This is a genomic window from Photobacterium sp. SKA34 (assembly GCF_000153325.1).
GTDB lineage: Bacteria > Pseudomonadota > Gammaproteobacteria > Enterobacterales > Vibrionaceae > Photobacterium.
In genome coordinates, this window is the sequence record NZ_CH724143.1 from 677,220 (window position 1) to 734,890 (window position 57,671).

Below are 57,671 nucleotides of genomic sequence, written 5' to 3' on the forward strand. Positions count from 1 at the left end.
GTCCTGAGTTCACAGTATCAGTAGAGAAGCCCAAAGAAACAGGGCACGACCTGCCATCGACTTCTACTGATGGCACGTTAGACGGTACTGTAGCTAATAATAAAAATATTGATACGACGATTGATGTCGCGCCAAAAGATAAAGTGATTTTCACCATAACAGGTACGGTACGTGAGGATGCTGTGGGTGATATTATCTTCAATAACGATTCTGATTTAGTAGTGGAACCTTACGAGCCAAAACTAGAGATCACTAAACAAACACAAGAGAAAAGTTATAAGCCAGGTCAACAATTAACCTATTTATTGACGGTTGAAAATACAGGTAAAGCACACGCATTTAATGTACATGTTAAAGATCTTATTGCAGATATAAAGGTTTTAGATATCAATGGGATTGAAGCGACTGCATTTTCAAATATTAGCACGTCAGATGAATATACGGGTGATTATAAAGATTGGTTCTACCCCGGTAGTTATGATCCTTATACTAGCCTTGATACGACAGATACCATCATCCCATTAGGTGGTAAAGCAGTGTACACGGTAAAAGCAAGCGTAAATAAAGATGCGGTAGGTTCTATTACCAATGCGCTTGATGTTAATGGCAATACAACGGAAGTTGTTACTAACCCAGTAACGGGTAAGTTCGAAGCGAAAAAGACAATCCTTGCTTACTATGATGATGAAAAAAATAAGCTGCCGAATTTAAAAGGTTATATGCCTGGTGGTTACATCGAATATGAAGTTGTGGTGACGAATAAAAGTGAGGCCAATATTGATGATTTATCGATTAAAGATGACTTATCAGCCATTACATCTAAAACATTCGATGGTAAGGATAACGAGCCTGTCTTTGATGAAGTGCTAATTAAAAGCAGCATCGTTCATAAAGATACTTTCACTAACGTCGCAGGTTTTGATTCGTCAGATTTAGATTTGAATACGTCAGTTGATATCGGTGCGCTAAATACTGTGACATTTAATATTAAAGCGCACATTAAGCCTAACATTGTTGGGACATTCCAAAATGAGGCAAACATTGGCGATCGTATTAAACCTAAATCACCCATTTCTCACATGCTACCGTCTGATATTGAGCTGGTGAAAACAGCACTGGATTCTAATGGAAAAGCGATCTCCACTTATACTCCTGGGCAGTTAATTCAGTACAAAATTGAATTGATAAACACAGGCTACGGTACTAGCTACAACACAGAATTAAAAGATGAATTGAGTAAGCTTGTTACTAATGTTGCAGAGTTATCTGGTGATGGTAAGCAAGATCCTGAAGCTACACCGTATAAGACTTGGTCTGTAAATGCGCCAATAACGGAAGGGGGTATTACTACGCTTCCTGTAACAACAGGCGAGCAAGACATTAAATCTCAAGCTGTGCTTGCTCCTAAAGTCGGCAAAATTACGATTTTAGTGGATGCAACCATTAGCGATGATGCATTGGGGGATATTTCCAATACAGCAGTGTTCGGTAAGAAGAGTGATGACGCTGTATTAATACCTGAACCTAAACAGTTAAGCTCATCAAAAGCTGTAATCAAACTTGATGAAACGCCGTTTACATCAAGTAGTTTTTATACTCCGGGGCAAAAAGCGGCGTACGAAATAAAAGTAGTCAACAATTCAGAGAGTTGGGCCAATGATATCAAAGTGAAGGATGTTGTCGCTGATGTAAATGTCGATGTTGCAGGCGATAAGAACGAACCTGCTTATAGTCATTATGAAATTAACTACCGTGTTGAAGGTGGAGTTAGCGGGTTACCCGACACGTTTGTTCCTGTGCAATCACCACTAGTGAACAAAACATTGAATACAGAAATTGATATCGCGCCACAGCAAACGGTTATTTTTACCGTTGAAGGGAGTATTAAAGAGACGGCTGTAGGCGTGATTGATTCAAATCACGCGATGGTGGATGGAAAAGAAAATGCATCAGAAGTTATTCCACCACAAAACAGTGATTTTGATATTCAAAAAACGGTAGATCAAGACACTTTTGTTCCGGGACAAGAAGTGACTTACACCATAACGGTTAAGAATATTGGTGAGGCGTGGCTCAATGATTTCCCTATTAAAGATGAAATAACGACTATCATGGCTGATATTGCCCATAATGCTACATCAGCCACAAGCGGTACTGCATTTAGTTCTGTATCAGTGGATGCTAAAGCATCTGAGGGTTCATTTATCACAAGTAATTCAACAGATAATATTGATGCTATTGCAGACATAAAACCCAAAGGTTCGGTGACATTTACAGTAAAAGCCGTCGTTGCTGATAACGTCATTGGTCCAATTGATAATACAGCGTATGCCGGTAGTAAAAATATACCGTCACAAACTGTCACGATTGATCCAATTGAAGGTGAATTTACGATTGAGAAAGCGGTAAATAAATCTACGTTTGTACCTAGCGATATCATGGTCTATACCCTAACGCTTGTAAATAAGTCAGCGACATGGGTAACAGACGTAAAAGTCACAGATGCTATTGATGCCATTGAAGCGGATGTCGCTGGTGGTAAACAAGGTCCTGCGTTTGATAAATCATCCATAAAAGTAACATCTGGCAAAGTAATTGTAGGTGACGGTTTTGTTGAAAAAAATCCTGATGGCACTATCTCAGCGTTAGTTGATTTAGCACCAAGCAGTGAAGCAGTAATAACCGTTGATGCTCAGGTTGCAAGCGATGTTGTCGGTAATATTGCCAATACTGCTTATGCTAATGTTCAAGCGTCGAATGAGGTAGTAATAACGCCTGAATCATCTGAAATCACGATAGAGAAAACAGTTGATATTAGTACGTTTTTTCCTGGGCAAACGGTGAATTACACAGTGACAGTGAATAACACCCAAGCGAGTTGGGCGACAGGCGTTAATATCAAAGATGAAGTGTCAAAAATTGAAGCTGAAATTGCTGGTGGTACACAAGCGTCACCATTAACAGGCAATGCTTTTGATGCCAATTCGATTGTGACGAAAATTGCTGACTTAGGTGATAGCAAGGTTGTTAGGCAAGAAAGCAATGAAAGTATCATTTTAGATATCGCGCCTAATTCATCGGTGGTGGTAAATATTGCTGCGAATGTGAATAGGAACGTGATTGGTTCTATTACTAATGTAGCACATGCAATTGGTAAAGATGGTGGCGATCACCAAGCTGAAGTAACGATTGATCCTATTGATGGAGCCGTTGTTTTAACCAAAGAGGCAATGAACCCTACTTACCAAAATGGTGGTGAAGTTGGTTTCGAAATTAAGGTTAAAAATTCAGGGGCTGGGTTTGCCGCGAATGTGGCGCTTGAAGACTTAATCAGTGAGATTGAAGCGACAACAAACTTAGGTCAACTAACTCCAGCATTTACACATTGGAAAGTGAGTTATGTCGCGGGGAATGAAAATACCAAAGTGATGGATGTTGCTTTAAACAAGCTAAAGAAAAACTTGCCTGAAGATAAAAATGTAAATGTAGTAATGGATATTGCACCGCAAGATACAGTGACATTTACAGTAACTGGTATCGCTGCAGACAACATTGTTGATGATATTACAAACACAGCTAACATGACATTTGGAGAGAACAAGCAGGAAGCAACGGCAACCGTAAAGCCTGAGCAAACCAGTTTTGAAGCAACCAAAGTAAGTGTTGAATCACATTACATTATTAATAAGGATTTGAGTTTTGAGTTAAGCATCACCAATACATCGAACAACATGATTGATGACATGGTTGTTAATGATGATATGAGTGCGATAGAGGTGAAATACCGTGATGGCTCAACAGGTCCTGCTTTTGTAAAAGGCAATACTAAGTTTGTCGTAGAAACTGTTCCACAAGGTGCACTGGTTCAAGCGCAAACAGAAACGCAGTTCTTGGTCGATCTGCCTCCAAAGCAAACTATTACCTTTAGAGTAATTGGTACTGTGGTTGATAGTGCTAATGGATCTTTGCAAAATATTGCAACGGTGAATGATCAGGATGTACCAAGTAATCTTGTACCGCCATTACAACCTGACATCACAGGTACTATTGTCACGACAACGGACTATGATGCGAATAATACGGGGGATGACGAATTCATCTATGTGCCGGGTGGAACTGTGGTTTATACCATTACTTTAGAAAATAACACGGATGCATTTGCTAACAATGTTGGCTTTATGAGTGAGTTTTCAAAAGTGAACACTGCAGATTATAGCGGTCGTCAAATCCCAGCTTACACAGATTGGAAAATTGTAACGAAAGCGACAGGAACTGACCGTGGTACAACGGTAGGTAGTTACACTGATGGCAAAGATGTACAAACAGGATTGCACATCGCTCCACACAGTAAAGTGGTTTATATTTTTACGACGACGGTAGATAAAAATTTGGTGAATGTTATCGACTATGCTGCCTTTTATTTAGATAACAAGGCAATAGTAAAAGCGACACCTCGTAATATTAATATAGGAAAGCTAGCATCAACAGTAAAACCTATGCTGCCAGAGTACGATTTGAAACTGACAAAAACAGCATCAAAAGAAACAGCGCAAGTGGGTGATGTGGTTGAATACGAAGTGATGGTAGAAAACGACAATAAAGCGAATTTCTACGATGTATCTGTTGTTGACCACTACCCAGCAGGTTTCCAATATGTAGCGGGCTCAACCCAAATCGTACATAGTGGCCCTGATGGTGAGTTTGATACGAAAGATGATGAGCCTCTAAGCCAAGAGCCTGTGATGTCAGGGCAATTAACCTTTAGAAAGGTTAACCTGAAATCAAACGAGAAAGTACGTGTCCGTTATTTAATGCGTGTTAGCACAGGTGTGACATTTGGTAAATATGTCAATACCGCCGTTGCGCAGATCCGTGGTAAAGATAAATCGAATGTCGATAAAGCGGTGGTTGAAATTGAAGCGGATAAGTTATTCGATACCGCATCTATCATAGGTAAAGTATTTGAAGACTTAAACGGCGATGGTTTCCAAGCTGATGCAACTGCTAAAGGCATTACTGTAAAAACGGAGTTACCGAAAGGGGATTATGTTGCTAATTCAACAACCTTAATGGGTGACGGTAAAACGACAGTAGTGAATGATGTGAAAAAAGCAGCCCCTATTAGTAGTGGTATTACAGTTAAAACGTTGATGGGCCAATCGCAAAACCGAACCTTGAAGCAAAGTAATAAAGCTGTGATCCGTTTTAAAACGACAACAGCTACACCGTTTGCCTTTAGCGTAACAACAAGCAATGGTACTCATGTTCATTTTGGAACTGATAGTAAGATCACACGCACATTAACTGGTGATAGCAAACAAGGGCTTTCAGCAGAGAACCTCAATGTGACGCGTAATCTATACCAAGCGAAAAGTGGGTATGTTTGGGAAATCGTGATTGAAAACTTGGGTATCTATGAAGATGGTATTCCTGGGGTTCGCTTAATTACCACTGAAGGGATTAAGATCGAAACCGATCAATTTGGTCGTTACCACATTCCAGATCAGTGGGTGAAAGATAAAAAAGGTAAGAACTTCCTTGTGAAAGTAGATACTGATTCTTTACCAACAGGAATGAAAGTGATCAGTGAAAACCCGAAAGTGCAGCGTATAACACCAAATGCACTGGCTAAGTTTAACTTCAGTGTTCAGACCAAACATTAATTAGTTAAGCGATAAATCAAAGGCTGATGCATTCTCATCAGCTTTTTTTATATCTATTTTTACAGACTCTTTTTGATATCAAAGAGTCGCCCCCATACCCATTAATTTAATGAGTACTGGTTCATCATTTATATAGTCATGAATAACAGTGCACGTATTAATCTATCTTTTCCTGCTGTTTTATATCTCTAGATATATTTCACTATACGCTTTGACGAGTATTAACACCTATCTATGAGATATAAAATTTTTAAAAAATAAATCGATACAGCGAAATAATCTTCATTTTTATGATTAAAGAACGGAAGGGTTTTAATCGTAATTTTTTAGAGAAAAGAATAAGAAATAGTAAAAATTTACTGTAGTTCAGGTTGCTAATACTATTCTGAAAATTGGATTCAAAACTTTTTGTTATGATAAATCCATACGATCTTGTTTGTAAGGTTATGATTTTAATTGTTTATGTTTTTTTATATGAAGAGGGGTAAATTCTACTTCGCTTAATTTTTCATGATAATTTATCTTGCCCTGTATTTTATATTAATTGACGTAAACAGTGTTTTTTTCTCTGAAATTCAAAATCAAAACATTTCAATATTTATGAGTTAACCCATTTAACAGCAATTGTTAGCCTCTTCATATCAGCCTTTACGTAATTTTGCTTGTACAGAACACCAATATATAGCGAGCAAAATAAAGGGATAACAAATTCAGAATAAAGTGCTCGTATCAGTGTTACTACGTTTTTAAATCAGCGTAGTGACCGACAAGAGGTTCTAGTGAAAACGTTTAAATTAAGTCAAATAACAGTATTAATCATTTCAGCGCTCCCATTAATGGTACAAGCGCAATCTGTAATCGATCAAAATACGACTCAAACGTCAGAGCCTGAGTTGACATTATTAAGCTCAGAGTCAACCAATATTAAAACTGATATCCATACTCAGAAAGACAATTCTCGTATCTATCTCGATGAGGGAGCTATCTGGGCTACTCGTGATATTACCAAGTTTTCACCTGTGCTTAATGTGGATCTCAGTGATGAGGTGGAAGTTGAGCATAATAAGGTGACAGATAGCCTTCGATTTAATATCCAAACTAATTACTCTCATTATATTAAGCGTTGGCAGCTTGCAGTATACCGTGGCAAAGATCGTCATTTATCTCAGCCATTGAAAGTGCTGGCTGGTGATGAACTGAGTAATGATTTTGATATTGAATGGGACGGAAAAACTGAAACTAGCTATCAGTTCAAAGCTGGGGAGCAACTGATCTTTAGACTCAAGATTTGGGATAAAGATGGCAACATGGATGTATCGACACTCGGTATTACCGATTTAGTTCATGCTGATAAACAAGTGGAAATCGATAAACTTGATAATGATGATAACAATGAAAAGCGCAGTTACAGTCGTGCAACATTGATGCGTCATAACATTCCCACGTCTTCAGGCATGGCAAAAATGATGGTTACGGGGTTAAAGGGCGTTGATACTGTTACCATTGGTGATGATGAGTATGATGTTGAAGATGGCAAATTGTATGTTGAAAAGTATTTGCCAACAGATGCCTACATGTTTCCAGTTAAAGTGAAATATGACGATGGCAAAGAGCGAGATTACCAGCTATTTGTTCGTATTCCCGATACTTACTATGCTCAAGCTGGTTTAGTGGATCTGTATTTTGGCCGTAACCATGTTTCTGGTAATAAAGACGTACTTGCTGTTGATGAACAATACCAAGGTGACATTTATAACCGTGGTCGATTAGCGTATTTCGGTCAAGGTAAGTTTGGCGACAAGCTTCAGGTTGTTGCCCATGTTGATACGAAAGAATCAGCGTTAAAAGATATGTTAAAACATCCGTTTGCTGCAGATGACACAACGGTATTTGATATCTTAGACGATGACGACGAAATGTATTACGGCAACTATGGTGATGAAGCCAATATTGAAAAAGTCGTTAATACCAAAGGTAAAGTCTATCTGGATGTGCAATATGACAAATCTAGTGCCATGTGGGGTAATTTCAATACAGGATTAACGGGTACTGAAAACACAGACTACAGCCGAAGCTTATATGGTTTTAAAGGGGATTATCGTACTCGTCAAACCACGTCATTTGGCAATGATCGGCTTGCTGTCACCACTTTTGCTTCACAAGCTGACACCTTATCTTCTCATGATGAATTCTTAGGTACTGGTGGTAGCCTATACAATACACGACACGGCGAAATTGTACCGGGAAGTGACAAAGTCACTCTCGTTGTGCGTAACAGTAAAACAGGCGTGGTGGAAAGCCGAAAAACCTTGCAACCGGGGCGTGACTACACCATTAACCCGTTCCAAGGTCGTATTGTGCTGAATAAACCATTAAGTCAGCAATCACAATCTGGTGGTGATGGGGTATTAGATTCATCAACCAATAACGATCTAGAAAACTACTTATCGGTTGATTATGAATATGTACCAAACGGTAGCGAAGCACTAGAGCAAATGACTGCTGGTGGTCGTGTGAAAGGCTGGCTTACTGATAATATTGCGCTTGGCAGTACTTACGTACAAGAGCAAAAAAACAATCAGGACTACCAATTATCAGGCGCTGATTTAACTTTAAAAGCGACGGAAGGAAGCTATTTAACTGCGGAGTTCTCTCACTCTGAAGGGCAGCAAACGGACAGTAACTACTTATCAAAAGACGGTGGTTTAAGCTTCGATAAAATTGAAAATACTGATCCAAGTGCTAAACGTCAAGGTGACATGATCCAAGTACATGCAGTAGCGAGTTTGTACGATCTTATGCCTGATACCTTTGGTGCTGTCGGTAACGATATTGAAGCTTGGTATCGTGATAAAGATTTAGGATATTCCTATGCCAGCCAAGGCGATAACTTGGCACAGTTAGCTTATGGCTCGAAGCTACGTTTGCAATTTGGCGATCGTACACAATTAACCACTCGATTTGATCATTTAAATGAGCAAGAAAGCAGTGGTAAAACGGTTACCGATACCGAACGTGTTGAGGTTGAAGGACAATACCGTATTACTGACAATGTGAAAATTGCAGCGGCTGGACGACATGTTAACGAACTTAATTATGATGACCAAAAGAGCTCTGGTAATCTCATTGGCGTTCGTGCTGATTACGAATTTAACGATGACAACAGTTTATATGTTAAAGGACAAAAAACGGTTAATGCCAGTCAGAGTTTTGATCAGGATGATAGCACTGCAGTGGGTGGTGAGTTTGCACTAAATGATGATTGGACGTTATCAGGAGAATATGCCACAGGTGATCGCGGCGATTCTCTGCAAGCGAAAGTGGACTATCAAGTTAACGACGACTATTCCACTTATGCGAGTTATATCCAAGAAGATTATGATAACGAAAACAATATCGTTTTTGGGCAGAAAGCCGATCTAACTGACACGTTATCGTTCTATCAAGAAAACCAATTTGTTGATGATAACAATGGCAAAGGGAAAGTGAATTCCTTTGGTTTTGATTATGATGTGAATGATGATGTTGATGCGGGTATTGCATTTGAAAAGAGTCAGTTAACGAGCACAGATAACGGTGAGGTTGAACGCAGTGGTATCAGTTTTTACACCTCTATTGATAAAGACGATTACAGCTTAAAGAATAAAGTTGAATACCGTGTCGATAAAGGTGATAGCAAAGTCACTCAGCTTGTGACTACTAACCGTTATGTTCATCATCTTACAGATGAGTACACCTTGTTTGGCAAATTCAATTACTCGAAATCTAAAGATGAAACCAAAAACGAAGTCGTTGAACGCTACACCGAAAGTAGTGTGGGCTTAGCTTATCGTCCTATTTTTAACGATCGCTTGAACTTTCTAACCCGATACACCTTTTTAGAAGACTACGATCAAACTGACCGTTTAAAAGAGCAAGATACCAATAATGAGAAGAGCCATATTGTTGAAGGTGAAACGATTTATTCGGTTAATGCTCATGTTGATGTTGGTTTGAAAGGGGCTTATAAGAAAAAATCTGAGCTTTATAAACGTAAAGACAGTAGTGATGTGCCAGTGAAGAACGAGATTTTGCTAACAGGTATCAGTGCAAGCTATAAAGTGATGAAAGACTGGGATGTAACAGGTGAGTATCACTGGAAAAAAGATCGTGTCACTAATGACTTAGAACAAGGTGCCTTAGTGTCTGTGAATAAACATATTAACGACAATATGAAAATTGGTGTGGGTTATAACTTTTCTAAATTTGATGATGATTTAGTACATAACGATGATTACAACGCGAAAGGCGTCTTTATTAACTTAGTGGGTAAATTCTAATGAAAAAATCACTCTTCGTTTTATGTTTATTAGCGTTATTTACTGGTTGTTCAACTGATACTTATGTTAGCCAAGAAAACATCAATAAGTTTGATGATCTTACCGTGAAGAAGTTTTTAATTGCAGAGCTTAAGCCGAAAACAATAGCGGAAGATAAGAAGATATACTTGTCTTTGATCTCGCATTTTGACTTTGATAAAGCGGTTTTAAAACCAGAAGATATTAAAGAGTTAGATGATTTTATTGCTAAAATTCATTCACTTTCAGGTGATATCTTAATTGCAGGTCATACCGACTATCAAGGTAGTGATAGCTACAATGAAGCTTTATCGCTGCGTCGTTCACATGCGATTGAAAGCTATTTAAAAGCGCGAATTGATGAAAGTCATTATCATTTTGAAGTGAAATATTTTGGTGAGAAGAATCCCATCGTAAAAGGACACAGCTTAAAATCTAATGCATTGAACCGTCGTGGGTTGGTGATGTTCACGGAAGTCTAATCGATAAATTAGAGATAAAGAAAAGGCGAGAAAGGTACCCATCTCGCCTTTTTTTAATCTCGTTTATAACGAAATTATAGATTGTCAGTTAGCTTAACAGCATCACCAATGTAATTTGCTGGTGTTAGCTCTTTTAGACGTGCTTTTTCATGCTCTGGAAGATCAAGGCCATCGATGAATACACGCATGCCTTCGCCATCAACACGTTTACCACGGGTTAGTTCTTTTAGCTTCTCGTATGGCTTTTCGATACCGTAACGACGCATTACTGTTTGTACTGGCTCAGCCAATACTTCCCAGTTCTTATCAAGCTCTGCAGCTAACGCATCAGCGTTAACTTCTAGCTTGCTAATGCCTTTCAGTGTTGATGTGTAAGCAATAATTGCATAACCACAACCTACACCTAGGTTACGAAGTACTGTTGAGTCAGTAAGGTCGCGCTGCCAGCGAGAAACAGGCAGTTTCTGTGCTAGGTGACCGAAGATAGCATTTGCTAGGCCAAGGTTACCTTCGGAGTTTTCAAAGTCGATTGGGTTAACTTTGTGCGGCATGGTTGATGAGCCGATTTCACCCGCAATCGTCTTCTGCTTGAAGTGACCTAGGGCAATGTAGCCCCAAACGTCACGGTCGAAGTCTAGAAGGATTGTGTTGAAACGTGCGAATGCATCGAATAGCTCTGCGATGTAATCGTGTGGTTCAATCTGTGTTGTGTAAGGGTTCCAAGTGATACCTAGAGAGGTCACGAACTCTTCACTGTATTGGTGCCAATCGATTTCAGGATAAGCTGAAAGGTGAGCGTTGTAGTTACCTACAGCACCGTTGATCTTACCAAGAATTTCAACGTTTTCGATTTGCTTGTATTGACGTTCCATACGGTACGCCACGTTCGCCATTTCTTTACCCATTGTAGATGGAGAAGCTGGCTGGCCGTGAGTACGAGTAAGCATTGGAATATCACGGAATTGATTTGCTAGATCTTTGATCGCATCAATCACGTTACGTACTTCTGGAAGCATTACTTTTTCACGTGCTTCAGTTAGCATAAGCGCGTGAGAAAGGTTGTTAATATCTTCTGAAGTACATGCAAAGTGGATGAATTCGTTAACCGCGTGAAGCTCTGGTAACTCAGCAACTTTTTCTTTTAGGAAGTACTCAACCGCTTTAACGTCATGGTTTGTTGTACGTTCAATCGTTTTAATGCGTAACGCATCTTCTTCACTAAACTCAGCGGCAACACGATCTAAGAATGCGTTAGCTTCAGGGCTGAATGCAGGAACTTCCACAATAGCGTCAGTAGCGGCTAATTTTTGTAACCAACGGATTTCAACGATTGTGCGGTACTTTAGCAGACCAAATTCACTGAAAATGCTGCGTAGTGCGCTTGTTTTACTTCCGTATCGGCCATCTACTGGGGAAACAGCAGTCAATGCTGACAGTTCCATATTGGGTCTCTCCTGATTTATAAGGGTTAAAACAATTTGTTCATCTAGCTAAGGGTTAGCCAAAGCTAGATGTTATGAATATTTACATCGTCGTTTTTAGTTTCGCGCAAGCAAGATTTTTGCTTGCTCGATCATTTGCTTACGACCAAACAACAGGTGGCGACGTTTACCACCGACTTGACGCCACAGTACCGCACCACGAACAGCCGCAAGTAATAACGCACGGACTTTATGCTGTACGTGAGATTGTTGTAGCTGCGCAGGTGTGCCTGATACTTGGATACGAGGGCCAAGCGGGCTAATAATATCTAGATAAACACTCGCGATGTTGCTTAGCATTTGCTCGTCAAGTAGCTCGAAATGGTCACGTTGGCGTTTAAGCATATCAATGCGATCCCCAAGCTGTGACATGCTGTCTCGACGACTTTCTAATTTACGTTCTAATGCCATCACACTGACTAAGTAGCGAGTAATTTCACTACCTGACGTGCTATTGTCGATATCACGCACCATGGACTCTAAGCCCGTGCGCAAGTTTTCTTCATTTCCATAGACGGCAACAGTATTGTTTGGCGTTGTTTCAACAATACTATTTAATGTTGCGGCTAGAATATCGTCGTCACAGTTACCATTTTTGGCAACTTCCTGAACCAGTTTTACCGCTTGGCAAATACCAGCAAAGGCGATTGTTCGGTCATAAACAGTGTAAGCCACGGTGAAACTCCTTTAAATTCGCTCTTCAATAATGCCGCCACCTAGGCAGATTTCACCGTTGTAGAATACCGCGGATTGACCTGGAGTAACTGCAATTTGAGGCTCATCAAAAATCACTTTAATGGTTTCATCATCCACAGGAATGATGGTGCAAGGAATGTCTTGTTGGCGGTAACGTGTTTTCACCGTACAAGCCATTGTTTCACGAATTGGTTTACGAGCAACCCAATGTAATTGCTTCGCAATCAACCCGTTTGATTTTAGGCGTGGGTGATCTTTGCCTTGGCCAACAATCAATAGGTTGCTTTTAACATCTTTATCAACCACATACCATGCATCTTCGTGACCATTACCACCTTTTTGGCCTCCAATAAGCAAGCCTTTGCGTTGACCAAGAGTGTGGTACATCAAGCCTTGGTGTTCACCAATTTCTTTACCTTCGTCAGCGGTAACAATTTTACCTGGCTGAGCGGGTAGATATTTGCCTAAGAACTCAGTGAATTTACGTTCACCGATAAAACAGATACCTGTTGAATCTTTTTTCTTCGCTGTAATTAAGTCTTGCTCCTCCGCAATGCGACGAACTTCAGGTTTCTCGAGTTCACCAACAGGGAATAAGCTACGTGCGATCTGCTCGTGACTTAAGGTGTACAAGAAGTAGCTTTGGTCTTTGTTATTATCTACACCACGTAGCATTTGTGGCTTATCACCTTCCGCCGTTGGGAAGCTACGACGGGTGTAGTGACCCATAGCTATGTAATCAGCTTCAAGTACTTCGTCTGCAAATTCAAGGAATGCCTTAAATTTGATTTCCTTGTTACATAGAATATCTGGGTTTGGTGTTCGACCGGCTTTGTATTCAGCTAAGAAGTACTCGAAAACGTTATCCCAGTATTCTGCTGCAAAGTTAATGGTGTGCAGAGGAATACCCAGCTTGTCACATACAGCTTGTGCATCAGCGAGATCTTCTGCAGCAGAGCAGTATTCGTCGTTATCGTCTTCTTCCCAGTTTTTCATAAATAAGCCTTCAACTTGATAACCTTGTTGAAGGAGTAGGTAAGCGGATACCGATGAATCTACGCCGCCGGACATGCCGACAATGACTTTCTTTTGGCTGTTATCTGACATATTTCTCTTCAGTCGCTAATTTAGTGTTAAGAGCGTAATTCTAACAGAAAGCATTGAGCTGAAACAGATCGAGAGCAGAATCACACTTCAATAAATAAGTGACGTAGCGTAATGCACTGTCTTATATCATTGTTAAAATTGAAAAATCACCACTAATACAATAGGTAACAGCCAAATAAGCAGTAAATATAATGTATAAGTAGACTGTTTTACTAGCTGCGCAATCGTTTGCTATTTTGGTGGATAATAATAGATATAGTTATGAATGTGTAGTTTTTTTGAAGAGAAAGAGTGTTTTACATTTCAGTTGGTAATCTGTGTGATTTGAGATAGAAACAATCACACAGATGAATCGCAGCGTTTACAATTGTTCACTGGCGGCTAATGTGACCTCTCGCCACTCACCCGGAGCAAGATCACTGACCGTCCATTGTGCCATTTGATAGCGGATTAGACGTAATGTTGGATGGCCGATATGCGCGGTCATACGACGAACTTGGCGATTACGTCCCTCTTTTAATGTAATAGCAAGCCATGTGGTCGGAATGTTTTTACGTTCGCGAATTGGTGGATTACGATCCCATACGATTGGTGATTCAATGACTTCAACACCCGCTGGCAGTGTCATACCGTCTTTTAATTCTACGCCATCACGTAAAGCTTGCAGATTAGTTTCTGTTGGTGCGCCTTCAACTTGTACCCAATACACTTTCGCTTGCTTTGATTTGGGTTGCGTTAACCTAGCTTGTAACACACCATCATTGGTTAAAACTAACAAACCTTCACTGTCTTTATCTAAGCGCCCAGCAGGATAAACATCTTTTACCGGAATAAAATCTGCCAGGGTGCTATCGCCCGGTTCACCAGAAAACTGGGTCAAAGTGTTAAAGGGTTTGTTAAATAAAATGATCTTTTGTGGGCCACGCGATCGTTTGGGTTTATTTAATTTTCTTGATGCCCTGCGCTCATTATTGGCACGTTTAGGTTGACGAATCATGGTATTTGGCTTCATAAATACTGCCGTAATGGAGATCTGTAGTATAGACAGGTCTATTATACGTGAAAATAACACAATTGGCGTGCCGTTAAAATTTCAAGTATGATTTGCTCGCATCTTACAAAAAGATAACAAATGGACGCTAGGAGATTAAAATGGATAGTAAAGTAGTTGTACCAGTTGAAGGTCAGAAAATTACCCTAGATTCTGATGGTAAATTGGTCGTTCCTAACAACCCAGTCATTCCTTACATTGAAGGTGATGGTATTGGTGTTGATGTAAGCCCTGCAATGATTAAAGTTGTCGATGCAGCTGTAAAGAAAGCCTACGCTGGCGATCGTAAAATTGAGTGGATGGAAATCTACACAGGTGAAAAGTCGACACAAATTTACGGTGAAGATGCTTGGTTACCTCAAGAAACATTAGATTTTATCCGTGACTACAAAGTAGCAATTAAAGGCCCACTGACAACGCCTGTTGGCGGTGGTATTCGCTCACTGAATGTAGCATTACGCCAAGAGCTAGATTTATATATCTGTGCTCGTCCTGTTCGTTATTTTGATGGTGTTCCAAGCCCACTTAAGCAACCAGAGCTAACTGACATGGTTATTTACCGTGAAAACTCTGAAGATATCTATGCGGGTGTTGAATTCCAAGCCGGTACTGCGGAAGCGGATAAAGTGATTAAATTCCTACAAGAAGAAATGGGTGCAACTAAAATCCGTTTCCCACAACAATGTGGTGTAGGTATCAAGCCTGTATCTGAAGAAGGCACAAAGCGTTTAGTCCGTGCTGCAATTCAATACACAATCGATAACGATCGTGATTCACTAACTTTGGTACACAAAGGTAACATCATGAAGTTCACCGAAGGTGCCTTCAAAGATTGGGGTTACGAAGTTGCGCTACAAGAGTTCGGTGCTGAACTACTTGATGGCGGCCCATGGATGACTTTAAAGAATCCAAATACGGGTAAAGAGATCGTCGTTAAAGATTGTATTGCTGATGCATTCTTGCAACAAATTCTGCTTCGCCCTGCTGAGTACGATGTTATTGCAACGATGAACCTAAACGGTGATTACGTTTCTGATGCACTTGCTGCACAGGTTGGTGGTATTGGTATTGCACCTGGCGCAAACATTGGTGATGGTATTGCACTATTTGAAGCAACGCACGGTACTGCGCCTAAATACGCAGGTCAGGATAAAGTAAACCCAGGTTCACTTATCCTTTCTGCAGAAATGATGCTGCGTCACCTAGGTTGGGTTGAAGCCGCAGATCTAATCATTAGCTCAATGGAAGCTGCGATTAGCAACAAAACAGTGACTTATGATTTCGAGCGTCTAATGGATGGCGCAACATTACGTAAGTGTTCTGAATTTGCTGATGATATGATTGAACAAATGTAATTCAATCATTACATAGAGATATGAGCCCAGCAATGCTGGGCTTTTTTGTATGCAAAAAATACACTTTGTTTGCTTGTTAGGCATTCAGTGTGGTGGTTCGTGCTTAACTTCTCAAAGGTGATCTTTGGGAATGATTCAATGGTTTTCAACGCTAATTATTTCGCATATGATGAAAACAGAGCAAGAGAATTGTAAATGATATGTTTAAATTTAATCGGTGGTGAGTGCATTTTTAGCTATTCACTTTTTATGCATAAGGTGATTCTGTCTTTCTCTTGTACCGAACAAGATTATTGGATAATCATGTGATAGCAGTACTTTAAATGCCCATTGAGTCATCAGAACATAGACAAGTAAACACATTATTATTATGGTCTGTTAGTAATGCGGTAGATGTTGAGATAGAAGGGAACAAAAATTAAAGGCGAGCTAAACTCACCTTTATTATACACAATGTGGTAGATACAAGATTACTTAGCTTCATCACCTTCAGCGAGGATGATTTCGCTAGCATGATAGCCTTTAGGGCCTGTTTGCACTTCATAGTTAACTTGTTGTCCCGCCTTAAGTGTTCTGTATCCTTCCATCTGGATTGTAGAGTAATGGGCGAAGATATCGTCTTCTCCATCCTCAGGGCAGATGAAACCAAATCCTTTGGCGTTATTGAACCATTTCACTGTACCTGTTGCCATGCTATTACATCCCTCTTGCATTCAACTTCCATTTTGCATTAGCTATATATCAATATATTTGACAGTTTGCATACTAATGCGTTTTGATGCAGATTATATCTACTACAGGTAACACTTTAGTAAAAAGAGCAAGTCAGTCAAGTGTTCTTTGTAACATTTTAATAAAATCTTTTTTGTTGGCTTCGCTATAGCCAGCTTGTGAACTAATGAACTAAGATGAAACTATGAGTAAGTTATACGAATGGATTAGCCCTGACTCCGATATTTTAGAAGAGGAAGAGATTCAGGTTAAGCCACCATCGATGTACAAAGTAATTTTGAATAATGATGATTACACTCCGATGGATTTTGTGATAGAAGTGTTACAAACGTTCTTCTCCATGGATCTGGAGAAAGCTGCTCAGTTAATGCTCGCTGTACATTATGAAGGTAAAGCTATTTGCGGAACCTTCACAGCAGAAGTAGCAGAAACAAAAGTAGCGCAAGTTATGATGTACGCACGCGAACATGAACATCCGCTGTTGTGTACTATGGAAAAAGCATAATCTTTTTCCGGCACGCCACTTTTAGTGGTTTTTAGGGGAGGTGCCTTATGCTAAACAAAGAACTTGAAGCGAGCCTAAACGGTGCATTTGCTCGTGCGCGAGAAAAGCGCCATGAGTTTATGACTGTAGAACATCTATTGATGGCTCTATTAGAAAATGTAGCAGCTCAAGAGGCTTTATTAGCGTGCCGCGCTGATTTAGACCAATTGCGTCGTGAACTTGATTCCTTTATTGAACAAACTACGCCATTAATTCCGGTTGATGATGAAAGCCGTGAAACACAACCTACGCTAAGCTTCCAGCGTGTCTTACAACGTGCAGTTTTCCATGTTCAATCATCCGGGCGTAGCGAAGTTACGGGTGCTAACGTTCTTGTTGCTATTTTTAGTGAGCAAGAATCTCACGCTGCTTACCTTCTCAAGAAAAGTGATATTAGCCGTCTAGATGTTGTTAACTTTATCTCTCACGGAACTGTAAAAGACAGTGATAATGATGATGTTAATTCATCAGATATGGGAAATAACGAAGAGCAGCGTGCAGAAGCAAATTCTGAAGATAAGCTTGAGAACTTTGCAACTAACCTTAATCACCTTGCAAAAGCCGGCGGTATTGATCCATTAATTGGGCGAGATAAAGAGCTAGAACGTACCGTTCAAGTGTTATGCCGTCGTCGTAAAAATAACCCACTATTGGTTGGTGAAGCTGGGGTCGGTAAAACAGCGATTGCAGAAGGGTTAGCATGGCGTATTGTTGAAGGGCAAGTGCCAGAGATTATTAAAGATTGCGTGATCTATTCTCTTGATATTGGCTCGCTACTCGCGGGAACTAAATATCGTGGTGACTTTGAAAAACGTTTTAAAGGTATTTTAAAGCAGTTAGAAAAAGAAGATCATGCCGTATTGTTTATCGATGAGATCCACACCATTATCGGTGCAGGTGCGGCATCAGGTGGTCAAGTTGATGCTGCAAACTTAATTAAGCCGTTACTAAGTAGTGGTAAGTTACGTTGCATGGGGTCAACCACGTACCAAGAGTACAGCAATATTTTTGAGAAAGAGCGTGCACTTTCACGCCGTTTCCAAAAAATTGATGTGATTGAACCTTCGCTTGATGATACAACCAAAATCTTAATGGGCTTGAAGCCCAAATATGAAGCGCATCATGAAGTACGTTTTACCAATAAAGCAATTCGTGCTGCAGTAGAGCTTTCAGCCAAATACATCAATGAGCGCCATTTACCAGATAAGGCGATTGATGTGATTGATGAAGCGGGAGCCCGTTGTCGTCTAGCTCCAGCTAACCGTCGTAAGAAAACGGTGAATGTAGGTGATATTGAAGCCATGATTGCTAAGATGGCACGTATTCCTGAAAAGTCGATTTCATCGAGTGATCGTGATGTACTTCAGCATCTTGATGACAAACTGAAGATGCTAGTCTTTGGTCAAGATAATGCAATTGATGTACTTACAGAGGCAATTAAGCTCAGTCGTGCAGGTTTAGGTGCGGAGAATAAACCTGTTGGTTCTTTCTTGTTTGCAGGTCCTACAGGTGTTGGTAAAACAGAAGTGACCGTACAACTTGCACGTACGCTAGGCATTGAACTGTTACGTTTTGATATGTCAGAGTACATGGAACGTCACACCGTTAGCCGTTTAATCGGTGCTCCTCCTGGCTATGTAGGTTATGACCAAGGTGGTTTATTAACGGACGCCGTGATTAAAAATCCACATTCAGTAGTGCTACTGGACGAGATTGAAAAAGCGCACCCTGATGTATTTAATCTACTACTACAGGTAATGGATAACGGTACGTTAACAGATAACAATGGTCGTAAAGCGGATTTCCGTAACGTGATTTTTGTTATGACGACCAATGCGGGTGTTACCGAAACAGTTCGTAAATCTATTGGTCTTATTCAACAAGACCATAGCCATGACGCGATGACTGAAATCAAACGAGTATTTACACCTGAATTCAGAAACCGTTTAGATAATATCATTTGGTTTAATCACCTAGAGAAAGATGTTATTGGTCAAGTGGTAGATAAGTTTATTGTTGAACTGCAAGCCCAACTTGATGCGCGTGGTGTATCGATGGAAGTCTCTGAGCGTGCACGTAACTGGATGTCAGATAAAGGTTACGATAAATCAATGGGTGCTCGTCCGATGGCTCGTGTAATTCAAGATAACTTGAAAAAGCCGCTGGCGAATGAATTACTGTTTGGTTGTTTAGTGAATGGTGGTTCTGTGCGTGTTGACTTTATCAATGATGAGCTTGATTTCCAATTCAGTAGTGAGATGGAACCTGCACATTAGTGATTAAATGCGATAAAGCTAGAACGCCGTAGGCTTAAAGTCTACGGCGTTTTTTTATCTACGCAAAAAATTATTTGATAGATAAAATAAAACCCAGCATTTAGCTGGGTTTCACTGCATCGTTAATTTTGAAAGAAAATTAACGTGCGCGGAAGACGATGCGACCTTTAGTTAGATCGTAAGGAGTCAGTTCCACAGTTACTTTGTCACCAGTAAGAATACGGATGTAGTTTTTACGCATCTTACCAGAGATGTGAGCAGTAACTACGTGACCGTTTTCCAGCTCAACACGGAACATTGTATTAGGTAGTGTATCTAGTACAGTACCTGCCATTTCAATTACGTCTTCTTTTGCCATTAAATCCTCTTAGGCTACCAGCCATTCATCTTGATCGGGCTGGATAATGCCTCGAAACTGTTTAAGTGTAAAGTTTAGGAGGTAATTTTACCCTTGCCAGTTGTCTTTGTCAGCTTTTGTTCGCGATTAATGCGCATTTTCTACGTAAATTGACTTTTGTTTGATGTGTTCCGTTTGTATTGCTTTAGATTTAAGCAAACTTATTGCCATATACCATCAATAAGTTTTTGATGAGGAGCAAAACGTGTTTTGTAATTCATAGCCTTACAAGCATCGATTTGAAACCCTGGATATAGCCACTGACGCTTTGATTGACGACAGAACTCTATTTGAAAAAGTACGCATAAGGTTCCGAGTGAAAGAGAATGCTCTGGTTCAAAAAAGCTATACACTGCGCTCAATGCGTCAGGAAATACATCTGTAACTGCAATGGCGATAAGTGTGTCATCTTCATAAACATGCAAAAAGGCGGTTGCCATCCAAGGGGCAGTTACAAATTCAAAAAATTGCTCTTTATTGGCTGGAAACATGGATCCTGTGGAATGACGAATACGAATGTATTTTTCATATAATACAAACCAGCTTTTATCTAGATCTGTTTTAAATTCGAAGCGCAGTTTTCGCATTTGAGCTTGCTGACGCTTTTGACTTCTTGATGGCGTGAATCCTTGGCAATCAATACGTAAAGGTGTGCAGGCTGAGCAAGCAGCACACATAGGTTTATAAATGGCACGGCTACTGCGACGGTAACCTGAGGCTATTAATAAGTCGTAGCCTTCGGGTGATAGCCACTGTGGCTCTATAACTACCCCTAATCGCTCCATTTCATTCGGTAAGTAGCTGCAATTAGATTCTGGTGTTAGACCGATTTGTAGTGATAACTGATTCATTGGTTAGGCCTGTGCAATCGGTAAAACGTGAGAAAGATAGGTTTCAATTGGCAGTATAATATCTCGCTGCTGGTAAAGACGGTCTAAAAATAACGAACGCTCAAAGGTTTCTGCGCCTAAGGATTCAAGGTGTGGGTTCATCATTTGACAATCAATTAATGTACCACCAAGCTCCGAGAAATAACGACAAAACTGCCATAATGCAATTTTAGATGCATTATCTGCCAATGAAAACATCGACTCACCACAAAAAACAGTTCCTATTTCAATACCATAAAAACCGCCTACTAGTTTTCCACTAGACCAAACTTCCACGGAATGACAAATACCTAGGGTATGTAGTCTTTGATAGGCTGAAATCATTTCTTCAGTGATCCAAGTTTGTTCAGGCCCTCGACAACTAGCACAGTGACGAATCACATCATGGCATCCCTTATTAATCGTAACGGTATAGCCTGATTTGCGGAAAAACTTCTTCAAGCTCTTACTTGGCATAAAGGTATGTGGATGAAAAACGCCACGAGGGGTAGGACTCCACCAAAGAAGAGGTTCACCTTCAGAAAACCAAGGGAAAATACCTTCACGATAGGCAGTTTGTAAGCGTTTGGGGCTGAGATCTCCTCCCATTGCCAGTAACCCATTAGGTTCTGATAAGGCGTTTGATGGGTGTGGGAATTGGTAAGTGCTGCTATCGAGCTCTGGTAAATAAATAGTCATACTTTACTGATAGTAGTGGTAAATCTTAAATCATTATATCTGTAGTGGCATAGTGAATTTGGTCACTTAGTTAGAGGTGATATCATCACTTCATACGTTAACAGGTGACACTATGACAAATCGTACAAGACGACTATTCAGCGCAGAATTCAAGCTCGAGGCTTCACAGTTAGTGATTGATCAAAATTACTCAGTGGCAGAAGCCGCCCAAGCCATGAATGTGGGTAAATCCACGATGGATAAATGGGTTCGTCAGCTTAAACAAGAACGACAAGGCAAAACGCCAAAAGCTTCGCCTATGACCCCTGAGCAAATAGAAATTCGGGAATTAAAAAAGAAGTTAGCTCGTCTTGAAGAGCATAATGAAATATTAAAAAAAGCCACGGCTCTGTTGATGTCGGACTCACTGAACAATTCTTGATGATCAAGAAACTCAAGCAGAGCTATAGCGTAAAAACATTATGCGAAGTCTTCAATGTTCATCGAAGTAGTTATAACTATTGGCTAAAGCGTCCAACAGCGATTAGGGCGGAAACAGTCAAACTTCGCAGCTTAGTTAGTGAGGCCCACGCAGCAAGCAACGCCTCTGCGGGAGCGAGGACTATTGCAGATATAGTCACAAATCAGGGTTTAAAACTGAGCCGATACCGAGCAACAAAACTCATGAGAGAGCTTGGTTTAGTCAGTTGCCAACAGCCAAAGCATCGATACAGAAAGGCTTCTCAAGAACATGTTGAGGTTCCAAATCACTTGGGCCGACAGTTTGCTGTTACCGCCCCAAATGAAGTTTGGGTTGGTGATGTTACGTATATTTGGACAGGAAATCGCTGGATGTATTTAGCGGTTGTTATTGATCTTTTTGCCCGCAAAGTGATTGGTTGGTCGATGTCTTTATCACCTGATTCCAGTCTGACAGGCAAAGCTCTTTCAATGGCTTATGAGTCGCGTGGTAAGCCGAAAGGCGTCATGTTCCACAGCGATCAAGGTAGCCACTATACAAGTCGAAAGTACCGTCAATTACTGTGGCGTTTTAAGATAAAACAGAGTTTATCTCGCCGAGGAAATTGCTGGGATAATGCACCAATGGAGCGTTTCTTTAGAAGCTTAAAGACCGAATGGGTGCCAACAGTGGGTTATCGTAGTTTTGCTGAAGCTCAACAAGAGATCATCCGCTACATTATCGGGTATTACTGTCAACTCAGGCCGCATCAATATAATGGCGGCCTAACTCCCAACGAATCAGAACGATTATATTGGGAAAACTCTAAAACCGTGGCCAATTTTAGTTGACCACTACAATCGTAGTTGATAGTGAGATGAGACAGATAATAAAAAGGCGATACACTCAGGTATCGCCTTTATTTAATTTTAGCTCTTACAGTACTTAAATACGATTACACAATTCTGCGTAACGACCATTTTGTGCCAGTAATGCTTGGTGTTTACCGCGTTCGATGATTTCACCTTCATCCATTAAGCAGATTTGATCCATTTGATCGAGTCCAACTAATCGGTGGGTGATAAAGAGTACGGTTTTATCTTTTGCATGTTCGAGTAACAAAGCTAATATTTGTTGCTCAGTTCGGCGATCAAGACCTTCTGTTGGCTCATCCATTAGTAGGATAGGTGCATCATGAAGCAGTGCGCGAGCGATACATAAGCGGCGTCTTTCACCACCAGAGATTTGACGTCCACCTTCACCTAACCAAGTGTCTAACCCTTTATCTTCAAGTAGAGGGGAAAGGCCGACTTGAATTAATGCCTCTGTAAATTCAGCATCAGTGCCGTTGGGTTTTGCTAACACAAGGTTTTCACGTAATGAACCATTAAAGATATCAACACGTTGGCTAACTACTGTGATTGCTTTACGTAGAGCACTTTCACTCCATGTTGGAAGTGGTTTGCCATCAATTGAAATTTGACCTTGCTGAGGATCCCAACTACGCGTGAGCAGTTGAAGTAGGGTTGATTTACCACAACCTGTTCGGCCTAGTAATGCCAGTTTTTCACCTTGTTTTAAGTCTATTGATACATTCTTCACAACAGTCTGAGTGCTACCGTAGTAGGTGTAGCTGACATTTTCAATCTTCAGTTCACCTTGTGCATCACCATGGTAACCGCTTGGATCAAATACCGTATCGGGTGTTGCTTGAATAATTTCATTTAAGCGTTTTGCTGACGTTAAGGTTTGGCCTAGGTACTGGAAAGCACCAGCAACGGGCATCATCATTTCAAAGCTTGCCATCGTTGTAAATGCGACCATAGCAACAAATGGATCTGGCGCATGACCACCAATACCATCAGCAGCAATCCAAAGAATGACTACTAAGGTCCAGCCTGTGGCTGCCATCAACATGCCGTTAGCTAAACCTGTTAAACTCGCCATTTTACGTTGAGCTGCCAGTAGTTGGTCTTGCTCTGCTTCTGCTTGTTGGCGGTAACGAGATTCTGCATTAAACAGCAGGAGCTCTGCATGGCCTTGCAACCAATCTAGAAGTTTTACACGATAGTTCGCTTTTGCAATTGTCAGTTGCTCACCGTTACGTTTACCTAAGCGGTAAAAGACAACAGGTAATATAAACATTAATGATAGTAAGATCCCACCAAGCGTTAAGCCTATCGTTGGATCAAACCATGATAAAAATGCGGTAATCGCAGCAATACCCAGTACGCCAATCACTAAAGGACTAACCAATCTTAGATAGATGTGATCCATCGCATCAACATCAGCAACTAAACGGTTCAGTAAGTCAGCATCACGTAGGTTAGCTTGACGACCAGGGATCAGCGGTGTGAGTTTTCTAAAGAAAAATAAACGTAAATCGGCAAGGAGCTTAAACGTTGCATTGTGGCTAACAACGCGCTCCCCCCAACGACCAGCCGTACGTGCCATAGAAAAACCACGAACACCTGCACCGGGTAACATGTAGTTGAATGTTTCTCTGGCTATGGTTAAACCCGCAACAGCAGAAGCAGCAATAAACCATCCCGATAGGGTTAATAGACTAATAGCGGCAAGAATTGTAGCTAAACCTAAGAGCATACCAAGTGTTAAGCCAAACCAATGCTTACGGTAAAGTTTTAGGTAAGGGATTAAATCACGCATCGAGATCCCTCTTATCTGTATGGCTTAGCATATCTGCCAATAAGCCATGTTGACTAATTTCTACGAACGAACCATTTTGAACAAGTTTGCCATTCTCCATCACAAGAACACGATCCATAGCATGTAATTGATCTAAACGATGGCTAACCATCAATGTGGTGTGTTGAGCAACAGCACGACCTAAACTTTCAAGGACTAAGCGTTCACTGTTAGCATCAAGACTTGCTGTGGGTTCATCTAAAATCCAAAACGCACCTTGTTGTAACATGGCGCGAGCAACAGCAATACGCTGTGCTTGACCTACAGATAAACCACCGGAACGATCCCCCACATGATGTTGATAACCTTTTTCTAAGCGATTAATGAATTCGTCAGCGTAAGCTTCTTTTGCAACTTGAGTCACTTTGGCTTGTTCCGCTAACTGATCACCTAATGTGATGTTTTCATAAATCGTACCGTGAACAAGTAATGGGTTTTGACCAACCCAGCTAATCGCTTGACGCCATTCACTGTGGTTAAGCTCTTTTAATTCAATCCCATTAACTTTGATACTACCGCGGTAGGGAAGGAAGCCCAATAAGGCGTTTAATAAACTGGTTTTACCTGCGCCACTTGGGCCAACCAATGCCACATGCTCATTGGCATTGATATCAAATGTCAGAGGACCTGCAAGCTTTTGACCTTCAGGACTTAGTACTTCTAACTCGGTCACTGATATTTGTATTTTATCTGGCGTTGTTAATGCTTTTGAGCCATCTGTCAATTCGTCTGCTTCAATATTAAGAAACTCAACGATAGATTCTGCAGCACCAATAGCTTGTGCCTTGGCATGATAGAAAGTACCAAGATCACGTAGCGGTTGGTAAAATTCAGGTGCAAGAACCAGAATGAACAAACCAGTAAATAAAGTAATAGGGATACCGTAGTTACCGAAATTTAATTCACCGATAAAAGCAAAACCGAAGTAAACCGCAACAATAGCAACAGAAATAGCAGAGAAGAACTCTAATACTGCTGAAGATAAGAAAGCAAGACGAAGGACTTCCATTGTACGTTTACGAAGCACGTGTGAAGCAGCATTCAGGTTTTCAGCTTCAGCCTCTGCACGATCAAATAAACGCAGGGTAGATAGTCCTTGAAGACGATCGTAAAAGTGGCCCGATAAGCGCTGTAATGCCTTAAAGTTTCGGCGGTTAGCATCTGCAGCACCTAAGCCAACCAGTGCCATGAATAAAGGTACGAGTGGTGCGGTGAATAAGAAAATTAACCCTGCAGCCCAGTTTAGGGGGAAAACGACAAATAAAATGACGACAGGAATAAGAACGGATAGTGACATCTGAGGTAGATAGCGCGCAAAGAAATCTTGCATCTCTTCTACTTGCTCAAGGACAAGACTTGCCCATGTACCAGCAGGTTTTCCTTTAATATAAGCGGGGCCTAAGCTTTGTAAGCGATTAAGAATTAATTGACGTATATGTAAGCGTATTTGTTCGCCACAACGGTAGCCAAAAATTTCTCTTCCCCAACTACATAGAGAACGCAAACCGATAATAACAAATAAACCAATAAATTGATTAATAAGAGAGTATTTATCAGCATGTTCAATAATCAGTTGATGCAGAATACTTGCAAGTAATGCTGCTTGTCCAACAAGCAGTAAACCAGACAAAAAGCCTAATCCAATACTTAGCATAAGCCAGCGTTTTGCTAACTTACTTTGGGATTTAAGCCATTTGGTTAAATCGCGATATAATTGTTTATCCATATAAGGGTTTCATTACGGTATTAACGGTGGGTAGCTCATAGTTAAATGGTGAGCATACATTTAACTATGAGATAAACAAACCGCCACTCATTAAGTCGCGGTTTGGGCGTTTACTGATTATTGGGCGTCAAGGTAGCGTTCAGCATCAAGCGCAGCCATACAACCAGTACCTGCAGAGGTAATTGCTTGGCGGTAGTTATGATCCATAACGTCACCTGCGGCAAAAATACCTTCAATGCTTGTTTGTGTTGCATTACCATTTAAGCCTGACTGCACTTTAATATAGCCATTTTCCATGTCTAATTGACCTTCAAAAATAGCGGTATTTGGCTGGTGGCCAATTGCAATGAACACACCCATAACCTCTAACTCTTCAGTTGCGTTAGAGTGAGTATCTTTTAGGCGAAGACCAGTAACACCCATATCATCACCAAGTACTTCATCTAAAGTGCGATCTGTGTGAAGTATGATATTGCCATTAGCGACTTTATCCATAAGACGATCAATCAGGATTTTTTCTGAGCGGAAAGAATCACGGCGGTGGATAAGGTGAACTTCAGAGGCGATATTTGATAGATAAAGCGCCTCTTCAACAGCAGTATTACCGCCGCCGACAACCGCTACTTTTTGATTGCGGTAAAAGAAACCGTCACAAGTCGCACATGCAGAAACACCACGGCCTTTAAATGCTTCTTCTGATTCTAAGCCAATGTATTTTGCTGAAGCGCCTGTTGAGATAATTAGCGCATTACACGTGTAAGTATTACTTTCGCCTTTTAATAAAAAAGGACGTTGGCTGAAATCAGTTTCAACAATGTAGTCGGTAATAATTTCAGTATTGAATTTTTCTGCGTGTGCTTTCATGCGATCCATTAGCGCAGGACCGGTTAGATCTTCAGCATCTCCAGGCCAGTTTTCAACTTCTGTCGTTGTGGTTAATTGACCACCTTGCTGCATACCAGTGATCATCACAGGGTTTAAGTTTGCACGTGCCGCATATACCGCAGCGGTGTAGCCCGCAGGACCAGAACCAAGGATGAGCAGTTCACAATGTTTTACGTTACTCATTTCTTCTCCAGGCTGAATGAGATTATTGTTATTGAGAATTGATTGTAGGTAAATTGCAGACGTAAAGGAAGAGTCGAATTAAGAATAGGTTATTGCTAATTTGTCGTTATATATGAAAAAAAAGCATTAAGTAAATACAAAGAGGTTAATAAATAAAACGTTACATAGGTCACAAAAAAATACGAAAGAGAATGAATGAGTAAAAAAGATAAAACTGAAAAATCAGATTATATTTTTATCGCGTCATTTTTTTATTATTAATTGTTTTATATTTAATCGCATGAGCTATCTTTAATGTACAAGCTAATGCGTAATATCTTGTTAACATGTTGATTTTTAGTTTTAATTTATCGTTATATATCAGAGTTCAAAGGAAAGAACGTTAACAAAGAAACCTTGATTAGAAAATGGTCGACTATAGATTAGGTTCTTTTATATGGTTAATTATTCATATGATAATGCTCTTTGTTGCAAATAAAATGGAGTCAAAGATACATGTTTTAGGTGTTTTCTACGCGTTTTCGTAGTGATTAATACGAGTTTTACTGCTGTTTTACTTTGACAATCATTTCTTATCTGGTAAAAATTTCTATAACTACATAGCGATGCGCACCTTAAATTATAGGGTGAGCAGATGATAAATATTCAATTTTTAGCGTGCGGCAAAACTGTAGCTGGTAATATTGGGCGAGGAACATGAGTTGGTAGCGGGTCATAAAGCTCAAATTGCCATGAAAATAATGTTAGGCAGTCAATTTGTCTAAGTTACACGTCAATTTATAGGTGATTATTAATTATAAATTTTGACTTGTGGCTTATTTGATTCTAAAAATAGATAAAATGTAGTATATTTTTTTGCAAGGAAGTAAGAAGGTGGAATAAAAAATGGTAGATACCAAAAAGAAACCATCCAAGGAATTGGATCGCATTGACCGTAATATTTTGAATGAACTTCAAAAAGACGGCAGAATTTCAAATGTTGAGCTTTCAAAGCGTGTTGGTTTATCTCCAACACCTTGTCTCGAGCGTGTGCGTCGTTTAGAGCGTCAAGGTTATATCAGTGGTTACACCGCATTGCTTAACCCACAGTTTCTTGATGCTTCATTATTAGTGTTTGTAGAAATTACACTAAATCGTGGTGCGCCAGATGTATTTGAACAGTTCAATAAATCAGTTCAAGAGCTTGAAGATATTCAAGAATGTCATCTTGTATCTGGTGATTTTGACTACTTATTAAAAACACGGGTATCTGATATGTCAGCATACCGTAAGCTTCTTGGTGAAACGTTATTGCGTCTACCGGGTGTAAATGACACGCGTACGTACGTTGTAATGGAAGAAGTTAAACAGTCAAATAATCTAGTGATTAAAACACGATAAGTGTATTGCTGAGTATAAGCAGAATAAATAAACGAGCGGCTATTAAGCCGCTCGTTTTGTTTGTACGATATATTAATTTATTCATAGTGATGGTTAATTGGACAAAAAGTGAATCAAATTGACATAGTGATGAATTTTTTTATCTATCGGGCGTCTAAAATAGTTATCTGATATGAACTATTTGTACCTTATTATCTGGGGCGAGAGAAAAATTTTCACTAAAAGCTTTTTCGGTACACAGACAATGCGCGCATTTAGTATAGAATAGTGGCATTGAGACAATGACATTGTATTTCTTATATTTGGCTAAGCTTTATAGTGTATTTGGCTGTAGAGATTAGTATTATTCGATGAATGTCTTAGATTTCTGGCAAATTTTTGAGTTTTATAGAGACATCGGAGTTATCCTTGAGGAAGATTAAAGGTAAAAAACTGTCCCAGATGCGTTTGTCAGGTACACAACGCATTATTGAAGGTTTTTTAATCATCAGTATTTTAGCTGCTATTTATATTATGGTGGCATTGGTAACATTTAACCCTGCAGATCCATCATGGTCACAAACTGCTTGGGAAGGGGTTGTTCAGAATAAAGCTGGCGCGTTTGGCGCTTTAGTGGCTGATACGTTCTTCTTCAGTTTTGGCTCATTAGCCTATGTTTTTCCAGCCTTAATAGTCTTACTTGGCTATTATTTATTTCGTCGCCGTTCAAAAAGTTTATCTCACGACTATATGGTTTACGGCACTCGTCTTTTAGGCCTTATCTTATTGTTATTAACTAGCTGTGGTCTTGCTGATTTAAACTTTGATGATATTTGGTACTTTTCATCGGGCGGGGTCGTGGGGGATGTTGTTTCAAACATTTCAATGCCATTACTTAATGTGCTAGGTACAACATTAGTATTGATGTTTATTTGGGCAATTGGCTTTACATTGTTCTCGGGTATTTCATGGACATCAATTGTTGATACATTAGGTGAAAAGACACTTGCTTCGTTAACATGGTTTCTAAATAAATTTCGTTCAGATAAACATGAGGTTATGCGACCTTTTGCAACCGAAATTCCTGATGAATCAGAAATGCCTTACATGGCACACTTAGATGACGTTGATGATGAAGACGACCCATTATTATCATCTTATGTTAATAATAATCCATCAGATAATAATGCAAAAGAAGTCGAATCTTCACCTTATAAGATTGTTCGACCTAACTCTGATATGGCACGAGATCCATTGTTAGACATGAGTCAACCAGTCGTAAGTCAGCCAGTGGGACACCCGCAAACTGCTGTTCAACAACCTGTTGTAAGTCAGCCAGTAGGTCAACCGCAAACTGCTGTTCAACAACCTGTTGTAAGTCAGCCTGTGGGCCAACCGCAAACTGCTGTTCAACAACCTGTTGTAAGTCAGTCAGTGGCACAACCACAAGCTGTTGTTCAACAACCAGTTGTAAATCAGCCAGTGGCACAACCACAAGTTGCTGTTCAACAGCCAATTGTTAGTCAGCCAGTAACGCAACCGCAAGCTGCTGTTCAACAACCTGTTGTAAGCCAGCCTGTAGCACAACCACAAGAGATAGTTCAGCAGCCAGCGACTCAGCCTCGTGGCCTTTCGATTGAAGATTTAGAACGTGAACTGGATAGAAATGAAGATTTTACTGTTCCAGTGGATGAGTATACGCAAAGTGCAATTGAAGCAGCTGAATCAGCAGTAACCGCAGCTCCTGATTCTTCCTTGCAGCAAAATGTTTCTGATATAAGTAAAGACGTAGAATCTATCGCTATTCAACAGGCGACACCTGAAGCGTCACAAGCTGTCACTCCACAATCAACAACATCACAGCCAGTTCCTGGAAGTGATATTGAAATTGGCGTACAAGATGGTATGTCTGAACTAGAGCGTGGTGAAGCTGTTGAGTTAACACCAGAGCAAAAAGAAAAAGCGGATCAGGAAGCGTTTTTACAAAACATTCGTGATTTACAAAAAGAACAAGCCCATTTAGCAGGATTAGACAATCCGTTTTTGATGAAAACAGAAGTAGACCTTCCTGTGCCTTCTTCTCCAATGCCGACATTGGATTTATTGCAACCTGCTCGTCGTACTGTTGAGCCAGCCTCTGAAGAAGAGCTGCAAGCGACAGCTGCGTTAATTGAATCTAAGCTAGTTGATTACAAAATTAAAGCACAGGTGAAAGGGATTTATCCTGGGCCTGTTATTACCCGCTTTGAATTAGATTTAGCGCCAGGTGTGAAAGTTAGTCGCATCTCTGGTTTAGCAAAAGACTTGGCTCGCGCGTTGTCTGTTATGGCTGTACGTGTAGTTGAAGCTATTCCGGGTAAACCATATATTGGTTTAGAATTGCCTAATAAAGGTCGAGAAACGGTATACATGTCTGAAGTGGTCGCCAGTGAGCGTTTTCAGAATATGGATGGTCCATTACCGATTGTTTTAGGTAGCGATATCGCTGGTGAAGCTGTTGTGGCTGATCTAAGTAAAATGCCTCACTTACTGGTTGCGGGTACAACGGGATCGGGTAAATCTGTTGGTGTAAACGTAATGATCTTGAGCTTATTATACAAGTGTAGGCCTGAAGATTGTCGCTTTATTATGATCGATCCAAAGATGTTGGAATTATCTATTTATGAAGGTATACCGCATCTACTAACGGAAGTTGTGACTGACATGAAAGATGCAGGTAATGCCCTGCGTTGGTGTGTTGGGGAAATGGAACGTCGTTATAAGCTAATGGCGAAATGTGGTGTACGTAATCTAGCTGGCTTTAACGATAAATTAGAGGAAGCGGCAGCAGCGGGGTTCCCTATTCATGACCCATTATGGCAGCCGGGTGATACCATGGATGAATATCCACCATTACTTGAAAAAATGCCAAGTATTGTGGTGATCATCGATGAATTTGCTGACTTGATGATGGTTGTAGGTAAGAAAGTTGAAGAGCTTATCGCGCGTCTTGCTCAAAAAGCACGTGCGGCAGGTATTCACTTAGTGCTTGCTACTCAGCGTCCGTCTGTGGATGTTATTACAGGCTTAATTAAAGCAAATATTCCAACCCGTATGGCATTTACTGTATCTACCAAAACCGATTCACGTACCATTCTTGATCAAGGTGGCGCTGAATCATTACTTGGTATGGGTGATATGTTGTATTTACCACCAGGTCAAAGCCATACAACACGTGTCCATGGTGCATTTGCATCGGATGATGATGTTCATAACGTAGTAAATGATTGGAAAGCACGCGGTAAACCACAATATATAGATAGTATCCTAAGCTCTGAACAAGGTTCAGAAAGTCTATTACCTGGTGAAACATCAACGGGTGGTGATGATGATATTGACCAACTGTTTGATGAAGTTGCAGCATTTGTTACTGAAACGCGTCGCGCATCAGTATCGGGTGTTCAGCGTCGTTTTAAAATTGGATATAACCGTGCAGCACGTATTGTTGAACAATTAGAAGCGCATGGAATAGTTAGTGCTCCAGGGCATAATTCAAACCGAGAAGTACTCGCGCCTGCGCCAGTACAGACCCACGATTAATGAATAAACTGATACCTTGCTGTCAGTAAATTTATAGCGTAATTTTAACCGCTGCGACATCGTATGTGCGGCGGTTTGTTTTAATAGAGGTTAGCGAATATGATGAAAAAGTTATGGCTAAGAATGTTAGTTGCCGTTCCATTGCTCGCAGTAACAAGTGCGTGGGCTACACCACAACAAGCATTAAGTAGCCGACTTGATAAAGTGAATGCTTTTAGCGCTAACTTTACCCAAAAAGTGATTAGTCCCGACGGTGAAACCTTAGTTGATGGGACTGGCGATTTATCTATTAAACGTCCTAATTTATTTCGCTGGGATACTAAACACCGGATGCAAGCTTGTTAGTCTCAGATGGCAAAACAGTATGGTATTACAGCCCATTCGTTGAACAGGTTACGGCAATGTGGCTAAAAGATGCAACGGAACAAACACCGTTTGTTCTATTAACACGTAATAATGAAAAAGATTGGTCGCGTTATAATGTTAAGCAATTAGCAGATACTTTTACGTTAACGCCGAAAGATAAAACCTCTTCGATGGATGAGTTTATCGTGACAGTATCTAAAGATGGTCAAGTACGTAATTTCTCTGTGGTTGAGAATGACGGGCAACGCAGTAATTACACTCTATCTAAATTTACACGTACTACGCCCGCGGCAGACTTATTTAAGTTTACGCCACCGAAAGGGGTGGAACTGGACGACCAACGTCAATGAATAAAACAATCGATATGATGCTATGAGTTAGCGTTTATGTATTGATAATCTCAATTGTATAGGTGGCTGTTAGCCACCTTTTTCTGTTTATGGGAGTGGTTATTTTGAATAACTTCAGTCTTGATTTTTCTACTGACTTCAGACCGCTAGCCGCAAGAATGCGACCTCGAACAGTAGAAGAATATATCGGTCAGCAACATATTTTGGGACAAGGAAAACCCTTACGTCGAGCCTTAGAAGCCGGACAACTACATTCAATGATTTTGTGGGGGCCCCCGGGAACCGGAAAAACGACATTAGCAGAAGTCGCTGCTCATTATGCCAACGCTGAAGTAGAGCGTGTGTCTGCTGTAACATCAGGTATTAAAGATATTCGAGCTGCGATTGATAAGGCTCGTGACAATAAAATGGCAGGTCGTCGCACTATTTTATTTGTTGATGAGGTGCATCGTTTTAATAAAAGTCAGCAAGATGCATTTTTGCCGCATATTGAAGATGGTACTGTGACGTTTATCGGTGCAACTACGGAAAACCCATCGTTTGAGCTTAATAATGCATTACTCTCTCGATCTCGAGTTTATAAGTTAAAGTCACTCGAGGATGATGAGATCTTACAAGTGATTGAACAAGCTTTAATGGATAAAGAGCGAGGTGTAACAGAAACGAATTTACACTTTGCGGATGATATTAAAGATAAATTAGCTGAGTTTGTTCGTGGTGATGCCCGAATGTCTTTAAATTATCTTGAGCAGTTAATTGATATGTCTGAAGAAGATGAAAAAGGCATTAAACAAATAACGGTTGAATTATTGGCGGAAGTCACAGGCGAAAAGGTTGCGCGCTTTGATAACAAAGGTGATCTTTGGTACGACATGATCTCGGCAGTACATAAATCAATTCGAGGTTCTAATCCTGATGGTGCTTTGTATTGGTTTGCACGTATGCTCCAAGCTGGCTGTGATCCGCTATATGTTGCTCGTCGTCTACTGGCTATCGCTTCAGAAGATATCGGTAATGCTGATCCTCGTGCGATGCAAGTCGCGGTTTCTGCATGGGATTGTTATACCCGAGTTGGCGCCTATGAAGGTGAACGAGCTATAGCACAAGCGATTGTGTACTTAGCTTGTGCTGCGAAAAGTAATGCGGTTTACGTCGCGTTTAATCTTGCTAAAGCTGATGCTCGTGAATTTCCCGATTTTGAAGTCCCTCATCATTTACGTAATGCGCCGACCAAGTTAATGAAAGAATTAGGTTATGGTGAAGGGTATCGTTACGCTCATGATGAAGCGGGGGCTTATGCGGCAGGTGAAGTGTATCTACCGCGTGAAATCCGTGATCGGGTTTATTACCAACCATCAAACCGTGGTTTAGAAATGAAAATATCCGAAAAGTTGGATTATCTTGCTTCATTAGATGCAAAAAGCCCGTTAAAGCGCTACCAATAATAAGGCTTTTTGGGTATCGTTAAACGACTGGCAGTTCGATGAAAGAACTGCCTTCCTAATAACAGACTATTTTGATAAAAATCGTCTATATAACGTGCATTTCAGAATATTAAGAGCACAGGATTAGCATGCTAGATTCTAAATTACTTCGAACAGAGCTGGATGAAACAGCTGAAAAACTCGCGCGTCGTGGTTTTAACCTTGATGTAGAAACTTTACGTAACCTTGAAGAGAAGCGTAAATCCCTTCAAGTGAAGACAGAAGAGCTTCAAGCTCAACGTAACTCGCGATCGAAGTCGATTGGTCAGGCAAAAGCGAAAGGTGATCACGAAGAAGCCGAGCGTATTATGGCTGAAGTGGGTAACTTAGGTTCTGAGCTTGATGACGCGAAAAAAGCGTTAGCTGAGTTACAAGCAGAACTTGATGTTATTACACAATCTGTACCAAACATCCCAGATGATTCTGTACCTGCTGGTAAAGATGAGTCTGAAAACGTAGAAATTTCTCGTTGGGGTGAGCCAAAAGCTTATGACTTCGATGTGAAAGATCACGTAGATCTTGGTGAAATGGCGGGTGGTCTTGATTTTGCGAGTGCTGTAAAAATTACCGGCGCACGCTTTATCGTTATGAAAGGTCGATTTGCGCGCTTACACCGTGCAATTGCACAGTTTATGCTTGATCTTCATACAGAAGAGCACGGCTACACAGAAATGTATGTACCGTACCTAGTAAATGCAGACAGCTTATTTGGCACAGGTCAGCTTCCGAAGTTCGGTGAAGACTTGTTCCATACACAGCCTTTGACTGAAAAAGTCAATGATGAAGAGCCTCGCGTTCTATCATTGATCCCAACAGCTGAAGTGCCTGTAACAAACATGATGCGTGATACCATCACTGATGAAGCGGATCTTCCTGTTAAGATGACTGCACATACACCATGTTTCCGTTCTGAAGCTGGCTCTTACGGTCGTGATACTCGTGGTCTTATTCGTATGCACCAGTTCGATAAAGTTGAGCTTGTACAAATTACGAAACCTGAAGATTCAATGGCTGCACTAGAAGAGTTAACAGGTCACGCTGAGAAAGTACTACAGCTTCTAGAGCTTCCATACCGTAAAGTGGTTCTTTGTACTGGCGATATGGGCTTTGGCGCATGTAAAACATACGATCTTGAAGTATGGGTTCCTGCTCAAGAAACGTACCGTGAAATTTCTTCTTGTTCAAACATGTGGGATTTCCAAGCTCGTCGTATGCAGGCACGTTTCCGTCGTAAAGGTGAGAAGAAGCCTGAGCTTCTACATACATTAAACGGTTCTGGTCTTGCAGTTGGTCGTACAATGGTTGCTATTTTAGAAAATAATCAGCAGTCTGACGGTCGTATCGAGATCCCTGAAGTACTACGTAAGTACATGAACGGTATGACACACATTGGTTAATCACTGATTTGTCGTTTGAAAACCCAGCCATCATGCTGGGTTTTTTTATGTCTGCTTGTTGTGATCAAAATTAATAGCACATGTCGTTATGTCTGGGACTGTTATTGCAAGATCGTCAGCAATATCATTAATAATAAGATCGAAGAACTGGAAAATAGTGTCTGATATCTGAATAGAATAAAGGTAAAGCTCCTCTTTAAGTTTATTTTCATCTTGGCTATGAAATTGTATTTCTTGAAATGTTTGCATGAGCTTTTCAATAGGCCAAATAGGTGGTGTTTGCTGGCTTATCATCGATATCTGTCCAAGTCTTCGTTGGATCATCTTTACATGCATTTCTAACTCTCGCGCATAGCTTTTATTTTCTAAAGGGTGGTGTTCAATCGTCCAGCGGAATCTATTTAAACTATCTAGTGCATTTAATGTAACAGGCCAAGCTGTTTGATAATGTTCGAAAGTGGTGTCTTTTTCAGCCGTAAGCAAGCTTGAACTAATGACATCATCAATAAGATACATAATGTGTCGAATAATTCTGCCATGTACGGCTTGACTGCGTTGTAAAGAGTAGTGAGGACAATCTGTAAATAAACGTTGTATTTCTTGTCTTAAGATCCGAAACATCGGTTTGTGATTGGTATTAGCTTTATGAATTAATATCGAGAGTGTTTGTTTTAAGGCATGCCTTTTATTCTTAACCGATTCATGGTTCTTATTATTTGTTTTATTACTCACAATATCTTGATGGTAATGGCGGCGATGATAGCGAATAAATTGTATCAGTTGCCTGAGCTGCATTATTTGATCAAATTGCAGTTGTAATTGGGTGTTATTTTTCTTTGTTTTCCAAGTGATATATCCAATAGTTAATAGTGAAATAATGAAAACTATGATTAACCACATAACTAGCCCTTTAATTGCTCTTATTCTTTTAGTGAGTAAGCAATCGTTATGCCGTTAATATTGATCTATCAAAACAGTGGGTTAGGTGGTTTTAGCTTGTGCTTTATGAGCTAGCTTGGTTCAAGTGCACCAAAATAGTGAAATAAAAAAGGCGCCATGAAGGCGCCTTATGCAATGAAAATAGCTGAGTTATGAGCTTTGCTTTAGAGGATGAAATTTAACTTCTTCATCTTTGGCTCCAGCTTTAGGATCATTGAAGCGTTCAATATCAAGCTCATTTTCACTCTTAGCGACAATACATGTCACTACAGAGTCACCCGTAATGTTGACAGCGGTACGGATCATATCAAGTAGGCGGTCAACACCCATGATGATTGCAATACCTTCAACTGGAAGACCTACTTGGTTTAGTACCATAGCCAGCATGATTAAGCCGACACCAGGAACACCAGCAGTACCAACAGAAGCAAGTGTTGCAGTTACAATGACAGCAATGTAGTCACCCATGCTTAGGTCAATGTTGAACGCTTGAGCAATAAATACTGTCGCGACACCTTGCATGATAGCCGTGCCATCCATATTAATGGTTGCACCTAGTGGTACTGTAAATGAAGCGATCTTGTTATTGACACCAAGACGTTTGGTTGCTGTTTCCATGGTAACAGGAATCGTTGCATTTGATGATGCAGTCGAGAAAGCAAACATCACCGCATCTTCCATTTTCTTTAGGAAAGTCATAGGGCTTAGACCGGTAAAGATCTTTAGCATCGCACTGTATGTTACTAAACCGTGGATCAGTAGAGCTGCAACAAGTACTAAGAAGTAGTTAATCAGATTAAAGATTGCATCTAGACCTAATCCTGTAAATAGCTTAGCCATTAGGAAGAACACACCGAATGGTGCAATGTTCATTAGTAACGCTACAAGCTTCATGATCACTTCATTAAGATCTTTGAATACTTCAGCAATACGTTCACCAGGTTTACCCGCAGCACTAATTGCGATACCGAATAATACGGCAAAGACAATAATTTGTAGAGTATTACCATTTGCCATAGAACTTATTGGGTTAGTTGGGAACATACCCACAATAACGCTACCTAGCGTTGGTGCTTCTTTTGCGGCAAATGTTGTTGCTGCGCTTAAATCTGCACCAGCACCTGGTTGGAAAACATTGGCAAGGAAAAGTGCTAGGGTAATGGCCATTGCAGTCGTTGCAAGATAGAACAAGACTGTTTTACCACCAAGGCGACCTAATGTTGCGATATCTTTTAATGAGCTAGTACCACAAACCAGTGATACAAAAACGAGAGGTACTACAAGCATCTTTAAGCTGGCAATGAAAATTTTGCCACCCACATCAAACAAACCGTTAACGATGTATTCGTGGATAAAAGTGATATCAGCTAAAAAGGTGCGAATTAAAAATCCTGTTAGAATACCCAGTACCATACCGAGGATCACTCGGGAGGTGAGGGACATTTTTTTCTTTGTCGTTGACATTGAATTTTCCTTATAATTATTCACTCTGTCCATCTGTATATCAGAGCCACAAAGAGACTATCAGGACTTCAATGTTTCAACCAAAGCAAAAATAAGATCAAATATTAACTATATGGCTCAAGTCACGTTTTTTATATTTTTTTAAAGTTTGAAAGAAGTAATATTAACTATGTTTTAACATTTAAATGGTTTTTATCTCGAATTAGTCACGATTTTATCTTATATATAACTCTACCTAATAGACGTTGTTAACTCTCATTCTGTAAGAGAATAGTACTATTTCAGAGTATTCAGCTATTTTACTAATGATTAATTTATAAAGTAAAAATATTTTACCAGTGATAGATTGAATATATATTCTTTATATTTGAATTTAAATCCAAAGATAATAAAAAAGGGCACATGCTGTGCCCTTTCTATATACGAGAAGTGTAAATTACATTACGCGCATACCTGGCTGTGCACCTTCATGTGGCTCTAAGATCCAAAGATCTTTACCACCAGGACCCGCAGCTAGGATCATGCCTTCAGACATGCCGAACTTCATTTTGCGAGGCTTTAGGTTAGCAACCATAACTGTCATTTTGCCAACTAACTCTTCTGGTGTGTAAGCTGACTTAATACCTGAGAATACTTGGCGCATTTCACCGCCAATATCTAATTGGAATTTAAGCAGTTTGTTCGCTTTTGGCACTTCTTCACAAGATACAATCTTAGCGATACGCATATCAACTTTAGCAAAATCGTCAAATTCGATTTCAGCTTCAATTGGCTCATCAGCTAAAGGGCTTGCTGGTTTTGCAGCGGCTTCAGCTGCCGCTTTATCTGCTGCTGCTTCTTCTTTCGATGATTCAACCATAGCTGCAACGTGTGCAGGATCGATACGATTAAATAGTGCTTTAAACTTCGTTACTTCGTGAGCAGTTAACGGTTGTTCAATGGTTTCCCAAGTAAGTGTTTCGTTTAGGAATGCTTCACTACGCTCAGTCAGCTTTGGCATGACGGGTATCAGGTAAGCCATTAGCACGCGGAATAGGTTGATACCCACAGTACAAATATCTTGTAACTCTTGGTCTTTACCTTCTTGCTTCGCTACAACCCAAGGTGCTTTTTCATCAACATATTGGTTTGCTTTATCAGCAAGTGCTGTGATTTCACGAATTGCGCGACCGTATTCACGGCTTTCGTATAGCTCACCGATACGATCGGCGGCTGCAACGAATTCTGCATATAGCTCAGGTTCGACGAAATTATCAGATAACTTGCCATCGAAACGTTTAGCGATGAAGCCTGCATTTCGAGATGCAAGGTTAACAATTTTGTTTACTACGTCACTGTTAACACGTTGTGTGAAGTCTTCTAGGTTCAAATCTAGATCGTCAATACGGCTGTTTAGTTTGGCAGCGTAGTAGTAACGTAGACATTCAGGGTCTAAGTGCTTCAAGTAAGTACTTGCTTTAATGAAAGTACCTTTAGACTTAGACATTTTCGCGCCATTTACTGTTACATAACCGTGTACGAATACATTGTTTGGCTTACGGAAACCCGCACCATCTAGCATTGCAGGCCAGAATAGGCTGTGGAAGTAAACAATGTCTTTACCGATGAAGTGGTATAGCTCTGTTGAGCTATCTTTATTCCAGAACTCATCGAAGTTTAGATCGTCACGCTTGTCACATAAGTTTTTAAATGACCCCATGTAGCCAATTGGTGCGTCTAGCCATACATAGAAGTATTTGCCTGTCTCACCTGGAATTTCAAAGCCGAAGTAAGGAGCATCTCGAGAGATATCCCATTGTTGAAGGCCTGACTCGAACCACTCTTGCATCTTGTTAGATGTTTCTTCTTGAAGTGCACCAGACTTAGTCCATTCTTTTAACATGCTTTCAAATTGAGGCAGGTCGAAGAAGAAGTGCTCAGAATCTTTCATGACTGGTGTTGCACCAGAAACGGCTGATTTTGGATTGATTAAATCTGTTGGGCTGTATGTTTCACCACAGTTATCACAGTTATCACCGTATTGGTCTTCAGCTTTACACTTAGGGCATGTACCTTTTACGAAACGATCAGGTAGGAACATTTCTTTCTCAGGATCAAAAAGCTGAGAAATAGTACGGCTAGTAATAAAGCGATTGTCTTTAAGCTGGGTATATACAAAAGATGCTAACTCACGGTTTTCTGGTGAGTGTGTACTGTGGTAGTTGCTAAAATCAATATCAAAGCCAGCAAAATCAGTTTGGTGCTCTTTGCTCACTTCGGCAATCATTTGCTCAGGTTCCATACCCATCTGCTGGGCCTTAAGCATGATTGGAGTTCCGTGTGCATCGTCAGCACAAATGAAATGAACTTCGTTGCCACGTAGGCGCTGATAGCGAACCCAAATATCCGCTTGTACATGCTCAAGCATGTGACCTAAGTGGATAGAACCGTTAGCATACGGTAGGGCACAGGTAACAAGAATTTTTCTTGGATTGGCAGCCATAATTACTTATTTCGCTCATGATGGGTAAAAAACGTAGCTGTAAATACTACCTGATGGTTGCCGTTATTCCTAGCATCAGATACGGTTTTATCTACTTAAAAGCTTGTGAAATCGGGCAGTTTTCATGCTTTGGTGGTAGCATTAGGCAAAACAGGTAAAATTAGCGCAGCAGCAAGTTCTTAAATGACTAATTAAAGGTAACTTGTTGCTCGTACGATAATAGATTATGTGGAGTGTTAACTTATGACTAACGATGTGACTCATCGTTTTCAGAATGTTGCTGATATATGCCAATGGCTAAATCACTTTGAGCATTCTCTTTTGAATTCAGGGTGGGCGGATATGCCCAATGTTGTTTCTATCTCTGCAGATGGTTTAATTACCATCACGATTCCTTTTGCTGCGGCTACATTGGTTAATGAGCTCGAAGAGTGGATTGGCGGCGAGCACCATAATGGTGTTATTCCTTCAAATATTACCTTTAATGTACGCGCAAAAGTGGCTACCTTGGCTGTTGAGAATAAGCAACCATTACGCGGTGTGAAAAACATAATTGTTGTGAGTTCGGCGAAAGGTGGGGTTGGTAAATCAACAACATCAGTTAATTTAGCTTTAGGTCTTCAGCAACAAGGGGCTAAAGTTGGATTACTTGATGCGGATATTTATGGTCCATCTGTCCCTATGATGTTAGGCACCATGGATCAAAAGCCACAATCTCCTGATGGTAAAATGATGCTGCCAATTGAATCATGTGGGCTTTATACCAATTCAGTGGGTTATCTTGTACCAGCTGAAAGTGCAACTATTTGGCGAGGTCCTATGGCGTCAAAAGCGTTAGCACAAATTATCAATGAGACATGGTGGCCTGATCTTGATTACCTTGTGATTGATATGCCACCAGGTACAGGTGATATCCAACTGACGTTATCACAACAAATACCAGTAACTGGGGCGTTAGTTGTAACGACACCACAAGATCTAGCCCTAGCTGATGCTATTAAAGGTATCAGTATGTTCAATAAAGTGGATGTGCCGGTACTGGGTATTGTTGAGAATATGAGTTACCACGTTTGCAGTAACTGTGGTCATCATGAGCATATTTTCGGTACCGGCGGTGCAGCGAAAATGGCGCAAGAATATTCAGTGCCATTATTAGCGCAGTTACCACTTGATATTAAGGTACGTCAAGATATTGATAACGGTAAACCAACTGTGGCAGTATCTCCTAACTCTGAGCAAGCGATGGCTTACATTGAATTAGCCGCGACTGTTGCGAGTCGTTTGTACTGGCAAGGCGAAACGGCGTTAGAGCAGATTACAATTCGTACTATGTAACAAAAATATGAGACGGCCTTTGTCCGTTTTCTATTCAAACGTGTCAGATGTCTCGTTTTTATTGGCATCTGACATAACAACTGCTTATAATTAGGCGGTTTAATTATTTATCTCGCCACGTGGTCTAACAGGTGCCTTCTGATATGTCTGAAAATTTACACCAATGCGTTATTATTGGTATTGCAGGTGCTTCTGCATCCGGTAAAAGTCTGATTGCCAGTACTGTATATAAAGAGCTAAAAGAAAAAGTAGGCGATCATCAGATCGGTGTTATTACGGAAGATTGTTACTATAACGATCAAAGTCACCTGACCATGGATGAGCGGGTCAAAACTAACTATGATCACCCGAATGCGCTTGATCATGATTTACTTTGTGATCATCTAGAGCAGTTAATCAAAGGTGAAGCAGTAGAAGTTCCACAGTACAGTTACAGTGAACATACACGTATGAAAGAGACGACTTTATTAACACCTAAAAAGGTGATTATTTTAGAGGGTATTCTTTTACTTACTGATCCGAGACTACGCGATATTATGCATGCAAGTGTATTTATGGATACGCCTCTTGATATCTGTCTACTTCGTCGTTTACAACGTGATGTTGCAGAGCGTGGTCGTACAATGGAATCTGTGCTTGTTCAGTATCAAAAGACGGTGCGTCCTATGTTCATGCAATTTATTGAACCGTCAAAACAATATGCTGATATCATTGTTCCACGTGGTGGTAAGAACCGTATAGCTATCGACGTACTTAAAGCACATATAGCGAAGTTGTTACGTTCTTAATTTTTTATAAGGCTGGCTTTTGCCAGCCTTATTTTTATCTTTCGGGAAACCCTGTTAAGATTTGCCTACACTAGTATTATTTTATTGATAATACGTGTGTTTTGTTATTCAGGAGAAAGCTCAAATGAGACTTTGTGACAAGGATATCAAGGCGTACCTTGATGAAGGAAAAATCAATATCGAGCCACGTCCAGCTGATGATTGTATTAGTGGTTTAACTGTTGATGTGACCCTTGGTAATAACTTCCGTATTTTTAATGATCATGGTGCACCCTTTATCGATCTTTCAGGAAAGAAAGAAGATGTAGCAACGCAACTTGAGAAAGTCATGAGTGATGAAATTGTTGTTGAGGAAGGAGAAGCCTTTTTCCTTCATCCAGGACAGCTCGCTTTAGCCGTGACACATGAATCAGTGACATTACCTGCCAATATCGTAGGTTGGTTGGATGGACGTTCATCATTAGCGCGTTTAGGCCTAATGGTACACGTTACTGCACACCGTATTGATCCAGGTTGGTCTGGCCGTATCGTACTTGAGTTTTATAATTCAGGTCGCTTACCACTGGCATTACGTCCACATATGCCAATTGGTGCGTTAAGTTTTGAAACCTTATCTGGTGAAGCTGAAAAACCGTATAACAAACGTGTAGACGCTAAATATAAATATCAGCAAGGTGCAGTAGCAAGCCGTATTAACGAAGATGATAAAGAAAGTTAATTTTGGTCTTCAATAATTCGTATTTTTAGAGGCAATCCATAGTGATTGCCTTTTTATTATGTGTCATATTTTATCGCCGATAGTATTATCATGATGTTTAAGGGCGAAACTATCATTATAAATCATTGTCATAACGCAGAGCTTAATAATATTAAGTTTATATTTTAATAGTTTATATTTCTTATGCAGATTCCTTATCGTGATAATGGGTGCTATGGAAAGAGGGTAGTATGAAAAAATTACTGTATGTTTTAATCGGTATTATTATCGTCGTTGTACTTGGGATCACAGCCCTTGTCACGTTAGTAAATCCTAATCAGTTTAAAGCTGTGATTGCAGAGCAAGTAAAAAAGCAAACAGGGCGTGAATTGGATATTCACGGTGATATTAACTGGCGTTTTTTCCCAACATTAGGTTTAAGTGTGGGGGAAACAACGTTAAATAACCCTCAAGGCTTTGCTCAGCCAAACCTGATTCAATTTAAGCAGGCTGAGCTGTCTGTTTCAGTATTGCCACTCTTATCTCATGAGCTTGATATTGGCAAAGTTCATTTAGATGGTGCGCATGTTTTTGTTCAAACACTTAAAGATGGTCGTAGTAATTTAGATGGCTTAGCTGAAAAGTCATCAACGAAGGAAGTGAATGACTCAACAGTACCAAAAGCAGATAAAGATGCTGTTAATAATGTTCAGGATGAGAAGTCAACTGCATCAAAGGTAACGGCACAGCCGTGGAAAATATCGCTTGCTGGGGTTGAACTTATCAATGCTAGTGTTGATATTATTAATGACAAAACCGCATCAAATATCGCGTTATCTAAGGTGAACTTCACCTTAGATAAACTGGTACCAAAGACATGGACGAAGGCGACATTTGATATTTCGGGCAGTGCAAATGCGCTACAATTTGCAGCTAAAGGCAGTACCGAGTTGAATTTGTCTTCTACATATCAATTAGATGAATTAAAAAATCTAGATTTATCTCTGACGGCCCAAGATGGAAAAACAGAGATAAAACACGCTCAAGTAGCGTTGGATCATTTTAAGTATGGTCAATGGGCAACAATTAATTTAAACATAGATGGACAATTACCTGATTTGGCTTTTGTTACCAAAGGGCAAACCCAGCTTAAACTGTCGTCGGATAGAAATATTCTAACATTGGAAAACCTCTCAATAGATAATGCATTGTCAGGCAAAGCGTTACCTCGCCCTAAGATGCAGGTAAACATTAAAACCAATGCTAGTTATGATTTAACAACAAAAACAGTGAAGTTATCAAAACTCGATGCAAATGCTGATGAGCTTGCATTAATGGGAGATATGTCATTTATCAATCGTGATGTTCCCGTGATCCGTTTTAACTTATCCAGCGACAATATTAATGTTGATAACTGGCTTAAAAAGCAGCACGGAGTGGTTTCATCTGAAAAGACAGCTGCATCAGAACAAGCTGCGAATAACACATCAACCGAAATCGCTGCGTCAACGCCACAACAATTATCTTCACAATCGGCATCAAATACTCAACCTGTAATACAAGAGCCGGATCTTTCAGTATTAAAAGGCATTGATGTTGACGGAACGATAATGGCGAAAAAGTTTACTATCTCAAATGCACATTTGTCTGATGTGAAACTGTCGGTTGTCATTCTAAATGGGATTGCAAAGCTAAATTCGTTTACGGCAAATTTATATAAAGGCACAGTGAGTGCATCAGCACAATTGAACGTTAACGCACCTTTAGCTAGCTATCAGCTCCATAATCAAATAAAGGGCGTTGATATCCAGCCATTACTTGAAGATGTTGCTAATAATAAGCAGTTAGCTGGACGTGCAAATATTACCGCCAATCTTGCAGGTAAAGGTTTATCTTCACAACATTTGAAAAATAATAGTACAGGTACGATTAATGTGAATCTGACCGATGGGGCTGTTTATGGTGTGAATATATCTGAGATGATCCGTTCAGCGAAAGCGCGTTTAAAAGGTGAGAAGTTAGCTGATAGTCAGAAGCAAAAGAAAACAGATTTCTCTTCTTTAACGGCATTGCTGCAATTAGGACAAGGCCAAGCTAAGATCGATAATCTTCATCTCGCTTCACCATTACTTAATATTAATGGGGATGGTACGACTGATTTAAATAATGAGTCATTAAACTTTTCTGTCGATACCGCTATTGTAGCAAGTGGTAAAGGGTTAGATGAATTGAAAGGGATTAATGTTCCTATTAGAATAAAAGGCACATGGCAGCAGCCTAAATATCAATTAGACTTAAAAAACCTCTTTAAGCAAAATAGCGGATTAGAGCAGAAAGCGAAGAAAGAGCTAAACCGAGGTCTTGAAAAGTTATTGGGTGATAAAGCTAAAGATGAAAAGATTAAAAATGTAGCGGATCAATTGCTTAAAGGTTTGTTTAACTAATAATACTTTTACGTTGGTCACGTTATTACTTAAAAGGTTTGCTTATTAAGGCAAGCCTTTTCTATTTTATATGATACTAAAAAGTAAATGGCGACTTTATAGTAAGAAGGTGAGCAGTGATTACTGTAACTTGATAAATGAATGACGCCATGATGATGAATTATGATAGATAAACCGACGTCGAAAGATGAAAAAACAACCTTGATGTCAAAAGTAAGGGTGATTGTTACTTTTGTGGTCGATAAAATAAAAGCATTACCTCCCATTGATCACTTGATTCGCGCTGCTGACCGCTTTAATGATCGGTTAGGGAGTCAGTTTGGTGCAGCAATCACTTATTTTTCTTTTTTATCACTTATCCCTATTTTAATGGTGTTGTTTGCAGCTGCGGGTTTTATATTGGCCTCTAATGCCTCATTGTTAAATAGTATTATTGATAAAATAGTTGCGGGTGTTACTGATCCAAATTTAGCAACGACATTAAAAAACACCGTTAATATTGCAATTAGCCAGCGTACAACCGTCGGTTTAAGTGGTTTAGCCATTGCTTTGTATTCTGGTATTAGCTGGATGGGTAATTTACGTGAAGCCATTCGAGCACAAACCCGAGATGTATGGGAACGTAAACCTGAAGATAAAGATCATTTTTTACTGCAATATGTTAAAGACTTAGTCGCACTGACTGGGTTAGTGGGGGCATTAATTTTTACCGTTGTGCTAACGTCAGTTGCAGGCTCTGCACAAGCAACGATTGTTAATGCGCTAGGCTTAGGAAATATTACTTGGTTACGCCCTGTTCTTACCGCAACAGCTTTAACAATATCGATCTGCGCCAACTATCTTATGTTTTTATGGATCTTTTGGATGTTACCAAAGCGCCGTTTTAATCGCTGGGCATTGATGAAAGGAACACTACTTGCCGCAATAGGCTTTGAAGCAATTAAGTTTGCCATGACATTTATGTTACCTAAACTGGCAAGTTCACCATCAGGTGCAGCGTTTGGTTCAATTATAGGCTTAATGGCATTTTTCTATTTCTTTGCACGTCTAACGTTATTTTGTGCCGCTTGGATCGCGACAGCGAATGAACACCGAATAGTAACAGTCAACGATGCTGAAAATTAATAAACAGTGCTAGATAAGAGAGAGGGGTGACAAAAAATGTCATCCCTTTTTTGTGCGGAAAGCTCTAGAGCCGTTAGGAATTGACTGATTTTATTACATTCTATGCCAATAAAAGGTTCAATGGTTTAATGACAGATCAAAGCGTAACTAACGACAGAAATAGCCATCGTTATAAAGGCATTAATATCAATAGAGAGTAAGATAATACTAACAAATGTAATGTATGCGATAGCGTAACCTAGAACTTAATTTTCATTATGTTAAAGGGGAACATTGCAATGTCCGCGGTTAAAAGAGAGTCGCCCTTGATTAAGTTCTGGAACGGTGTTTTTGCTGACAGCGAGGGCAATATTTTTTCATTATTATTACCTCTAAATAGACTTACAAGGCTTGATATGCAGGCTACATCCATGTCTATATTAGTGATGCTTATACTACAAAAGGCAGGAGTTTTGTTTAAACGATTAATTTAAATATTTTGTTTTGGTATGGTTAGCTGAGTAATATGTTAGTAGTTTATTTGTTGAAATGACAATAAAAAATTTCGTATTAATAAATAACGACATGCAAAGGAGTGAATGTGGATTCAATAACGCAAGCAGCATTAGGCGCATCTGTTGCAGCGGTTGTGGCTGGACGTCACTGTAAACCGAAAACGTTAATAGCAGGAGCCGCTTTAGGCACTTTGCCAGATCTGGATGTATTTATTAGCTATGGCGACGCTATTTCAGATACGGTGAAACATCGTGGTTTTAGCCATTCACTTTTTGTGTTGTTACCGTTTTCTTTATTACTGACCGTATTATGGTACCGCTTTCGACCTACAGTATTAACATTTAGCCGGTTATGGTTACTGATAGCGGCCTGCTTAATCACCCATCCATTACTAGATTCGTTTACCACTTATGGCACTCAGCTTTTCTGGCCTTTAGATGTCAGCGTAGCCATATCCAGCATCTTTATTATCGATCCGCTTTATACCTTATCTCTACTGGTTATGTTGATTGCGAGCCTAATGTGGCGGGAAAAAATGGCTAAGTTATGTGGTCTTGGATTATTAATATCAAGTTCCTATTTAGTATGGTCTGTAGTGGCTTATTCAATCATAAACCAGCGCCTCCATGATGAAGTTAAAAGTACGCCTTTAGCCAATAAACCGATATTTATTAGTCCAACACCGTTTAATACTGTGTTGTGGCGGATCATTATTTTAGATGGTAATAAATATAATGAGGGTTTTTCCTCATTATTAGATAGTAAAAAGAACGGCGCATATTCCATTCAATGGGCTCAGCGAGAGCGGGGATCCTGGCCGCTGGAGCAAACTTCAAAGCATGTTAATGATCTTATAAAATTTTCAAATAACTTTATGCAATACAAGACCATTGATAACCAAGTAGTAGTAACAGATTTACGGCTAGGCTTAACTGAGTATCTCCCCTTTCGATTTGTGGTTGCGAAACGAGCACCTCAAAAAGATTGGCAATTAATTCCCCCGATTAAAATAGAAAAACAAAAGGTAAAACCGGAACACCTTCCTGCTTTATGGCTACGTTTGCTGGGTAACCAAGATGTGAATGCCGATCTTTGTCATATTAATGAGTGTCCAGAGGTAACCGCAAGTCAAAGTTAAAGATTAAAAGTAAAAAGGCACTATTGAGTGCTTTTTTGATTTTTATATCAACAGATTAGTCATCAGATTGTTTTTTGGTTGGATCCTCTTGCGTTTCATAAGGCCAGTAATGATGACCGATACGAATAAGTACTGTTGCCGCGGCTAAAACAAATGCGGCTAAGGATAACCAAATAATAAAAGTGCCATCTAGTTCTTTCATACCCAATGTGATGTAGCGAGCAATCGCCATTATTGCAATATAGATAGGATAGCGAACTGGAATTTTACCATTAACAACAAACTGTTGAACCATGGCCAATATTTCCAAATAGATGAACATTAAAAGAATGTCCGTTAGTTGAATATTTCTCTCTACGATGACATGTATAAATTCATTAAACATGGCAACGACGGTTGAAAGTGTTATCCCAACCAAAAGAATGGCTTCTAAGGTATGAAATATTTTAAGAAAAGGTTTGCTAAACGCTTTTGGTAAATGGGAAGGCATAATTGCTCCAAAAATAGCATTAATGGCTGATAAGCATGCGGTTATTATATGAAGCTATAGACTCTGTGACAGTAATAAATGTAAAAAATTAACTGGATGTTGGTTATTTAGCCATTAAAAGTAAGGTTTATTACTTTTAATGGCTTTTTAGTATTTACCAATCAATCCCTTTTCGTGCTTTTATCCCGCTTTCGAAGGCATGCTTAACATTACGCACTTCTGATACAGTATCGGCAATGTCGAGTAATTGTCGGTGTGCCGCTCGTCCTGTAATGATCACCGACTGTGTCGTAGGACGCTGTTCTATAGCTTCAATAACGTCATCTAACGCAATGTAATCGTAGGTGATCATATAAGTAAGCTCATCGAGTAATACAACATTATAGCTATCATCAGCTAGCATTGCTTTACACTGTTGCCATGTTTCTTTCGCAGCAGCCGTATCGGCTTCTTTGTTTTGGGTTTCCCATGTAAATCCAGTCGCCATTACTGCAAAGTTGACACCGTGTTGCTCTAGTAAATTACGCTCACCACAATCCCATGTGCCTTTTATAAATTGCCCGACACCACAGTGCTGACCATGACCGACAGCTCGCGCAATCATGCCAAATCCAGAAGTAGATTTTCCTTTACCATTACCAGTGATTACCAGAACCAGTCCTTTCTCTTGTTGGGCTGCATCGATACGAGCATCGACTTGCTCTTTTAATTTTTGTTGGCGCGCTTTATGGCGATCATCCTTGTTAGTTGTATCTGTCATCTGAAATCCTTAAAAATGATAATGACTCGCAAAGGTCAATAATGTCAGGTATCCGGTTATCTCTGCAAGTTGTTGTGTCGCTCCTAAACAATCACCGGTATATCCACCTAGTTGCCGTTTGAACCAATAGCCACAACTTTGACGAATAAAGACGGTTGTTATAAGACAACTTAATGCGAGAGATAGAGGTAATATTGAAAGTATTAATATTCCAGTCGTTAGTAATATCCCAATATCTAGCAAAGATTGCTGATTGGCTAAAGGTTTAACTTTACTGTCCTGATCTGCGCGTACATAAGGGTAAGAGAAGATAAGACTTGCAGCAGCAATTCGACTTATACATTGAATCACAATGAAGGCATAAATAGGGAGGTAGAGGTTTATATCAGCCAATGAGACCAATGTTACCCATTTTAAACCTAATGCCATTATTAGTGCTGAAGCGCCATACGTACCAAGGCGAGAATCTTTCATTATATTGAGCTTTGACTCAATCGTCCAACCACCACCAAAGCCGTCAAACACATCAGCTAGTCCATCTTCATGGAAAGCTCCCGTGAGTAAGAGGCTTGAAATCATTGCTATACCAATCGCAATTGTAGGGGGGAAAAGCAGAATAAATATTAGGTATATTAAGCTACATATCCCTCCAACAATAAGACCAATAACACCAAAATAGCGATTGGCATGATTTAATCGCTCAGTGCTAAATGGAGTACTGATTGGTATAGGAATACGAGTGAAAAACGCGAGTGCGACTAAAAAGAGTTGCCATTGATATCGATAACTACTTTCCGTTAGTGATGCTTTGTTCTCAGTTTGGTGTTTGGTGCTCACACAGTAACCCCTGCATCATCAAAACTCGCCATATCATTGTAAAAGGCACACGCAGCTTTAATTAAAGGCAATGCCAATACTGCTCCAGTTCCTTCACCTAAACGTAGGCCTAAGTTAAGTAATGGCGAGGCATTAAGATGTTGAAGCATACGGTGGTGTCCGGCTTCTTCTGAATGATGACAGAAAACAAGATAATCGATAACATGTGGATTGAGCGCGACAGCCAGTAAGGCAGCTGCAGTTACAATGAAGCCATCAACCAATACAATCATGCGGTTTTCAGCCGCTTGTAATATACCACCTGTGATTTGCGCAATTTCAAAGCCACCAACAGCGGATAACACTTTTAACGGATCGCCTGTCGCACTATAGTGATGTTTACAGGCAAGACGAATAAGCGCTAATTTCTTTTGATATTGGCTGTCATCAATACCTGTACCATGCCCGGTGCAAGCATCTGCAGGAAGATTTAACAGTAATGCCATAATCGCGGCAGCACTGCTGGTATTACCGATCCCCATTTCCCCAAAAGCAATAAGGTTGGTCCCTGATTGATGTAGAGAATCAACAACGCTCGCTCCTGAAGATATTCCTTGTTGTACGGTATCAAGCGACATTGCATCCTGAGTGGTGAAATCTTGAGTTCCTTTGCCTAATGACTGTCTGATTAAATCTGGATGGTCATCAACATCGCCTAAAATCCCAGCATCAACAATTTTAAGCGCCATATTATTGCTGCGGCAAAAACAGTTCGCTGCTGCACCGCCGGCCAAAAAATTATGTACCATTTGGGTGGTGACTTCTGCGGGCGCAATACTTATTCCATGATGTGAAACTCCATGATCTGCTGCAAAAATAAGGAGATGAGGATTATCAATGGTTAGTGTATCGCTTTGTTGGATTAAAGCGAGTTGTTCAGCAAGTGGTTCTAATTGGCCTAAAGCACCAATGGGCTTCGTTTTATTATCAATGCGTTTTTTAATGTGGATAGATTGAGTTTTATCAACAGGAGAAATGGTAAACACAGTGCGAATCCTTTGCCGAATGTTTGAAATATTAATCACTTAATAAGATGATTGTTTCAGAAAAACGGACATAAGGGGAGCCGAAACGAGAAAAAAAAGGAAAAACATGATCTACAGGTAAAAAAAGCCCACCTTGTAAGTGGGCTTGTAAATATATCTTAGCCGAGTACGTCGGAAGCAACTTTATAGGTTGGATCTTCAAGAACGTTAACTTCTACCAAACTGCCTGCTTTTTTCAGCAGTTTACTGCACTCAGGGCTTAAATGACGCAAATGAATGGTTTTATTACGATTAGCATAACGTTCTGCAATTGTATCAATCGCTTCGATAGCGGAATGATCGGCAACACGTGATTTAGCAAAATCAATGATCACTTCTTTTGGATCATTTTGAGCATCAAATAACTCAAGGAAATGTGATACTGAACCAAAGAAAAGTGGACCATTTACTTGGTAAACTTTTGCACCATTATCATCAATGTGGCTTGCCGCATAAATTTCTTTAGCGTGATTCCAAGCGAACACGAGTGCAGAGTAGATAACACCGACAAGGACTGCAACCGCAAGATCTGCAATTACCGTAACGCTAGTTACTAAGATAATGGTAAAGAAATCGTGCTTAGGCACTTTACGCATCATCTTGAAGCTTGCCCATTCAAAAGTCCCGATCACAACCATGAACATTACACCAACAAGTGCTGCAAGCGGGATCATTTCAATAAATGATGAACCGAATAAGATGAACAGTAGTAGGCCAATGGCAGCAGTAATACCGGATAAACGACCACGACCACCTGAGTTAATATTGATCATTGATTGACCAATCATGGCACAACCGCCCATTGCACCGAATACTGAACAAGTAACGTTTGCAACACCTTGGCCAACACATTCACGGTTACCATGACCACGTGTATTTGTCATTTCATCAATAACAGTTAGCGTTAGTAATGATTCGATTAAACCAACGGCTGCAAGAATTAATGAGTAAGGCAAAATAATTTTTAGGGTTTCGAGGTTAAAGCCAACATCCGGTAAAGCGAATGTTGGTAAAGAGCCTGCAAGTGTTGCATTTGCGTCACCACTCATGGTGCGAACAAAATCGACGACAGTGCGAGAGTCTAAACCTAAGATATGAACTAATGCTGTAACAGTTAAAATGGCAACAAGTGAAGAAGGGACTGCTTTAGTTAGTTTTGGTAAAAAATAAATGATAAACATGGTTAACGCAACCAAGCCTAACATGATGTAAAGCTGTGTGCCGTGCATCCATTCTAAGCCGCCATTAAGAGCCGGAACTTTAAACTGGCCTAACTGAGCTAAGAAAATCACAATCGCAAGACCGTTAACAAAACCGATCATAACAGGATGAGGTACCATTCGAATAAATTTACCGAGACGGAACACTCCCGCTAGAATTTGTAGTAAACCAGCAAGCATGACGGCAGCAAAAAGATATTGAATTCCGTGCTGGGCAACAAGGCTAACCATTACAACGGCCATTGCACCTGTGGCACCTGAAATCATACCTGGACGACCACCTAGAATGGCAGTAATTAAACCTACTATAAAGGCTGCGTATAAGCCAACCATCGGGTCTACGCCAGCAACGAATGCGAAAGCAACGGCTTCAGGTACCAGCGCAAGTGCAACGGTTAAACCTGAAAGTACGTCGTTTTTGACGGATTGATGAGTTTTTTGGGGAAAATCTAACATGTTAGTTGAGGATTCTTCTATTATTGGCTGTATTTAAAGCGCATTTTGGTTAACGGAATGCTACAGAAAGTTGTAATTAGCTTCAACTTTTGTTGGCTAATAACGGCATTTACTCCGCTTACAAGTAAAAAATTAGAGCTATATGTAATCATTAAACATAAAGTGCGCTGGTTTTGACTCATAATTAGATAATAAAAAAGCCATGCAAGAGCATGGCTTTTTCATTGCTAAACGTAACTTTTAGTCAAAAGAAGGTTTAGTCATTGGTGCTGCAGCACTGTTTGTTGCTGTTTGGCTACCCGCTGCACGAGTATTGGTACGCTCGCGTAATGGTGCCGCTTGAACAACAGATCCTGAAACATGCTCTTCAGGTGCTGGCGCTTTTGTCATTGCAGAAGCAGCATGGAAACCACGAGGTGAGGTTGCCATTACCGCTGTTGCTACAGCAGGTAAATCAACAACTGGAGCTACAGGTGACTTAATTTCAACTGTCTCTTCTATTTTGATTACCGGAGCTGCTACTTCTTCAACAATAACAGGTTGCTTGATTACTGACTCTACAGCAGGCTCAGACTTTATTTCTACTGTTGTTTCTTCTGCTGTAAAGCGTGGGAAGACTTTACCCATCGCCATTTCAGGAATAGCAACACCAGAAAGTGTCCTTGCTTCAACTGCAACTACTTCAGATTTAGCTTCTACTATTGGTGTATTAATGATGATGTCATTTGTTTCAACTTCATCAATTACATCTGCAGTATCGGCTTTCTCTTTTGTGATGTTTTTCTCAACAGTTGCTTCAACGGCTGGCTTGATACGAGACCAAACTTTACCCATTGCCATTTCAGGAATTGCAACACCTGAAGTAGGACGCATTGTTTTTGGCTTTTCAACGATAGAAACAACATTGACCATCTCGCTAATACTATCGGCAGCATCAACAGCTGCTTGCTCAATAGCATTTGCTTCTTCATTGGTAACAAAGTCAGATTTCTCTACGCGTGTATCACGCATACGGCGACGGCGTTGACCACTTGCACGTAAATGACGTGGTGAGCGGCGATTACGACGTTGAGTGCCCTCTTGCTCTTCATTATCAGTTTGCTCGTCAGTCACACTTTGAGTTTGTTCAGGTTTGTCTTGTGCTTCTTTAGCAATGCTAGTACCCAATGCCATTAATGGTGATGGCGTTTGTTCTACAACAGTCTCAACAGCTTCAACTTTTTCGACAGCATCAACTGCTACATTTTGTTGTTCAACTGATTTTTCAACATTATCTGTGATACGTACTTTTTTACGAAGTTGACGACGCTGGCGACGTTGCTTCACTTTTACCGCTTTTTCTTCGCTATCACGTTGTGCATCAGCAGGTTGTTCAGTTGTGGCTTTAGCTATTTGCTCGCCTTGTTGTTGACGTTGCTGTTTTTGCGCTTGAATTTCTTCTTTACGAGACTGACGCTTTTGCTCTTTCGCTTCATCGTTATTACGGTTTTGGCGAGGAGCTTTTGCAGCCTTATCGTTTTGCTGTTGACGGTTTTTGTCGTTACGGTCATTGCGGCGACGATTTTGGCGTTGCTCGTTATTACGTTCTTGACGTTCGTCATTGTTCTCAACATCGTTGTTATCTTGTCGACTATTACGACGGTTGTTATCACGACTGTTGTCACGGTTATTACGACGGTTGTCAGAACGATCGTTGCGACGATTGTTGTTGCGACGATTATTTTGATTGTTGTTTTGTTCTGCTTTTGCTTCAACAGGTTTCTCTTGTTGCTGTTCAGGGCTACCAGAGAAGAATGATGCTAATGCAGAGAAGAAACGGCTCAAAAGACCAGGTTTCTGGGTTGATTCAGTGACAGGCTTAGCCGCTACTTTTGGTGTCGGCTTAGCTGCAGGTTTTGCAACAGGAGCTGGTTGTTTTGGTGCAGTGAAACCTTGAAGTACTGGCTCTTCACGTTTTTTGATAACGCGCTCAGGTTGTGGTATTTCAATCGCTTCAGCTTCTTTTAACGCTTCTAACGTTTTAGGAATATGGTATGAAAGTGTGTCTTGCTCTTCACCTTCACGAATACGCAGAACTTCAAAGTGCGGCGTTTCCATATCAGAGTTAGGAACGATAACAACACGTACACCGTGGTACTTTTCAATGTGTTGAACTGAACGACGCTTTTCGTTTAGAAGGTACGAGGCAACAGGCACAGGCACAATAGCAAGTACTTGTGAGCTGTTATCTTTCAGTGCTTCTTCTTCGATTAGTCGTAGGATTGATAATGATAGTGATTCATTATCACGAACCACACCAGTACCAGAACAACGAGGACAAACGTGGTGGCTCGCTTCTGCAAGAGAAGGGCTTAAACGTTGACGAGACATCTCAAGTAGACCGAAACGTGAGATTCGACCGATTTGAACACGTGCGCGATCCATACGAACAGCTTCACGTAAACGGTTTTCAACTTCACGCTGGTGGCGAACAGGTGTCATATCAATAAAGTCGATAACAACCAGACCACCTAAGTCACGTAGACGTAATTGACGTGCAATTTCATCGGCAGCTTCTAAGTTTGTCTGTAATGCTGTTTCTTCAATATCGCCGCCCTTTGTTGCACGAGCAGAGTTAATATCGATAGACGTTAATGCTTCTGTTGGGTCAATAACAACAGAGCCACCTGAAGGTAAACGAACTTCGCGCTGGAACGCAGAGTCAATTTGGCTTTCAATTTGGTAGTGGCTAAATAGTGGAACCTCACCCTCGTAACGCTTAACGCGAGACAAGAAATCAGGACGAACTAATTTAATATGATCACGTGCGCGGTCGAAAATTTTCGGGCTATCGATTAGAATTTCACCGATGTCACGACGTAAATAATCGCGGATTGCACGAGCAATCACATTACTTTCTTGGTGGATAAGAAACGGAGCTGATTGTGAATCGGCTGCTTCTTTTACAGCATTCCAATGGTTAAGTAGAACGTTTAAATCCCACTCAAGCTCTTCACCTGATTTACCCACACCAGCTGTACGTACAATTAGGCCCATACCTTGCGGTAAGTCTAATGTGCTTAGTGCAGCTTTAAGTTGGGTACGCTCTTCACCTTCGATACGACGAGAAATACCGCCAGCACGAGGGTTGTTAGGCATTAAAACAAGGTAACTACCCGCTAGAGAGATAAAAGTAGTAAGGGCTGCGCCTTTGTTTCCACGTTCTTCTTTATCAACTTGAACGATAACTTCTTGGCCTTCTTTTAGGACTTCCTTGATATTAGGACGACCTTGGTAAGAATAATTGGCAGGGAAGTAATCTTTCGCAACTTCTTTAAGAGGAAGGAAACCATGACGCTCAGCACCATAGTCAACGAACGCTGCTTCCAGACTTGGTTCGATGCGTGTGATGCGGCCTTTGTAGATATTTGCTTTTTTAGATTCGTGACCAGGGCTTTCGATATCAAGATCAAATAGCTTTTGGCCATCAACTAATGCGACGCGCAACTCTTCCTTCTGAGTCGCGTTAATCAACATTCTTTTCATTATATTGTACTCATTTATTGTCGTTGTATTAGTATGCTAGTTACATCTGTTTTTTGATGGCGCCGGACTCCAAGTCTGATGTACGGTTGCAACCTCACGGTTGGAATGCAGGAGTGCTTTCTGGCCACACTTATCAGCCAACTGTATGTGAGATGGTTAGATCTAAAAAATACAGCTGGTATCACCACATTGAAGTGGTTGTATCTGTCACATCAAAAAAAAATGTAATTTGACGCACTAAAAAACTCC

At 40.3% G+C, this 57,671-nt stretch carries 37 protein-coding genes and 1 pseudogene (1 of these 38 only partly in view); 18 read left to right on the top strand and 20 right to left on the bottom strand.

What is annotated here, in order from left to right:
* From SKA34_RS15965 to SKA34_RS15975, 3 genes are all read left to right on the top strand, one after another.
* Positions 1 to 5,663: the 3' portion of a DUF11 domain-containing protein gene (locus SKA34_RS15965; protein ID WP_006646574.1), read on the top strand. 697 nt of this gene lie to the left of the window's left edge; 5,663 of the gene's 6,360 nt are visible here — the last part of the coding sequence; its start codon lies beyond the left edge, outside the window; the stop codon is at positions 5,661 to 5,663.
* A gap of 779 nt (positions 5,664 to 6,442) precedes the next feature.
* On the top strand, positions 6,443 to 9,982 hold the full coding sequence (locus tag SKA34_RS15970) for an autotransporter outer membrane beta-barrel domain-containing protein (RefSeq protein ID WP_006646575.1): 3,540 nt from the start codon (positions 6,443 to 6,445) through the stop codon (positions 9,980 to 9,982).
* Positions 9,982 to 10,482: an OmpA family protein gene (locus tag SKA34_RS15975; protein WP_006646576.1), complete on the top strand. Its 501-nt coding sequence runs from the start codon at positions 9,982 to 9,984 to the stop codon at positions 10,480 to 10,482. The genes SKA34_RS15970 and SKA34_RS15975 overlap by 1 nt, the downstream gene beginning before the upstream one ends.
* A 74-nt stretch (positions 10,483 to 10,556) precedes the next feature.
* Here the strand turns inward: SKA34_RS15975 and purB are convergent, their stop codons facing one another.
* The 4 genes from purB to SKA34_RS15995 form a co-directional block, all read right to left on the bottom strand.
* Positions 10,557 to 11,924 carry an adenylosuccinate lyase gene (purB, locus tag SKA34_RS15980; protein ID WP_006646577.1) on the bottom strand — a complete coding sequence of 456 codons (1,368 nt, stop codon included), beginning with the start codon at positions 11,922 to 11,924 and terminating at the stop codon, positions 10,557 to 10,559.
* Between the two features lie 96 nt (positions 11,925 to 12,020).
* Positions 12,021 to 12,638: a high frequency lysogenization protein HflD gene (hflD, locus tag SKA34_RS15985; protein WP_006646578.1), complete on the bottom strand. Its 618-nt coding sequence runs from the start codon at positions 12,636 to 12,638 to the stop codon at positions 12,021 to 12,023.
* A gap of 12 nt (positions 12,639 to 12,650) precedes the next feature.
* A complete protein-coding gene (gene mnmA / locus SKA34_RS15990; protein WP_006646579.1) occupies positions 12,651 to 13,766 on the bottom strand; it encodes a tRNA 2-thiouridine(34) synthase MnmA in 1,116 nt (371 codons plus the stop codon).
* 361 nt (positions 13,767 to 14,127) lie between these two features.
* Complete coding sequence (locus SKA34_RS15995; RefSeq protein ID WP_006646580.1) at positions 14,128 to 14,778, bottom strand: pseudouridine synthase; 651 nt, start codon at positions 14,776 to 14,778, stop codon at positions 14,128 to 14,130.
* 140 nt (positions 14,779 to 14,918) lie between these two features.
* On the opposite strand from SKA34_RS15995, the gene icd reads away from it, so the two are divergent.
* Positions 14,919 to 16,172, top strand: a complete 1,254-nt coding sequence (gene icd / locus SKA34_RS16000) for an NADP-dependent isocitrate dehydrogenase (RefSeq protein WP_006646581.1) — start codon at positions 14,919 to 14,921, stop codon at positions 16,170 to 16,172.
* A 470-nt stretch (positions 16,173 to 16,642) separates the two neighbouring features.
* Here the strand turns inward: icd and cspD are convergent, their stop codons facing one another.
* Entirely contained in the window at positions 16,643 to 16,864 is a 222-nt protein-coding gene (gene cspD, locus SKA34_RS16005; RefSeq protein ID WP_005368784.1) for a cold shock domain-containing protein CspD, read from the bottom strand.
* A gap of 224 nt (positions 16,865 to 17,088) precedes the next feature.
* On the opposite strand from cspD, the gene clpS reads away from it, so the two are divergent.
* Both clpS and clpA read left to right on the top strand, forming a co-directional pair.
* Positions 17,089 to 17,409 (top strand): ATP-dependent Clp protease adapter ClpS, encoded by a 321-nt coding sequence (clpS, locus tag SKA34_RS16010; protein ID WP_006646582.1) that lies wholly within the window; start codon positions 17,089 to 17,091, stop codon positions 17,407 to 17,409.
* Positions 17,410 to 17,456: 47 nt separating this feature from the next.
* The gene (clpA, locus tag SKA34_RS16015) at positions 17,457 to 19,724 is read left to right on the top strand and encodes an ATP-dependent Clp protease ATP-binding subunit ClpA (protein ID WP_006646583.1); all 2,268 of its coding nucleotides are present in this window, start codon (positions 17,457 to 17,459) and stop codon (positions 19,722 to 19,724) included.
* Between the two features lie 139 nt (positions 19,725 to 19,863).
* Here the strand turns inward: clpA and infA are convergent, their stop codons facing one another.
* From infA to aat, 3 genes are all read right to left on the bottom strand, one after another.
* Positions 19,864 to 20,082: a translation initiation factor IF-1 gene (gene infA, locus SKA34_RS16020; RefSeq protein WP_005368778.1), complete on the bottom strand. Its 219-nt coding sequence runs from the start codon at positions 20,080 to 20,082 to the stop codon at positions 19,864 to 19,866.
* 200 nt (positions 20,083 to 20,282) lie between these two features.
* A complete protein-coding gene (locus tag SKA34_RS16025; RefSeq protein WP_006646584.1) occupies positions 20,283 to 20,972 on the bottom strand; it encodes an arginyltransferase in 690 nt (229 codons plus the stop codon).
* A gap of 3 nt (positions 20,973 to 20,975) precedes the next feature.
* Complete coding sequence (aat, locus tag SKA34_RS16030; protein WP_006646585.1) at positions 20,976 to 21,689, bottom strand: leucyl/phenylalanyl-tRNA--protein transferase; 714 nt, start codon at positions 21,687 to 21,689, stop codon at positions 20,976 to 20,978.
* 112 nt (positions 21,690 to 21,801) lie between these two features.
* Between aat and SKA34_RS16040 the strand changes: the two genes are divergently transcribed.
* Positions 21,802 to 22,979 (top strand): IS3 family transposase gene (locus tag SKA34_RS16040; RefSeq protein WP_086004105.1). Its coding sequence is split into 2 segments (ribosomal slippage): positions 21,802 to 22,060 and positions 22,060 to 22,979, totalling 1,179 coding nucleotides; the frame shifts between segments, so codons are not numbered across the junction.
* A 94-nt stretch (positions 22,980 to 23,073) separates the two neighbouring features.
* Here the strand turns inward: SKA34_RS16040 and cydC are convergent.
* The 3 genes from cydC to trxB form a co-directional block, all read right to left on the bottom strand.
* A complete protein-coding gene (gene cydC / locus SKA34_RS16045; protein WP_006646586.1) occupies positions 23,074 to 24,795 on the bottom strand; it encodes a cysteine/glutathione ABC transporter ATP-binding protein/permease CydC in 1,722 nt (573 codons plus the stop codon).
* Complete coding sequence (cydD, locus tag SKA34_RS16050; RefSeq protein WP_006646587.1) at positions 24,788 to 26,560, bottom strand: cysteine/glutathione ABC transporter permease/ATP-binding protein CydD; 1,773 nt, start codon at positions 26,558 to 26,560, stop codon at positions 24,788 to 24,790. Before cydD ends, cydC begins: the two co-directional genes overlap by 8 nt.
* Positions 26,561 to 26,677: 117 nt before the next feature.
* The gene (gene trxB / locus SKA34_RS16055) at positions 26,678 to 27,628 is read right to left on the bottom strand and encodes a thioredoxin-disulfide reductase (RefSeq protein WP_006646588.1); all 951 of its coding nucleotides are present in this window, start codon (positions 27,626 to 27,628) and stop codon (positions 26,678 to 26,680) included.
* 885 nt (positions 27,629 to 28,513) lie between these two features.
* Here trxB and lrp point away from each other — a divergent pair.
* The 5 genes and pseudogenes from lrp to serS all read left to right on the top strand — a co-directional run bounded on the left by lrp (position 28,514) and on the right by serS (position 36,163).
* A complete protein-coding gene (gene lrp, locus SKA34_RS16060) occupies positions 28,514 to 29,008 on the top strand; it encodes a leucine-responsive transcriptional regulator Lrp (RefSeq protein ID WP_005368765.1) in 495 nt (164 codons plus the stop codon).
* Between the two features lie 441 nt (positions 29,009 to 29,449).
* Positions 29,450 to 32,566, top strand: a complete 3,117-nt coding sequence (locus SKA34_RS16065) for a DNA translocase FtsK 4TM domain-containing protein (RefSeq protein ID WP_006646589.1) — start codon at positions 29,450 to 29,452, stop codon at positions 32,564 to 32,566.
* A 99-nt stretch (positions 32,567 to 32,665) separates the two neighbouring features.
* A pseudogene (gene lolA, locus SKA34_RS16070) lies at positions 32,666 to 33,282 on the top strand (outer membrane lipoprotein chaperone LolA).
* An 89-nt stretch (positions 33,283 to 33,371) separates the two neighbouring features.
* A complete protein-coding gene (locus SKA34_RS16075) occupies positions 33,372 to 34,727 on the top strand; it encodes a replication-associated recombination protein A (RefSeq protein WP_304412107.1) in 1,356 nt (451 codons plus the stop codon).
* Positions 34,728 to 34,855: 128 nt separating this feature from the next.
* Positions 34,856 to 36,163, top strand: coding sequence for a serine--tRNA ligase (gene serS, locus SKA34_RS16080; protein ID WP_006646593.1), 1,308 nt, complete (start codon positions 34,856 to 34,858; stop codon positions 36,161 to 36,163).
* A 45-nt stretch (positions 36,164 to 36,208) separates the two neighbouring features.
* Here the strand turns inward: serS and SKA34_RS16085 are convergent, their stop codons facing one another.
* From SKA34_RS16085 to metG, 3 genes are all read right to left on the bottom strand, one after another.
* Entirely contained in the window at positions 36,209 to 37,063 is an 855-nt protein-coding gene (locus tag SKA34_RS16085; protein ID WP_006646594.1) for a hypothetical protein, read from the bottom strand.
* A gap of 189 nt (positions 37,064 to 37,252) precedes the next feature.
* Positions 37,253 to 38,566, bottom strand: a complete 1,314-nt coding sequence (locus SKA34_RS16090) for a dicarboxylate/amino acid:cation symporter (RefSeq protein ID WP_039860661.1) — start codon at positions 38,564 to 38,566, stop codon at positions 37,253 to 37,255.
* A gap of 436 nt (positions 38,567 to 39,002) precedes the next feature.
* Positions 39,003 to 41,048 (bottom strand): methionine--tRNA ligase, encoded by a 2,046-nt coding sequence (gene metG, locus SKA34_RS16095; protein WP_006646596.1) that lies wholly within the window; start codon positions 41,046 to 41,048, stop codon positions 39,003 to 39,005.
* Positions 41,049 to 41,291: 243 nt separating this feature from the next.
* On the opposite strand from metG, the gene apbC reads away from it, so the two are divergent.
* From apbC to SKA34_RS16130, 6 genes are all read left to right on the top strand, one after another.
* Positions 41,292 to 42,383 (top strand): iron-sulfur cluster carrier protein ApbC, encoded by a 1,092-nt coding sequence (gene apbC / locus SKA34_RS16100; protein ID WP_006646597.1) that lies wholly within the window; start codon positions 41,292 to 41,294, stop codon positions 42,381 to 42,383.
* A 143-nt stretch (positions 42,384 to 42,526) separates the two neighbouring features.
* The gene (gene udk, locus SKA34_RS16105; protein WP_006646598.1) at positions 42,527 to 43,171 is read left to right on the top strand and encodes a uridine kinase; all 645 of its coding nucleotides are present in this window, start codon (positions 42,527 to 42,529) and stop codon (positions 43,169 to 43,171) included.
* Positions 43,172 to 43,295: 124 nt separating this feature from the next.
* The gene (gene dcd, locus SKA34_RS16110; RefSeq protein ID WP_006646599.1) at positions 43,296 to 43,889 is read left to right on the top strand and encodes a dCTP deaminase; all 594 of its coding nucleotides are present in this window, start codon (positions 43,296 to 43,298) and stop codon (positions 43,887 to 43,889) included.
* 230 nt (positions 43,890 to 44,119) lie between these two features.
* Positions 44,120 to 46,312 (top strand): AsmA family protein, encoded by a 2,193-nt coding sequence (locus tag SKA34_RS16115; RefSeq protein WP_006646600.1) that lies wholly within the window; start codon positions 44,120 to 44,122, stop codon positions 46,310 to 46,312.
* 162 nt (positions 46,313 to 46,474) lie between these two features.
* Entirely contained in the window at positions 46,475 to 47,437 is a 963-nt protein-coding gene (gene yhjD / locus SKA34_RS16120; protein ID WP_006646601.1) for an inner membrane protein YhjD, read from the top strand.
* A gap of 580 nt (positions 47,438 to 48,017) precedes the next feature.
* Positions 48,018 to 49,070 carry a metal-dependent hydrolase gene (locus SKA34_RS16130; RefSeq protein WP_006646603.1) on the top strand — a complete coding sequence of 351 codons (1,053 nt, stop codon included), beginning with the start codon at positions 48,018 to 48,020 and terminating at the stop codon, positions 49,068 to 49,070.
* Between the two features lie 55 nt (positions 49,071 to 49,125).
* Here SKA34_RS16130 and SKA34_RS16135 read toward each other — a convergent pair whose 3' ends face one another.
* From SKA34_RS16135 to rne, 6 genes are all read right to left on the bottom strand, one after another.
* Positions 49,126 to 49,560: a phosphate-starvation-inducible protein PsiE gene (locus SKA34_RS16135; RefSeq protein ID WP_006646604.1), complete on the bottom strand. Its 435-nt coding sequence runs from the start codon at positions 49,558 to 49,560 to the stop codon at positions 49,126 to 49,128.
* 154 nt (positions 49,561 to 49,714) lie between these two features.
* On the bottom strand, positions 49,715 to 50,320 hold the full coding sequence (cobO, locus tag SKA34_RS16140; RefSeq protein WP_006646605.1) for a cob(I)yrinic acid a,c-diamide adenosyltransferase: 606 nt from the start codon (positions 50,318 to 50,320) through the stop codon (positions 49,715 to 49,717).
* Positions 50,321 to 50,329: 9 nt separating this feature from the next.
* Positions 50,330 to 51,157 carry an adenosylcobinamide-GDP ribazoletransferase gene (locus SKA34_RS16145; protein ID WP_006646606.1) on the bottom strand — a complete coding sequence of 276 codons (828 nt, stop codon included), beginning with the start codon at positions 51,155 to 51,157 and terminating at the stop codon, positions 50,330 to 50,332.
* Complete coding sequence (gene cobT / locus SKA34_RS16150) at positions 51,154 to 52,182, bottom strand: nicotinate-nucleotide--dimethylbenzimidazole phosphoribosyltransferase (protein WP_006646607.1); 1,029 nt, start codon at positions 52,180 to 52,182, stop codon at positions 51,154 to 51,156. Before cobT ends, SKA34_RS16145 begins: the two co-directional genes overlap by 4 nt.
* A 158-nt stretch (positions 52,183 to 52,340) precedes the next feature.
* The gene (locus tag SKA34_RS16155) at positions 52,341 to 53,897 is read right to left on the bottom strand and encodes a SulP family inorganic anion transporter (RefSeq protein ID WP_006646608.1); all 1,557 of its coding nucleotides are present in this window, start codon (positions 53,895 to 53,897) and stop codon (positions 52,341 to 52,343) included.
* 240 nt (positions 53,898 to 54,137) lie between these two features.
* Complete coding sequence (rne, locus tag SKA34_RS16160) at positions 54,138 to 57,422, bottom strand: ribonuclease E (RefSeq protein ID WP_006646609.1); 3,285 nt, start codon at positions 57,420 to 57,422, stop codon at positions 54,138 to 54,140.
* Between the last annotated feature and the right edge of the window lie 249 nt (positions 57,423 to 57,671).

Bases quoted from the DNA above. Each gene is read 5' to 3' on its own strand.
- SKA34_RS15975 (WP_006646576.1), top strand. From the start codon at position 9,982: ATGAAAAAATCACTCTTCGTTTTATGTTTATTAGCGTTATTTACTGGT.
- purB (WP_006646577.1), bottom strand. From the start codon at position 11,924: ATGGAACTGTCAGCATTGACTGCTGTTTCCCCAGTAGATGGCCGATAC.
- mnmA (WP_006646579.1), bottom strand. From the start codon at position 13,766: ATGTCAGATAACAGCCAAAAGAAAGTCATTGTCGGCATGTCCGGCGGC.
- SKA34_RS15995 (WP_006646580.1), bottom strand. From the start codon at position 14,778: ATGAAGCCAAATACCATGATTCGTCAACCTAAACGTGCCAATAATGAG.
- icd (WP_006646581.1), top strand. From the start codon at position 14,919: ATGGATAGTAAAGTAGTTGTACCAGTTGAAGGTCAGAAAATTACCCTA.
- cspD (WP_005368784.1), bottom strand. From the start codon at position 16,864: ATGGCAACAGGTACAGTGAAATGGTTCAATAACGCCAAAGGATTTGGT.
- clpS (WP_006646582.1), top strand. From the start codon at position 17,089: ATGAGTAAGTTATACGAATGGATTAGCCCTGACTCCGATATTTTAGAA.
- clpA (WP_006646583.1), top strand. From the start codon at position 17,457: ATGCTAAACAAAGAACTTGAAGCGAGCCTAAACGGTGCATTTGCTCGT.
- infA (WP_005368778.1), bottom strand. From the start codon at position 20,082: ATGGCAAAAGAAGACGTAATTGAAATGGCAGGTACTGTACTAGATACA.
- SKA34_RS16025 (WP_006646584.1), bottom strand. From the start codon at position 20,972: ATGAATCAGTTATCACTACAAATCGGTCTAACACCAGAATCTAATTGC.
- aat (WP_006646585.1), bottom strand. From the start codon at position 21,689: ATGACTATTTATTTACCAGAGCTCGATAGCAGCACTTACCAATTCCCA.
- cydC (WP_006646586.1), bottom strand. From the start codon at position 24,795: ATGCGTGATTTAATCCCTTACCTAAAACTTTACCGTAAGCATTGGTTT.
- cydD (WP_006646587.1), bottom strand. From the start codon at position 26,560: ATGGATAAACAATTATATCGCGATTTAACCAAATGGCTTAAATCCCAA.
- trxB (WP_006646588.1), bottom strand. From the start codon at position 27,628: ATGAGTAACGTAAAACATTGTGAACTGCTCATCCTTGGTTCTGGTCCT.
- lrp (WP_005368765.1), top strand. From the start codon at position 28,514: ATGGTAGATACCAAAAAGAAACCATCCAAGGAATTGGATCGCATTGAC.
- SKA34_RS16065 (WP_006646589.1), top strand. From the start codon at position 29,450: ATGCGTTTGTCAGGTACACAACGCATTATTGAAGGTTTTTTAATCATC.
- SKA34_RS16075 (WP_304412107.1), top strand. From the start codon at position 33,372: ATGGGAGTGGTTATTTTGAATAACTTCAGTCTTGATTTTTCTACTGAC.
- serS (WP_006646593.1), top strand. From the start codon at position 34,856: ATGCTAGATTCTAAATTACTTCGAACAGAGCTGGATGAAACAGCTGAA.
- SKA34_RS16085 (WP_006646594.1), bottom strand. From the start codon at position 37,063: ATGTGGTTAATCATAGTTTTCATTATTTCACTATTAACTATTGGATAT.
- SKA34_RS16090 (WP_039860661.1), bottom strand. From the start codon at position 38,566: ATGTCAACGACAAAGAAAAAAATGTCCCTCACCTCCCGAGTGATCCTC.
- metG (WP_006646596.1), bottom strand. From the start codon at position 41,048: ATGGCTGCCAATCCAAGAAAAATTCTTGTTACCTGTGCCCTACCGTAT.
- apbC (WP_006646597.1), top strand. From the start codon at position 41,292: ATGACTAACGATGTGACTCATCGTTTTCAGAATGTTGCTGATATATGC.
- udk (WP_006646598.1), top strand. From the start codon at position 42,527: ATGTCTGAAAATTTACACCAATGCGTTATTATTGGTATTGCAGGTGCT.
- dcd (WP_006646599.1), top strand. From the start codon at position 43,296: ATGAGACTTTGTGACAAGGATATCAAGGCGTACCTTGATGAAGGAAAA.
- SKA34_RS16115 (WP_006646600.1), top strand. From the start codon at position 44,120: ATGAAAAAATTACTGTATGTTTTAATCGGTATTATTATCGTCGTTGTA.
- yhjD (WP_006646601.1), top strand. From the start codon at position 46,475: ATGATAGATAAACCGACGTCGAAAGATGAAAAAACAACCTTGATGTCA.
- SKA34_RS16135 (WP_006646604.1), bottom strand. From the start codon at position 49,560: ATGCCTTCCCATTTACCAAAAGCGTTTAGCAAACCTTTTCTTAAAATA.
- cobO (WP_006646605.1), bottom strand. From the start codon at position 50,320: ATGACAGATACAACTAACAAGGATGATCGCCATAAAGCGCGCCAACAA.
- SKA34_RS16155 (WP_006646608.1), bottom strand. From the start codon at position 53,897: ATGTTAGATTTTCCCCAAAAAACTCATCAATCCGTCAAAAACGACGTA.
- rne (WP_006646609.1), bottom strand. From the start codon at position 57,422: ATGAAAAGAATGTTGATTAACGCGACTCAGAAGGAAGAGTTGCGCGTC.